Raw genomic sequence first — 57,464 nt, forward strand, 5'->3', positions numbered from 1 at the left:
AGGCGTCGACCACCCAGTCGATCTGCTCGTCGGACAGCTCGCCCCTGTCACGCTTGGTGATGATGACGTCGACGGCGTGGAACGGTTCGCTCATACCCGCCATCATGGTCGACCCCGGTCAGTAGGGCCGGCGGCTTCACCAAGAGCGCAAGCCCGTCGTGGTCGGGGCCGGCGTCGCTCCCGCCGTCGGCGGGCCACCCAAGCCGTCCTACACCGGCTGAACCCACCGGGGAGCGAACTTGTTGTCATCACGCCCATTTCGCTCCCCGCAAGCACCGCATTGCTACGGGGCGACCGTTCCGGAGGACAGCAGGCCAACGCGGGAGGGGGCACCCGACCTCGAGGGCTCCAGCGAGACGTGGCGCGACCCGGCCGTCCTGCCCGACCCCGACAGAGACGGCTGGCACCTGTTCGTTACCGCCCGGAGTGTCGCGGCCGGACGCAACGACGACGGCGTCGCGCACGCCACCAGCCAGGACCTCGCCACCTGGACCTTGGGACCGCCCCTGTGCGACGCCGGCGCGGGGTTCGGCCAGCTCGAGGTGCTCCAGAACGTCGTCGTCGCCGGACGTCCCGTCCTCGAGTTCACCTGTGACCCGCAGGAACAGACGGCCGAGCGGATCGCCGAGTGGGGCGAGTACTCCACGTGGTCGGTCCCGTCGCCGACCGTGGTCGGGCCGTGGGACATGAACAAGGCCCGACCGTTCCTGCCCGAGCCGGACCTGTTCGCGGCGCCGATCGTGCGACTGCGCGACGGCGGCTCGGCGACCATCGGGTTCCGCAACCTCGAGTCCCACGGTGGTGACGGGTTCGAGATCATCGACCCGATCGCCGTGACGCTGGACGCCGAGGGCCACCTGGTGGCGCCCTAGCCCTCACTCGGTTGGGGTCCCCGCGAAGTATCGGAGCGGAGCGTAGAACTTCGTGAGGTGACTAGGCGGGATGGCGGGCGGCCGCCGCGTCGAGGTCCTCGGCCCCGAACGCCTGAGGCAGCACCTGCGCCATCGTGAGCTCGCCCTCGGGAGTGAGCAGCGCGCATACCGGACCGCCGTTCTCCCACAGGAGCTGCCGGCAGCGACCGCAGGGCATGAGCACCTCACCGTTGCCGCCGACGCACACCACCGCGACGAGCCGCCCCCCGCCGGTGCGGTGGAGGTCGGAGACCATCCCGCACTCCGCGCAGAGCCCGACACCGTAGGAGGCGTTCTCGACGTTGCACCCCGACACGACGCGGCCGTCGTGGACGAGGCCGGCCGCCCCGACCGGAAACCGGGAGTACGGGGCGTATGCGTGCTCCATCGCCGCCGCGGCAGCGGCCTGCAACGCCGGCCAGTCCGTCACGTCGACTCACCCTTGCGGTAGACCTGCCCGTCGGCGGCCGGTGGTCGCAGCCGTTGCGAGGCGAAGGCGAGGACCAGCAACGTGGCGACGTAGGGCGTCATGCCGGTGAACTCGTTGGACACGCGCGTGACCCCGAGGAACCAGACCGCCGACAGGATGCCGAGGATGACCGTGACGACGCCGACCACAGGTTTGCCCTGACGCCGCCGGACGAGGATCCAGACGCCCCACGCGATCAGGAAGGTGGCGATCGGCAGCAGGTAGGCCCGTACGACGTCGCCGCCGCCGCGCAGCTGGATCGCGTCGGTATAGCCGAACAGCGCCGCGCCGCCGGCCAGGCCGCCGGTCCGCCAGTTGCCGAAGATCATCGCGGCAAGGCCGATGTACCCTCGGCCGGCCACCTGACCCTCCCGGTAGAGGTTCGAGGCGACCAGGACGAGGAAGCCGCCCGCGAGGCCGGCGAGGCCGCCGGAGATGAGGACCGCCATGAACTTGTAGCGGATCACGTTGACACCCAACGTCTCCGCGGCGTGCGGGGCCTCACCGCAGGACCGGAGCCGCAGCCCGAACGGCGTGTGCCAGAGGATCCACCACGACAGGATCAGCAGCAGGACCGCGATGATGCTGAGGACGTTGAGGTTCGTCGTGAGCGCCCGGAGCACGCCGGCGATGTCGGAGACCAGCCACCACCCGGTCTCCTCGATCTGGCCGAGCCAGTCGCTCAGCCAGGGAATGCTGATGAACGGCAGCTGCGGCAACGGCGGCGACTGGGTCGGACCGCCGCCGGGCAGGCTGCTGAACGTCCGCACCGCGAGATAGGCACCGGCGCCGGCGCCGAGCAGGTTGATCGCTACGCCGGAGACGATGTGGTCGACGCCGAAGATGACCGTGGCCAGCGCGTGGACCGCGCCACCGACGATGCCGAGGAGGATCGCGCCGAGGATCCCGACCCAGGGGCCGTAGTAGTAGGCGAAGAACGCGCCACCCCACGTCCCGAGGATCATCATGCCCTCGAGACCGATGTTGACGACGCCCGCGCGCTCGCTCCAGAGGCCGCCGAGGCCGGCCAGCCCGATCGGCATGGCCAGCGCGATCGCGGCCGTGAGGGCGCCGGACGAGTCGATGTCCTCGGCGCCGGTGATCACCCGGACGGTGGAGAGCACGACGATCGCGCCGCCGATGACGGCGAACCAGAACCAGCGGGCGCGATGGATGGGTCGACGAGGAGGAGGCGGCGTCTCGAGGCCCGTCGTGATGACCAGTCCCTGGTCGCTCATGCCGGGGCCCCTTCCGTCTCGGGCGACGGCGTTCGAGCGGCCGCGAGCTGCGAGGCGACCCGCCGCTGCTCCATCCGGACCCCGGCCCGCCGGACGAGCTCGTAGGCGATGACGACCGAGAGGACGATGACGCCCTGGATGACCAGAACGAGGCGGTCGGAGACGCCGGCGTTGATCTGCAGACCGTTGCCCTGGGCGTCGAGGTAGGCCCACAGCAGCGCCGCGAAGACGATGCCGATGGCGTTGTTGCGGCCGAGCAGCGCGATGGCGATGCCGGCGAACCCGAGGCCGGACTGGAAGGTGTCGCCGTAGGTGTAGTCCTGCCCGAAGAGGAGCGGCATCCCGACCAGGCCGGCGGCCGCTCCGGAGATGACCATCGAGGTGAGCACCATCCGCTTGACCTTGACGCCGCTCGCGACGGCGGCGGTCTCGGACCGCCCGGTCGTCCGCAGGTCGAACCCGAACCGGGTCTTGCCCAGCACGAACCAGTAGGCCAGTCCGACGACGACGGCCAGGACGATGAAGCCGTAGATGAGGTTCGGTGTCGCGATGATCCCGTCCACGGAGATGCCGGGGACGCGAGACGACTCCGGGATCGGCCGGGTGTTGACCGCGTTGCTGCCCTCGACGCGCAGCGCCGCCTTCGAGAGCAGGAACGAGACGAGGAAAGTGGCGATGGCGTTGAGCATGATCGTCGAGATGACCTCGCTGACACCGCGGGTCACCTTGAGAATGCCGGCGATTCCGGCCCACAGGCCGCCGGCGGCCATCGCCACGAGCAGCGACACGGCGATGTTCAGCGGCCCAGGAAGCCAGGCCTGGCCGGCGAAGACGGCCGCAGCAAACGCGGCGACGCGGTACTGGCCGTCGACGCCGATGTTGAACAGGTTCATCCGGAATCCGACGGCGACGGCGATCGCCGAGAGGTAGTAGACCGTCGCCGCGTTGATGATCGCGACGATCTGGCGAGGCAGCGGCACCTTGATCAGCTGTGCCCACACCGCCCCGACGGGGTCACCGGCGATGAGGAGGATCAGGGACGTCACGACGAACGCGACGACGATCGCCAGCAGGGGCGCGGCCAGCCCGAGGGCGACCCGGCGCGGATCTATCCGCTTCATCGCGAATCTCCTTCGCCGGTCCCGGACTCCGTCCGGTCCCGCCGTGGCTCCACTTCGCCGGTCCCGGTATGCGGCGGGGACGTCTCGGGCGCCTCGTGGGGGGCGGGCGCGTTCGCCCCGGTCATCGCGGCTCCGAGCTCCTCGCGGGTCACCGTGTCCGGGTCGTAGTCATCGCTCAGCGAACCACGCAGCATCACCCGGATGGTGTCGGAGAGGCCGACGAGCTCCTCGAGATCGGCGGAGATGAGCAGGACCGCGAGCCCCGCCCGACGGGCGCGCTTGATGTGGTCCCAGATGGCCGACTGGGCACCGACGTCCACACCACGGGTCGGGTGAGCGGCCAGGAGCACCTTCGGGTCGTGCGTCATCTCGCGGCCGATGATGAGCTTCTGCTGGTTGCCGCCGGAGAGCGAGCCGCCGGTGACGAAGATCGACGGCGTCCGGACGTCGTACTCCTTGACGATCCGCTCGGTCTCGGCCTTGGCTGCCTTGGCGTTGATGAGGCCGCCTGCGCCGACGTTGGGGGCCTGCGTCTGGTGGCCGAGGATGACGTTCTCCCATAGCGGCGCGTCGAGCAGCATCCCGTGTCGGTGCCGGTCCTCGGGGATGTACCCGACCCCGGCCTCGCGGATCTCCCGGACCTCCCAGTTGGAGATGTCCACCCCGTCGAGCGTGATGACCCCGGAGGTGGGCTCGCGCATACCCATCACCACTTCGACGAGCTCGGCCTGACCGTTGCCCTCCACCCCGGCGATGCCGACGATCTCGCCGGCGCGGATCGTCAGCGAGATGTCCTCCAGGACCCGGCTGCCCCCGGTCGCACCGTCGAGGTTGACGTGTTCGACGGTGAGCACCACGCGGTCGGTCACGGAGTTGACCTGGGTCTGCGGCGACGGCAGCTCGGAGCCGACCATGAGCTCGGCCAGCTGCCGCGCGTTGACCGTCTTGGGGTCGATGTTGCCCTTCACCGTGGTGCCGCGCCGGATCACGGTGATCTCGTCGGCGACCGACAGCACCTCGTCGAGCTTGTGGGAGATGAAGATGACGGTGAGGCCCTCGGACTTCAGCTCGCGCAGGTTGTCGAAGAGCTCGGTGACCTCCTGCGGGACCAGGACGGCGGTCGGCTCGTCGAGGATGAGGATCTTGGCGCCCCGGAAGAGGACCTTGAGGATCTCGACGCGCTGCCGTTTGCCGACGCCCAGCTCCGCGACCAGGACGTCGGGGTCAACCCGCAGGCCGTAGGCGTCAGAGATGTCGACGATGGCCTTGCGCGCATCGTCCCCGATGCCGTGCAGCTTCTCCGCGCCCAGCACGACGTTCTCGAGGACGGTGAGGTTGTCGGCCAGCATGAAGTGCTGGAACACCATGCCGATGCCCGCGTTGATCGCGTCGGTGGGGCTGCGCAGGGCGAGCGTCTGGCCGTTCACGGCGATGGTGCCCTCGTCGGGCTGCTGCACCCCGTAGAGGATCTTCATCAGCGTCGACTTGCCGGCGCCGTTCTCCCCCACGATCGCGTGGACGGTGCCTCGCCGGACGGTGATCTCGATGTCCTTGTTGGCGACGACACCAGGAAAGCGCTTGGTGATGCCGTGCAGCTCGACCGCCGGGGCGGTGCTGCCGCTCGGCGCGCTCGGCCGGTCCTTCACAGTCGAGTCGGTGATGACGTCCTCCTCGGTACCTGCTCGCCTCGGGTGCGGCTCGCGCGCGTGGGGGCCAACCTATGACAGCGGAGGGCCCGGTCGACACCCAACGGTGTCGTCCGGGCCCCCTGGCTGGTTCAGCGGGTCGTCAGCGCGTCACGGCGTCGTCGGGACCTTGATGGTCCCGGCGATGATCTGCGCCTTGTAGTCGTCGAGCTTGGACTTGATGTCATCGATCTTGCCACCGGTGGTCGAGTAGTCGACGCCGCCCGCCTTGAGGTCGAAGACCTTGTTGCCCGCCTTGAAGGAGTTGTCGGATATCGACTTGATGAAGTCGTAGACGCCGACGTCGACCTTCTTGATCATCGAGGTCATGACGACGTCGCGGACGTCCGCGGCCGCGGTCTTGGCCTGGTCGGAGTCGACACCGATCGCGAGCTTGCCCGCGGCCTTGGCCGCGGTGAACACGCCACCACCCGAGCCGCCGGCTGCGTGGTAGACGATGTCGGCGCCGCCCTGGTACATGCCCTCGGCCGCCGCCTTGCCCTTGTCGACCGAGCTGAAGCCCGAGAAGTCCGGTGGCTCGGTGAGGTACTTGACGTCGATGACGATGTTGGGGTTGACCGCCTTGGCGCCGGCCTGGAAGCCCGCCTGGAACTTCTTGATGAGGTCGGTGTTGACACCGCCGACGAAGCCCACGTGGTTGACCTTCGACTTCAGGGCCGCCGCTGCGCCCACGAGGTAGGAGCCCTGCTCCTCGGCGAAGGTGATCTGGTCGACGTTCGAGCCGGCCGAGTCGGGCGACGCGTCGTCCACGATGGCGAACTTGACACTCGGGTTGGCCTTGGCGGCCGCGCCGACGGACTTCGCGTAGGCGAAGCCCACGGCCACGACGTTGGTGTAGCCCGCGTCGATGAGCTGCTGCAGACGCTCCTGACGGGCCGACTCGGCCTCGCCGTTGGTCGCCGCGGCCTCCTTGGACTGGACGCCGAGCTCCTTGACCGCCTTGTCGAGACCGGCCGCAGCCGCGTCGTTGAACGACTGGTCGCCACGGCCACCCACGTCGTAGGCCATCCCGACCTTGAGGCCCGCGGCGCTGGTGCCACCGGACGTCGCCGCGCCTCCGCTGGTGCCGCCGCTGTTCGAGCTGCTTCCACACGCGGCCAACGCCACGGCGGCGACCGACATGGCCGCCGCGAACTTCATCACCTGACGCACAACAAGAACTCCTTTAGGGCTTCGGGGCGGACGGGCAAGGGGTCCGCCGCGTCCGAGAGAGAAGATACTGCCGTCCAACGGCCCTGCCGCCCGAAGTGCTTCGGCGGGTGGGGAACGTTACCGAGTCGGAACGTCAAGTACGCCCTGCGCGTGACGCCTCGCGGCATCCAGCGCCGCACCCACCAGCACCTTTGCCCCGAAACCGAGGGCACGCTCGTCGATAACGAGATCGCCCTGGTGCAGGTCGTAGGTCGGTCCCCCGGGCGTCCGCGTACCGAGCCGGCCCATGGCGCCGCGGACCTCGGTGAGATACCACGCGAAGTCCTCGCCCCCGAGGGACTGCACGGTGGTCCCGGAGACCAGTCCGGCAGCGCGGGCCGCGTCGCGGAGCGAGTCGACGGAGGGGCCGGCGTTGACGACCGGGGGCACCCCCTGGGTGTAGCGCAGCTCGGCGGTCACCGCATACGGAGCGACGACGGCCTCGACGAGCTCCTCGACGAGCGCCCCGATCTCCTGCCAGAGGGTGGCGTCGAGCATCCGCAACGTCCCGGCGGCAGTCCCGACCGAGGGGATGACGTTCTGGGCGCCGCCGGCGTGGACGCTGCCCCAGACAAGGGCGGCACCGGCGCGCGGGTCGACCCGGCGGCCGAGGGCGGCCGGCACCTCGGTGATGACCTTGGCCAGTGCGAAGGTGAGGTCCTGGGTCAGGTGCGGTCGGGAGGTGTGGCCGCCGTGGCCCTTGAGGGTGACCTCGACGCTGTCCGAGGCGGCCGTGATCGGACCTACCAGCAGACCGACCTCACCGACGTCGCGGCTCGGGTCGCTGTGCAGCGCGAAGACCTCGTCGACGCCCTTCAGCCAGCCGCCGTCGATGATCTCGTGCGCTCCGCCGGGGATGACCTCCTCCGCGGGCTGGAAGATCAGCCGGACGCCGAGCCCGGCGGCCGCGAGTGCCGGGCTCTGGGTAGCGAGGGCGAGACCGGCGCCCAGGACGGCGCTCGTATGCAGGTCGTGCCCGCAGGCGTGGGCGACGCCCTCGGTCGTCGAGGCCCACGGAAGGCCGGTCCGCTCGGGGACGGGCAGGCCGTCGAGGTCGGCGCGCAGGGCGACCCGGTATGCGGGTTCCGCCGCTCCGAGGTCGACCACCACCCCGCTGCCGTCCAGCAGCGTCGGGGCCAGGCCAGCGGCGGCCAGCCGGTCGGCCACGACACGGCTGGACCGCGTCTCGAGGCGTGCGAGCTCGGGGTGCGCGTGGAGGTCCCGACGCAGACCGACGAGCTCGGGCTCGAGCTCGTCGACGGCGGCGTGCAGCACGGGAAGCAGTGGGTCCATGTCGGTGGGCAAGGTTACCCGGCCGATCAGTACGCTCCGCCCATGGTCAGCGGTCCTGCGTTCGTCGTCTCCGCGCTGGTGGCCGAGGCCCTGGCCGACGGCTGCGGCGTCGTGGCGCTGGAGAGCACGATTCTCGCCCACGGACTGCCTCGAGGGGACAACCGACGGGTGGCCGACGAGATCGAGGACGCGGTCCGGGCCGGTGGTGCCGTGCCCGCGACGGTGGCGGTTCTCGACGGCCTCGTGAGGATCGGGCTGTCACCGGACGAGCTGGACCGGCTGTGCCTGCAGGACGACGTGCTCAAGCTGAGCAGCCGCGACCTCGGTGTCGCTGTCGCGCTCGGCCGGACCGGTGCCACCACGGTGGCCTCGACCGCAGCACTGGCCCACCGCGCGGGCATCCGGGTCTTCGCGACCGGGGGTCTCGGCGGGGTGCACCGTGGGGCGGCGGAGACGTTCGACATCTCGGCCGACCTCGGGGTGCTCGCCACGACGCCGGTGCTCGTGGTGTGCGCCGGCGTGAAGTCGATCCTCGACGTTCCCGCCACCTTGGAGCGGCTGGAGACGCTGTCCGTCCCGGTGCTGGGGTACCGCACCGACCAGTTCCCGGGGTTCTACCTCACCGACTCCGGCTCGACCGTCCCGTGGCGGGTGGAGTCCGCGGCGGAGGCAGCGGCCGTCGCGTACGCCCGCTCGTTCCTCGGCACGGACTCGGCGGGCGTCGTCCTGGCGAACCCCCTGCCCGAGGCGCGACAGGTCGACCCAGTGCTCCACGACCGCCTCGTCGCGTCCGGACTGGCCGAGCTGGCCAGGGAGGGCGTCTCGGGCAAGGACGTGACCCCGCGCCTGCTCGAGTTCTTCCACGAGAGCTCGGGCGGGGAGAGCCTGCGGGCCAACGTCGAGCTGGTGCTCTCCAACGCTGCCCTGGCCGCCGAGGTCGCGGTCGAGCTGGCCGCGCTCCACTCCGGCAGGCGGGCGTGACCGTTCGGCCGGTCGTCGTCGTCGGCGACGTCGGGCTCGACGTCCTGGTTCGGCCCCAGGCCGGCGTGGTGCGCGGCGGGGACACGCCCAGCGACGTGCGGATCCTCCCGGGCGGCGCGGGTGGCAACACCGCGGCGTGGCTGGCGTCGGCGGGTGTGCCGGTCGCCCTGGTGTCCCGCGTGGGGGACGACGACGCCGGCGCGGCAGCCCGGCGGCGACTCGAGTCGGACGGTGTCGTATGCCGGTTCGCGACCGACCCGGTGCTGCCCACCTGCACCGTGGTGGTCCTGCTCGAGGAGGACGAGCGCACGATGCTGCCCGACCGCGGCGCCAACGCGGCGCTCTCGCCCGGCGACCTCGACCTGACGGGTGCTTCAGCGGAGCTGTCGGCGTCTGGTGCGGCGGCCGGCATACCGCACCTGCACCTCAGCGGGTTCGTGCTGTTGGACCCGCGGTCGCGACCGGCCGGGGTGGCCGCGCTGGAGTCGGCGCGGTCGCTGGGGTGGACCACGTCGGTCGACCCGCAGGCGGCCAACCACGTCGAGCGCGTCGGCGCGGATGCGGTCCTGGGCTGGGCGGAGGGCGTGGATCTGTTGCTGCCCAACGAGATCGAGGCTCATGCGCTGGGCGGCGACGACGCGATGCTGAGGTCCGCGAAGGCCGCAGCGGTGTCGATGGGGGCCGGCGGGGCGCGGTGGGCGACTCGGGCGCAGACCTGGCGGGTTCCCGCGCCCGCAGTCGTCAACGGTGACCGAACGGGGTGCGGCGACGCTTTCGACGCGGGCGTCCTCGCGGCATGGCTCGCGGGGGCCGGACCCGAGGAGGCGCTCTCTCGCGGGGTCGAGCTCGGCAGCCGGGCAGCGGGGAGGACCGGCGCCCGGCCCTAGCCCGGCTCGGGCGGCTCGGTCGGAGCCCGCTCGGTCAGAAGGCGTCCCGCGGGATGTAAGTGCCCCAGACGTCACGGAGGGCGTGGGCGACCTCGCCGCCGGTGGCCCGCAGCCGGAGAGCTTCCTTCATGGGGTAGAGGACGTTGTCGGTCCCCTCCGCGGCTTGGCGGAGTGACTGCAGTGCCTCAAGGACGGCGTCGTTGTCGCGGTCGGCGCGCAGTGCCGCGAGGCGGGCGACCTGCTCGCGCTCGATCTGCGGGTCGACGCGTAGTGGTTCGTAGGGCTCCTCGAGGTCCAACCGGAAGCGGTTGAGGCCCACGATGGTGCGTTCCTTGTTGTCGATCTCGAGGGCGATCCGGTAGGCGCTGCGCTCGATCTCGGACTTCTGGAAGCCCTCCTCGATGGCGGCGACCGCCCCGCCCTTGTCCTCCACGGCCTGCATCAGCTCGAGAGCGGCCTCCTCGATCTCATCGGTCATGGCCTCGACGGCGTACGAACCGGCAAACGGGTCAACCGTCTTCGTGACGTCGGTCTCGTAGGCGATGACCTGCTGGGTCCGCAGCGCGAGGCGGGCCGCCTTCTGGGTCGGCAGCGCGATGGCCTCGTCGAACGAGTTGGTGTGCAGGGACTGGGTGCCGCCGAGGACCGCGCCGAGACCCTGCAGCGCGACGCGGACGAGGTTGACCTCCGGCTGCTGCGCCGTCAGCTGGACGCCGGCGGTCTGGGTGTGGAACCGGAGCATCAGCGACTTGGGGTTCGTCGCACCGAAGTCGTCCCGCATGACCCGCGCCCAGATCCGTCGAGCCGCCCGGAACTTGGCGACCTCCTCCAGCAGGGTGGTGCGGGCCACGAAGAAGAACGACAGCCGGGGGGCGAAGTCGTCGACGTCGAGCCCGGCGGCCTGGGCGGCGCGGACGTAGGCAATCGCGTTGGACAGGGTGAAGGCGATCTCCTGCACGGGTGTGGCCCCCGCCTCGGCCATGTGGTAGCCGGAGATGGAGATCGTGTTCCAGCGGGGGATCTCCTGGTGGCAGTAGGCGAACACATCCGACACCAGCCGGAGCGACTCCTTCGGCGGGTAGATGTAGGTGCCCCGCGCGATGTACTCCTTGAGCACGTCGTTCTGGATCGTCCCCGTGAGCTTGTCGCCGGGGATCCCGTGCTCCTCGGCGACCAGCTGGTACAGCAGCAGCAGCACCGACCCAGGCGCGTTGATCGTCATCGAGGTCGACACCTCGTCGAGCGGCAGCCCGTCGAACAGGATGCGCATGTCGTCGATCGAGTCGATCGCCACGCCGACCTTGCCGACCTCACCATGGGCGATCGGCTCGTCGCTGTCGTAGCCCATCTGCGTGGGCAGGTCGAAGGCCACGCTCAGCCCACCGGTACCCGCTGCCACCAGCTGGTGGTACCGCTCGTTGGACTCTTTCGCCGTGCCGAACCCCGCGTACTGCCGCATCGTCCACGGACGGCCGGTGTACATCGAGGGGTAGACGCCGCGGGTGTACGGGAACTCGCCCGGCTCCCCCAGCTGGGCCGCCGGGTCGAACCCGGCAAGGTCGTCCGGTCCGTAGGTCTGCCGGATCGGCAGGTCGGACTCGGAGCGGGCTTCCTCGGCCATGGCTCGCAGACTACCGACGCCGGTACGCGCCGCGCCGGGTTGGTGGCCCGACTCACGACCCCAGCCTGTGGATATCGCCGCGCCGCCTCTGCCGGTCGGCAGAAGGCTGATCTGGTGCCCGACCCCGTGCAGGTTCTCACCCGGCTCGGTGGCGTGGCCGGTTGGACGACGCTGCGGCGCGGCTCGTCGTGGCGAGCCATCCAGCGTGCCGTGGACGACGGAGCGATCCTCCGGGTGGGGCACGGCCGATATGTGCTGCCCTCCATCGAACCCGCTCGCGCGGCCGCCTCTCGGTTGACCGCGGCCTCCTCACACACATCGGCCGCGCTGTTCCATGGCTGGCCCGTGGCCCACGTCCCAGAGCTGCCCCATGTCACCGTCTCTCCGCGTCGCAACCTGCCGTCGCACCGGCGCGAGGGCGTGCATGTCCACTGGCGGAGCCTCGACGCCGCCGACATCGTCGAGGGCTGGGTGACGTCGCCCGTGCGGACCGTCATCGACTGCTGCCTGGACCTGCCGTTCGCGGAGGCGCTGGCGGTGTTCGACTCGTCCTGGCGGGCCGGGCTCAAGCCGAAGGCGGTCCAGCTCGCGGCGCGCAGCCTGTCTTCGCGTCAGCGAGATCGCGTCTGGCGGGTCGCCGCCGCCGCGGACCCGCGGGCGGCCAACCCCTTCGAGTCCGTGCTCCGGGCCATCGCCCTGGACGTCCCCGGCCTGTCGGCCGAACCGCAGTTCGTCGTTCGCGACCCCGACTTCTACGCTCGCGTGGACCTGGCCGACGAGAACCTCGAGATCGTGCTCGAGGCGGACAGCTTCGAGTTCCACAGCTCGGCAAAGGCGCTCGACCGGGACGCCCGTCGCTACAACGGACTCACCGTGCGAGGCTGGCTGGTGCTGCGGTTCACCTGGAAACAGGTCATGTTCGAGCCCGAGCTGGTGGCCGCCACCCTGGCGGCTGCGGTTGCCCTGCGCCGCAGATCGGGACGTTCGACAGGAGCGAGACCCCGAATCCCGGCGTTTGGCGGCTGAAACGCTGGTCCCTCCTGTCGAACGTCCCGGGAACAGGCGGGGTCAGGTCGGCCCGAGGGTCTTGCGGTGCTCTTCCCACCGCTGGGCGATGGCCGTCATCTCGTCGGCGATGAAGTCGAGGAAGTCGGCCGACGACGACAGCCGCTCCCCCGCCTGCGTCGCTGGCCCGCCGACCGCGTCGACGCCCGAGGCGATGGCCGCCTGGATCGGCGCATACGTGCGACGCATGTTGACGATCGCGTCGTGCCAGGCGTCCTCCCGGACGACGTAGACGTCGCGCCGCGTGCCAGGTTCGCGCTCGCGGTGCAGGAACAGCACCTGGGACAGATAGCGCACCGCTCCGGAGACCGAGGCCGGGCTGACCTCCAGCACGTCGGCCAGCTCCGCGGACGTCATCCGGCCGTCCTCGTCGGCCAGCATCGCCGCGAACGCCCGGGCCGGCAGCCGGGCCATCCCGGCGTCGGTCAGGGCCGACCCGAGCCGTTCCACGAAGGCTCGGACCTCGTCCTCGGAGCGAGGCGCCGGAGCGCGCGGAGGGGTCGTCGCACGGGCCGTCATACGAAGACTTTAGTACATTCACGTTTTTCTGAAAACGGTGTACAGTCGCTCTCATGAGTACTGCCATCTCCGTATCCGGTCTGCGCAAGTCCTTCGGATCGACCGTCGCTCTCGACGGCCTCGACCTCGAGGTGCAGACCGGCCAGGTGCACGGCTTCCTCGGCCCGAACGGCGCGGGAAAGTCCACCACCATCCGCATCCTCCTCGGGCTCGTCCGCGCCGACGCCGGCTCCGTCACCCTCCTGGGCGGCGACCCGTGGCACGACGTCGAGACCCTGCACCGCCGCCTGGCCTACGTTCCCGGCGACGTCACGCTCTGGCCCAACCTCACCGGCGGAGAGGTCATCGATCTTCTCGGACGACTCCGAGGACAGACCAATCTGGCCCGCCGGAACGACCTCATCGAACGGTTCCAGCTGGACCCCACCAAGAAGGGGCGCACCTACTCCAAGGGGAACCGACAGAAGGTCGCCCTCGTCGCCGCGCTCGCCTCCGACGTCGAGCTGCTCCTTCTCGATGAGCCGACGTCCGGGCTGGACCCGCTCATGGACGCCGTCTTCCGCAGCGTCGTGGAGGAGGTGCGCCGCGAGGGCCGCACCGTGCTCCTCTCCAGCCACATCCTCAGCGAGGTCGAGGCCCTCGCCGACCAGGTGAGCATCATCCGGCTCGGCCGCACGGTCGAGACGGGCGCCCTCTCCGACATGCGCCACCTCAGCCGCACCAGCGTGGACGCGGTCCTCGCGGACGCACCTTCGGTCGAGCTCCTCGAGGGCATCGCCGGCGTCGAGGACCTCACCACCGACGGGTCCCGAGTGACCTTCACCGTCGACACCGCCCGGGTCGGCGAGGTCCTGGCCCGCCTCGGCCAGCACGGTATCCAGAGCCTGACCTGCCAGCCGCCGACGCTCGAGCAGCTCTTCCTGAAGGAGTACGCGACGGATCGAGAGCCGGTGCGCGCATGAGCGGGTATGCCGGGACCGGCGCCCTGCTGAAGCTGGCCCTGCGCCGCGACCGGGTCGTCGTCCCCCTCAGCATCCTCGGCCTCGTCGCCCTGGCCGGCGGTTCGGCGAAGAGCACCGTCGACCTCTTCCAGGGGCAGGACGCCGTCAACGCCGCACGGGAGCTCCTGGCGAGCCCGGCGCTCATCGGCATGTACGGCCCGATCGCGAACCCGGACAACCCCGACTCCTTCGCGATCTTCAAGACCCTGCTGCTGGGCGGAGTGTGCATCGCGCTTTTGGCCATCGTCCTCGTCCGCCGGCACACCCGCACCGAGGAGGAGGCGGGCCGCACCGAACTGGTCGCCGCCGGAGTGGTGGGACGACGAGCGCCCCTCACCGCGGCGGTCATCCTCGCGGCCGGCACGGTCCTCGTCGCCAGCCTGCTGGCGTCGCTCAGCCTGATCGGGACCGGGCTCGGGTCGCGCGGCTCGTGGGCCTTCGGCGCCGCGTGGGCGACCAGCGGGCTGACGTTCACCGGCGTCGCTGCCGTGGCGGCCCAGCTGACGAACACCACCCGAGGCGCGGGGGCCTGGGCCTTCGGCGCCCTTGGTGTCTCCTACCTGCTGCGCGCGATCGGCGACACCGCCAGCGGCGCCGCCTCATTCTTGACCTGGCTCTCCCCGCTCGGCTGGGCCGAGAAGATCGAGGTGTTCGGCGAGGACCGGTTCGTCGTGGCCGTCATTCCCCTCGTCGTCACGATCCTTCTCGTCGCCCTCGCCTTCACTCTTCAGGAACGTCGCGACTTCGGCGCCGGGTTGCTCCCCTCGCGCCCGGGTCCGGCGCAGGCTGCCCCTACGCTCCGGTCGCCCTGGGCTCTGGCCTGGCGGCTCCAACGGGCCAACCTGCTCGGATGGTTGATCGGCTATGCCATCGTCGGCAGTGTCCTGGGCGCCGTGGCCGGCAACGTGTCGTCGATCGCCTCCAGCCAGCAGATGCAGGACCTGCTGCGCAAGCTCGGCGGCAACGCGACCTCGCTGACCGACACCTTCATCTCCACCGAGCTGCAGTTCCTCGCGATCGGCGCCGCCGCGTACGGCATCTCGGCCGCCCTGCGACTGCGCAGCGAGGAGAACGACCTGCACACCGAGCAGGTGCTCGCCACCAGCACTCGGCGCTACACGGTGCTGGCCAGCCACTCGGTGATCGCCCTGCTCGGCAGCGCACTGCTCATGCTGGTTCTTGCTCTGGCGCTGGCGCTCGGTACGCGCACGCAGTACGGCGGCTTCGGCGCTGCCCTCGGCCACCTGCTGCCGAGTGCGCTGGCGACGATCCCCCCCATCTGGGTATGCGTCGGGCTGGCCCTCGCGATCTTCGGCTCGGCCCCCAAGGTGGTCTACGTGGCGTGGGCGCTGCTCGCGGCCTTCGTGGTCGTGGGCGAGTTCGGTCCGCTGTTCAACCTGCCGCAGCCGGTGATCGACGTGTCGCCGTTCGTCCACGCCGTGGTGCTGCCGGGGTCCGGCGTCGTGGCCATGCCCCTGCTCGTGCTCGTTGTCATCGCGGGCGCCCTGCTGGTCTTGGCGCAGACGACCTTCCGGAGGCGCGACATCGGCTGACGATCTGATTCGGGATCGCCCGACGTCGTCGGTCGGCTGCCAGCCCCTACGGCGGTGACTTCTTCCCCTCAGGAGGGGGACTTCTCACCGCGCTGATGCGCGCCGCCGGACCGGGTACTCGACGTTGGTCGGGCTAGGTCAGGTCGTCGCGGCCGGACGCCTTCAGGCGGTCGACCACCGCCTTGACGTCCTGCGCCCGGTCGCGGGCGACGACCAGCAACGCGTCCGGGGTGTCGATGACGACGACGTCGCCGAGCCCGACGACGGCGACCAGTCGGCCGCCGCGGGCGGCGACGAGTCCGGAGGCGTCCACGCTGACGACATCGGCGGGGTCACCGATGACGGTGACTCCATCCGCCGAGGTGGACCCCGCCGCGACCAGCGCGCTGAGCGAGGCGAAGTCGCCGACGTCGTCCCACGAGAAGGACGCCGGCACCACCGCGACCAGGCCGTCGGCGGCCGCAGGCTCGGCGATCGCGTGGTCGATGGCGATCTTCTCCAGGCCCGCCCAGTCGGCGTCCAGCCGCGACGGGTCGGCCGCGATCGCCCGCAGCCCAGCGGCCAGGTCGTGGTGGTAGCGGTCGAGCGCGTCGAGCAGCACGGATGCACGGGCGACGAACATGCCCGCGTTCCACCAGAACCCACCCTCTGCCAGGTAGCCGCGGGCCGTCGACTCATCCGGCTTCTCGACGAACTCGGCCACCTCCCGGGCCTGCGGTGCACCGTCGACCGCCAGCGAGGCGCCCTCGCGGATGTAGCCGAACGCCGTGGAGGCGTGGGTCGGCGTGATGCCGATGGTGACGATCCGGCCGGTGCGCGCAACCGCGACCGCCTCCCGGACGGCGTCCCGGAACTCGCCCTGGGTTCGGATCACGTGGTCCGCGGCGAACGACCCGATCACCGCGTCCGGGTCGCGCCGCTCGATGATGGCGGCGGCCAGGCCGATGGCCGGCATCGAGTCGCGAGGTGACGGCTCGGCCACCACGTCGTCGGTACCGAGGTCCGGCAGCTGCCCGCGGACCGCGTCGGCGTGCGCCTGGCCGGTCACGACGACCACCCGGCCGTCGGTCAACGGCGCCAGCCGGTCCCACGTCCCCTCGAGGAGGGTCCGACCGGCTCCGGTGAGGTCGTGGAGGAACTTCGGCGACCGCCGGCGCGACAGCGGCCACAGCCGGGTACCCGCCCCGCCGGCGGGAATCACCGCCCAGAACCCGTCGATCGCTGGCTCGGCCGGCAGCAGTGCCCCGTCGGTCATGGTCCCGAAGGTTAGCCCGTTGGCATCGGCCTACCCCGCCGCGGCACCCGCATACCTATCGGTAACGAGACGAATGGCACAGCGCCGAGGCCCGTTCCGCGCCCTGAGCGACCCTGCGGCGGGCGTAGATTCGGCGGGTGGCCACCTCCGTCGCTTCGCCGTCACCGGTGACGGCCCGCCGCACGACGATCGCGATGAAACTCGTGATGGCCGTGTCGGGCGCGCTGTTCGTCCTCTACGTCATCGCCCACATGTACGGCAACCTCAAGGTGTTCGGCGGGCAGCAGGCGTTCGACGACTACTCCGAGCACCTGCGCAGCCTCGGCGAGCCGATCCTGCCGTACTCCGGTTTCCTCTGGGTCCTGCGGATCGTGCTCATCTTCGCCCTCCTCGCCCACGTCTACTCGGCGTTCTACCTGTGGAGCCGTGCGCAGGGGGCCCGGACGACCGGGTATGCGGTGAAGAAGGCCGTCGCGGCGACGATCTCCGCGCGGTTCATGCGCTGGGGTGGCGTGGCGCTGCTGTTCTTCCTCGTGTTCCACCTGCTGCAGTTCACGACGAACACGATCCGGGCGAACGGCGACTACCCGAGCCCCTACCAGCGGGTCGTCGCCGGGTTCCAGGTGTGGTGGGTCGTCCTCATCTACGTCATCGCGATGGTGGCGCTCGGCATGCACCTGCGGCACGGGATCTGGAGCGCCGCCCAGACCCTCGGCTGGACCTCGTCCGCCCGCGCCCGCGGCACGGCCAACACCCTGGCCATCATCGTTGCCACGGTCGTCGTCGTCGGCTTCCTCCTGCCACCCCTGTCCATCCTCGTCGGCTTCGTGAAGTAGGGCTCCCATGACCGAGACCGACACCCCCGCAGCCGACATCGGCACGGCTACCGGGCTCTACCGCACGGGTCAGCCGATCGCCGACACCAAGGCCCCGCCCGGACCGATCGGCGACCGGTGGAACCGGCGCAAGTTCGAGGCCAAGCTGGTCAACCCCGCGAACCGCCGCAAGCTCAGCGTGATCATCGTTGGAACCGGCCTGGCCGGCGCATCCGCCGGAGCGACCCTGGCCGAGGCGGGGTACCAGGTGACCTCGTTCTGCTACCAGGACTCGCCTCGTCGCGCGCACTCCATCGCGGCGCAGGGCGGCATCAACGCGGCGAAGAACTACAAGGCCGACGGCGACTCGGTCTACCGGCTGTTCTACGACACCGTGAAGGGTGGCGACTTCCGATCGCGGGAGTCCAACGTCTACCGACTGGCGGAGGTCAGCGCCAACATCATCGACCAGTGCGTCGCGCAGGGTGTCCCCTTCGCACGCGAGTACGGCGGCCTTCTCGACAACCGCTCGTTCGGTGGGGTCCAGGTGTCGCGAACCTTCTACGCACGAGGCCAGACCGGGCAGCAGCTGCTCATCGGCGCGTACCAGGCCCTGGAGCGGCAGATCGCCGAGGGCCGGCTGCAGATGTACACCCGCCACGAGATGCTCGAGCTGGTCGTCGTCGACGGCCGGGCCCGAGGCGTCATCGTCCGCGACATGGTGACCGGCGAGATCGAGACCCACCTCGCCGACGCCGTCGTGCTCGCCAGCGGCGGCTACGGCAACGTCTACTACCTCTCCACCAACGCGATGGGCTGCAACGTCACGGCGACGTGGCGCGCGCACCGCCAGGGCGCCTACTTCGGCAACCCGTGCTTCACCCAGATCCACCCGACCTGCATCCCCGTCGCCGGCGAGCACCAGTCGAAGCTCACCCTGATGAGCGAGTCGTTGCGCAACGACGGGCGCATCTGGGTGCCGAAGCGTCGCGAGGACTGCGAGAAGAACCCTCGGGAGATCGCCGAGCAGGACCGCGACTACTACCTCGAGCGGATCTACCCGTCGTTCGGCAACCTCGTCCCGCGCGACATCGCCTCGCGGCAGGCCAAGAACGTCTGCGACGAGGGGCGTGGCGTCGGTCCCCTGGTCGGCGACTTCCGCCGCGGCGTCTACCTCGACTTCACTGACGCGCTGAAGCGGATGAGCGCCGATGCGGTCGCCGAGAAGTACGGGAACCTCCTCGACATGTACCAACAGATCACCGGGGAGAACCCCTACGAGGTCCCCATGCGGATCTACCCCGCCGTCCACTACACGATGGGCGGGCTATGGGTGGACTACGACCTGCAGTCCAACATCCCCGGCCTCTTCGTCACCGGTGAGGCCAACTTCTCCGACCACGGTGCGAACCGGCTAGGGGCGTCCGCCCTGATGCAGGGCCTCGCCGACGGGTACTTCGTCCTGCCGAACACGATCCGCGAGTACCTCGCGAGTGGCCCGTATGCGCCGGTGTCGGCGGATGCGCCAGAGGTCGTCTCTGCTCGTGAGGCAGTCCAGGGGCGGATTAGGAAACTGTTGTCCATCAACGGTTCTCGCACCGTCGACTCGTTCCACCGCGAACTCGGCAACATCATGTGGGAGTACTGCGGGATGGAGCGTTCCGAGGAGGGGCTGCTCAAGGGCATCGACCTGATCCGCGGCCTGCGCGACGAGTTCTGGCGCAACGTGCGGGTGCTCGGACTGAACGAGGAGCTGAACCAGGCGCTGGAGAAGGCCGGCCGCGTCGCCGACTTCCTCGAGCTCGGCGAGCTGATGTGCATCGACGCGCTGCACCGGCGTGAGTCCTGCGGCGGCCACTTCCGTGCGGAGAGCCAGACCGACGACGGCGAGGCGTTGCGGCACGACGACCAGTACGCGTACGTCGCGGCGTGGGAGTTCCATCAGGATTTCGAGGGGGACAGGAACGGCGAAGCTCCCTTGAGTCCCGTGCTGCACAAGGAACAGCTGGTCTACGAGTACGTCGAGCTGAAGCAACGGAGCTACAAGTGAACCTTCACCCCACCCGAGCCTGCACGGGACTCGCTGCGCGAGGGTGCGGCACTCTCGTGCGAGGACCCCGGTAATGCGCGTCACGCTCAAGGTCTGGCGACAGGCGTCTACGGACGCCGAGGGTCGCCTGGTCACCTACGACGTCGACGACGTGTCCCCGGACATGTCGTTCCTCGAGATGCTCGACGTCCTCAACGAGCGGCTCATCCTCGACGGGGAGGACCCGGTCGCGTTCGACAGCGACTGCCGCGAGGGCATCTGCGGCATGTGCGGCCTGATGATCAACGGCGAGGCGCACGGCCCCCAGGTGACCACGACCTGCCAGCTGCACATGCGCTCGTTCGCCGACGGCGACACCATCACCATCGAGCCGTGGCGCGCGACGGCCTTCCCGGTCCTCAAGGACCTGGTCGTGGACCGGTCGGCGTTCGACCGCATCATCCAGGCGGGCGGCTTCGTGTCGGTGAACACGGGCGCCGCCCCGGACGCGCACGCGGTCCTCGTCCCCAAGGACGACGTCGACCAGGCGTTCGCCGCGGCCGCCTGCATCGGCTGCGGAGCCTGCGTCGCGGCCTGCCCCAACGCGTCGGGGATGCTCTTCATGGGTGCCAAGGTGACGCATCTCGGGCTGCTGCCCCAGGGTCAGCCCGAGCGCGACCACCGGGTCGTCGCGATGGTCGCCCAGCACGACGCAGAGGGGTTCGGCGGCTGCACCAACATCGGCGAGTGCGCCGCAGCCTGCCCCAAGGAGATCCCGATGGACGTCATCTCCTGGCTGAACAAGGACCTCCGCACCGCGATGCGCCACCACCACTGACGGTCGTCTCCACGAGACGAGGACGCTAGACCGGCGCCCGACCGGCCTGGACCTGGGCCCGTGCCAGCGCCCGCGAGATCTGGCGCGGTGTCGGCGGACGCGGCAGCTCGCCGCGGGCCGGTGCGGCGAACGACTGCAGCAGGTAGGCGACAAGGCGGGGTCCGGTGTTCGGGGCGGCGTCACCGGTCGCCGTGACCACACCCGCGTGAGCCATGAGGACGAGGGGCAGGTCTTCGGGCACGAAGTCGTCGCGCAGGTCCCCGACCGCCTGAGCGCGCGACACCAGGTCCTCGAACTGGGCGAACGCCCGGAGCCGTCCCGCCTCGAGCCCCCGCACCCGGGGGAAGGACCTGGTCAGCACCTCGGTGAAGCCGAGGTCACCGGACTGCATACCGCAGACCCGTTCGACGAGAGCGCAGAACCCACGCCACGGGTCCGGATCCTGGCTGGCGACCTCGACCAGGGACGCATACGAGACCAGACGGTCCTCGAAGGTGGCGGCGACGAGGTCCTCGCGGGTCGGGAAGCGGCGCGACAGCGTCGCTATCCCCACTCTCGCTCGGCGGGCCACCTCGCTCATCGGCGCGTCGGTCCCGCGCTCGGCGAAGACCTCCCGGGCCGCGTCGAGGATGCGCTCCCGGTTCCGCTGGGCATCCGCACGCATAAGTGGAATGTACCTTCCACTTAGTGTGTTGGCCGATAGGACCTCCCGACACCTCCCGAAAGGGGCCCCCTGTGAACGTCGCACTGTGGATCATCCAGATCGTCCTCGCCGCCGCCTTCCTCATCGCGGGCACCACCAAGGTGCTGACCCCCAAGGAGAAGCTCCGCGAACGGATGGCCTGGGTGGACGACTTCTCCCAGACCTCGGTCCGGCTCATCGGCACCGCGGAGATCCTGGGTGCGCTCGGCCTTATCCTGCCCGCGGCCACCGGCATCGCCCCGATCCTCACGCCGATCGCCGCCGTGGGTCTCGTCATCATCATGATCGGGGCCGCGATCACCCACGTGCGCCGCAAGGAGCCGGCGATCGTCCCGGTGAACATCGTCCTGCTCGTGCTCGCCGTCATCGTCGCGTGGGGTCGGTTCGGCCCGTACCAGCTCTGATCCGATGGCGCCGCACCAACCGGCGCGGAGCGTCAGTCCTTGCGGCGGGTGATCGTCTTGCCGAGCCAGCGGACCGGGTCGTACTTGCGGTCCACCACGCGCTCCTTCATCGGGATGATGGCGTTGTCGGTGATCTTGATGTGCTCCGGACAGACGTCGGTGCAGCATTTGGTGATGTTGCACATCCCGAGACCCTGGCTGTCGCGGGCGAAGTTCGCCCGGTCGTCCCTCGCGTCGAGCGGGTGCATGTCGAGCTCCGCGGCGCGGATGAAGAACCGAGGACCGGCGAACGCCTCCTTGTTCTCCTCGTGGTCGCGGGAGACGTGGCAGGTGTTCTGGCAGAGGAAGCACTCGATGCACTTGCGGAACTCCTGCGAGCGCTCCACGTCGATCTGCTGCATCCGGTACTCGCCCGGAGCGACGCCCGCCGGCGGCGCGAACGCTGGGATCTGGCGGGCCTTCTCGTAGTTGTAGGTGACGTTGGTGACGAGGTCCTTGGTGACCGGGAACCCGCGCAGCGGGGTGACGGTGACGGTCTCGTCCTCGGCGTAGGTCGACATCCGGTTCATGCACATGAGCCGCGGCTTGCCGTTGACCTCGGCGCTGCACGAGCCGCACTTGCCCGCCTTGCAGTTCCAGCGCACCGCCAGGTCGCCGGCCTGGGTGGCCTGAAGCCGGTGGATGATGTCGAGGATGACCTCGCCCTCGTTCACCTCGACGGTGTAGTCGACGAGCTCGCCGCCGTCGTCGTCGCCCCGCCAGACGCGGAAGTGGGCGTCGTAGCTCATTGGGTGCCTTCCCGCGACATCACTGGGGGATCGCCTCGATCTCTTCGGGCGTGAGGTACTTCTTCAGCTCGTCCTTCTGGAACAGCTGGATGAGGTCGTCGCGCATCGTCGACGTCCGCTCCTCCTCGACCTTGACCGGTCCGTCGCCGGTGCCCGAGCAGACGAGCAGCTTCTGCCGCCAGGTCGGGTCCATCGCGGGGTAGTCGTCGCGGGTGTGCCCACCGCGGCTCTCCTGCCGCAGCAGCGCCGCCCGCGCGACGCACTCGCTGACCAGCAGCATGTTGCGCAGGTCCAGCGCGAGGTGCCATCCCGGGTTGAACGCCCGGCCGCCCTCGACGCTGAGGTGCTGCGCGCGTTCCTTGAGCTCGTCGATCCGGGTCAGGGCCTCGGCCATCTCGGCCTCCTTGCGGATGATGCCGACCAGGTCGTTCATCGTCTGCTGGAGCTCCTGGTGGAGGGTGTACGGGTTTTCCCCGCCGTCCAGCTCGAGGGGCCGGAGCGCGGTCGCGACCGATGCGTCGACCAGCTCCTGGTCGACCGTGGGCCGGTTGTCCCCCAGGCCCTCGACGTATGCCGCGGCGCCGAGACCAGCGCGGTTGCCGAACACCAGCAGGTCGGACAGCGAGTTGCCGCCGAGCCGGTTGGACCCGTGCATGCCGCCGGAGACCTCACCGGCCGCGAACAGCCCGGGAACCCGGTTGGCCGCTCCGGTGTCGGGGTCGACCTCGACACCACCCATGACGTAGTGGCAGGTCGGGCCGACCTCCATCGGCTCCGACGTGATGTCGACGTCGGCCAGCTCCTTGAACTGGTGGTGCATCGACGGCAGCCGCTTCATGATCTCGGCCGCCGGTCGTCGCGAGGCGATGTCGAGGAAGACGCCGCCGTGCGGTGACCCGCGGCCGGCCTTGACCTCGGAGTTGATCGCCCGGGCGACCTCGTCACGCGGCAGCAGCTCCGGTGGGCGCTTGTTGTTGTCGGCGTCGGTGTACCAGCGGTCGCCCTCCTCCTCGGTCTCCGCATACTGGCCGCGGAACACCTCGGGGACGTAGTCGAACATGAACCGCTTGCCCTCGGAGTTCTTCAGGACGCCGCCGTCGCCGCGGACCGACTCCGTGACGAGGATGCCCTTGACCGAGGGCGGCCAGACCATCCCGGTCGGGTGGAACTGGACGAACTCCATGTTGATCAGCGTGGAACCCGCGCGCATCGCGAGGGCGTGCCCGTCACCGGTGTACTCCCACGAGTTAGAGGTGACCTTGAACGACTTGCCGATCCCGCCGGTCCCGAGCACGACCGCCGGGGCGTCGAAGCGGATGAACTGTCCGTTCTCGCGCCAGTAGCCGAACGCGCCGGCGATCTCGCCGGTCGGCGTGCAAAGCAGGTCGGTGACGGTGCACTCGGCGAAGACGCGGAGGAAACCCTCGGCGTCGCCGTTCGCCCGCTCGTCGTCCTGCTGCAGCGAGACGATCTTCTGCTGCATGGTGCGGATCAGCTCGAGGCCGGTCCGGTCACCGACGTGCGCGAGACGTGGGTACTCGTGGCCGCCGAAGTTGCGCTGGCTGATCTTGCCGTCCGGCGTCCGGTCGAACAGCGCGCCGTAGGTCTCCAGCTCCCAGACCCGTTCCGGCGCCTCCTTCGCGTGGAGCTCGGCCATCCGCCACGAGTTGAGGAACTTGCCGCCGCGCATCGTGTCGCGGAAGTGGACCTGCCAATTGTCGTTGCTGTTGACGTTGCCCATGCTCGCCGCGATGCCGCCCTCGGCCATGACCGTGTGCGCCTTGCCGAACAGGGACTTGCAGATCACGGCCACGCGCATACCGGCCTCGCGAGCGGCGATAGCGGCGCGCAGACCGGCGCCACCGGCACCGATGACGAGGACGTCGTACTCGTGGCGCTCGACCCGGTTCTCCGCCGTCGTGTCGGAAGCAGCCATGTCAGTTCACCAGCCTCAGATCGGTAATGACGCCCGCCGACACCAGCGCGATGTAGGCGTCCGTGACCATGAGGGTCCCGAGCGTCGTCCAGGCGAGCTGCATGTGGCGGGTGTTGAGCTTCGACACCTGGGTCCACAGCCAGTAGCGGGTCGGGTGCTTGGAGAAGTGCCGCAGCCGGCCGCCGATGAGGTGGCGGCAGGAGTGACAGGAAGCGGTATAGGCCCAGAGGAAGACGACGTTGACCAACATGATCAGCGTGCCGAGCCCGATGCCGAACCCGCCGTCCTTGCCGTGGAACGCCCGGATGACGTCGTAGGTGTTGATGAGCGACACGACGATCGCCGCGTAGAAGAAGTAGCGGTGCGCGTTCTGCAGGATCAGGGGGAACCGAGTCTCGCCGGTGTACGCGCCGTGCGGCTCGGCGACGGCGCAGGCCGGCGGCGACAGCCAGAACGAGCGGTAGTAGGCCTTGCGGTAGTAGTAGCAGGTCAGCCGGAACCCGAGCAGGAACGGCAGGACCAGCAGGCCGAGGGGGACGAACGGCGGGAACTCGCCGAACCAGGTCCCGAAGTCGCGAGCAGCGGGGACGCAGGACGCCGAGAGGCAGGGCGACGAGAACGGCGAGAGGTAGTGGTACTCCTCGACGAAGTAGTAGCGCTGCGACGCCGTGCGGATGAGCGCGTACAGCAGCCAGGCCACCAGCAGGGTGAAGGTGACCGCCGGCTCGACCCACCACCGGTCGGTGCGCAGCGTGCGCGCCGCGATGCGCGCCCGCCCGGGAGCCCCGACCCCGGATGGCGACGATCCGGAGGAGTCTCCACCGAGGTGGGTCTGCGTCATCCGTGACTCCTCACACGTGCTGATGCTGTGGGCCGTTCGGGAGTGTAACCCGCTGCCCTACGGAGACGATGCCGTACCCTCCCCGTGACATGTCGACGGCGCGCCCCACCCGGAGACGGCTTCGCGGCTGCGCGGCGGCCGTCGTAGCCGGGCTGCTCGGCACGGTGCTCGCCCCGCTCGCGACCGCCGTGCCGACGGAGACCATACCGCCCGCGCCGGTCACCTGTCCGAGCGGCCAGACGGCCACCACGGTGACCCAGCCTCCGCCCACGCCGGCGCCCAAAACGCCGCCGAAGCCCAACCCCAGCGTCACCACGCGGTCCGACGGCAGCACCGTGCAGACGGTCTGCCTGATCGCCCCGCCCACGCCGTTCCCCGCCCCGCCGGTAGCGGCGGCCAACGTCGTCGGCGGGCCCCAGCTTGCAAACACCGGCGTCATCCTCGACAAGCCGGACTCGGTCCCGGCGCCCCCGGACGGCACCGAGGTGTCCTACCTGATCGCCGACATGGACACGGGCCAGATCCTCGCCGCCAAGAACCCGCATGCCTGGCTGCTGCCGGCCAGCACCCTCAAGACCCTGACCTCGCTGGTCGTCATGCCGGCCGTCCCCGCGACCACGTCCCTCGTCGCCACGGACGACGAGGTCAACGCCGACGGCACGCGAGTGGGCATGGTCTCCGGCGGCACCTACACCGTCGACGACCTGTTCCACGGGCTCGTCCTCATGAGCGGCAACGACACGGCGTATGCGCTCGCCGACGCCTTCGGCGGTCGGGACAAGACGATCGCGGCGATGAACGCCAAGGCCGCCCAGCTGGGGGCCTGGGACACCGTGGCGGTCGACCCGTCCGGGCTGGACGCGCCGGGTCAGCACTCCAGCGCCTACGACCTCGCGCTGCTCGGGCGCGCGGTGATGCAGCTGCCCGCATACCGTCAGGTGGCCGCCACGAAGACCTACACGTTCCCCGGAGGGACCGACCGGAGCGGCAAGGTCTCCCCCGCGTTCGAGATCCAGAACCACAACCAGCTGCTGGAGAACTACCCCGGCACGATCGGGATCAAGAACGGCTACACCACCGGAGCCCGTAACACCTTCGTCGGCGCGGTCACCCGAGGCGGCCGGACCCTGCTCATCACGCAGATGGGCGCCATCCTCACACCGAGCTGGCAGCGGCAGGCGGCCCTGCTCGACTGGGCCTTCGCCAACGCCGGGCAGCTGCGGCCGGTCGGGGCCCTGGTGGCTCCCGGGGCCGCCCAGCCACCCGAGCTCGGCGGCACGCCGGCCCCGACCACCGCCGGTACGCCGGTCCCGTCGGCGACGACCAAGGAGCCCGTCCCGGCCGCCACGACCATGCTGCCCCCGGTCGTGGCGGCGGAGCAGGCGGGGCCAGGCGGCAACCCAGGTCCGTGGCTGCTGGCGTCGGCGGGGAACGCGGCCCGCAACCCGTGGATGTGGCTGGTGATCGTCGTGGTGGGGCTCCTGTTCATCCTCGGCCTGCGTCGCTGGGTGCGGCGAGCGGGACCCGAGGACTGACCCGACCGGTCAGCGGGAGAACCAGCGTCGGATCACGCCGACCAGCCCGGTCGCCGCCGCCGCACCGAGCACGGCACCGGCGACCGCACCGGCGCCCACCGCGATGCGGTCGCGCTGCCGGCTGGCCGTCGGGCCGGCGACGCCGGCTGCCGCGGTGGACGGAGGGATGAGCCGCACCGTGGTGTGCCGAACCGCAGGACCGGCGGCTACGGCCTGGTCCGGCGCGGGCTCGGCTGCCTCGGCGTCCTCGGTTTCCTCCGCCGTCTCGTGCGCAGTGTCGAGATAGGCCCAGCAGGCCGACAGCAGCACGATCCGCGCGATGAGGTTCAGCCAGAACAGCAGCCCGATGATGATGGCCACCGACCCGAGCAAGGGGTTCTTGGTGGCGTTGCCGATGAGCTGGAGCCCGAAGATCTTGATGATGCCCAGCAGCGCTCCCCCGACCAGTGCGGACTGCCGGACCGCCGACCACGGCAGCGAGACCCCCGACAGGACCCGCAGCAGCAGGACCAGGATCCCCACGTCGACGACGAAGCCGACGAGGATCCCGACCACCGTGACGAGGATCGTGTTGCTCCCCAACCCGATCCGTTGCGCCACCCAGTCGGCGGCAGCACCGATGACGCTGGTCAGCACGGCGGAGAGGAGGAACGCCGAACCGAACGCCACGAAGACGCCGAGGTCGCGCAGCTTGTCGGTCAGCAGGTTGCCGGGCGACCCCTCCGCGCCGAGGCTGGCCCGGATCCCGTCGCGGAACGACCCGATCCACCCGATGCCGGAGAGCACCAGGCTGACCAGGGCGACGATCCCGCCGATGGTCAGCAGCGACAGCTGAGGTGCCTCGAGCGTGATGAGGCCCTCGGGGTTCGACGTGGTCTTGACGAAACCGGGCAGCGCCCGGTTCAGGGCGTCACCGACGCTGTTGAGCAGCTCCGGATGACCGTTCAGGACGAACCCGAAGATGACCGCGGCGATGGCGAACGCCGGGAAGACCGAGAAGAAGGCGTAGTAGGCGATCCCCGAGGAGAGAAGGTTCCCGCGGACCTCGTTGTACCGCTGGTTCGCGCGGTAGGGCTTGAGGCCCTTGACCCTCTCCCAGAGCTGCTTCACCCGTCGGCCTCTCCTGCGATGTCACCCAGCGGGAACTCACGGACCGGGACCCAGGTCCCGCCTCTATCCTTGACGTAGAGGTGGAAGCTGTGCACCTCGAACATGGCGACGAACTGCGCCAGCTCGTCGAAGGCCCGGTCGAGCTCCGCCTCCGCGACGTCGTGCGCGATGGTCACGTGCGGGTGGTAAGGAAACGCCAGCTCGGTGCCCCACCGCCCCTTACGGATCCCCTGCTCCAGCTGCTCGCAGGCCGAGATCCCCCGCGCCACCTGGACGAACACCACGTCGGAGACCGGCCGGAACGTGCCGGTGCCGCGGAGCACGACGACGAAGGGGTCCACGGAGCGCGCGGCGTCGCCGAGGTGCTCGACCAGCTCGGCGACCTCGGGGTCGGCCACCTCGGTGGGGCCGAGCAGGGTGATGTGCGCGGGCGTGGTCGGCGCCAGTGGGTCGCCATAGGACGCCCGACGCGCCTGCAGCTGCGGACCGAACGGGGCGGGGATCGGGATCGACACTCCGACCATCGTCACGTCGCGCGGAGCGCTGGCCGGGGCCGCGAAGGACATGGCGTGCATTGTGGCAGGGTGGCGATCGTGGACGCCGCCGCCTCCCTCTTCGCCAGCGCCTTCGGGGACGGGCCCGACGGGGTCTGGTCGGCGCCCGGTCGCGTCAACCTCATCGGCGAGCACACCGACTACAACGGCGGCCTGGCGCTGCCGATCGCCCTCCCCCAGCGCACGTATGCGGCGGTGCGGCTGCGCGACCACGGTCGGCTGAGGGCGGTCAGCACCTCTGCCCGCGGGGGGATCGTCGAGGTCGCGCTGGACGACATCGAGCCGGGCCGGCCGCAGGGGTGGGCGGCCTACCTCGCCGGGGTCTGCTGGGTGCTCCGGCAGGAGGGGTACGCGGTTCCGGGCCTCGACATCGCGATCGCCAGCGACGTCCCGGTCGGGGCGGGCCTGTCGAGCTCGGCCGCCCTCGAGTGCGCCCTCGTCGCGGCGCTCTCGGACCTGCTGGGACTCGACGTCCTCGCCGACGACGCCGGCCGTGCCCGGGCCGCGGGATGGTGCCAGCGCGCCGAGAACGAGATCGCCGGTGCGCCGACCGGAGGCATGGACCAAGCCGCGTCGATGCGGGCCACCGCGGACCACGCGATCCTCCTCGACTGCCGATCCGGAGCCGTCGAGCAGGTGCCGGTCGACCTGAGCTCTCACGGCCTGACCCTGCTCGTCGTCGACACCCGTGCGGAACACGCGCTCGTCGACGGTCAGTACGCCGCACGTCGCGCCGCCTGCGAGGACGCCGCGTCCCTGCTGGGCGTCGAGACCCTGCGCGAGGTGGATCCCACGGACCTCGACGCTGCCCTCGACCGGCTCCCCGACGACGTCTCCCGCGCCCGGGTGCGACACGTCGTCACCGAGATCGAGCGGGTTCGGACCTGCGTGGAGGCGTTGCGGCGCGGCGACTTCGACGAGGTCGGCCGGCTGTTCGTGGCGTCACACACCTCACTGCGCGACGACTACGAGGTCTCCTGCCGCGAGCTCGACCTCGTCGTCGACACCGCTCTCCACTTCGGGGCGCTCGGCGCGCGGATGACCGGCGGAGGCTTCGGCGGGTCGGCCATCGCGCTGGTGCCGGCGGACCAGGCGGAGAGCATCGGCGGCCGTATCGAGGCGGCGTTCGGAGCCGAGGGGCTCACCGCGCCCCAGCCGTTCGCGGTCACGGCGGGCCCACCAGCGGGTCGCGACCGCTGACCCGTGGGGCGCTGCCCGTGCACACGAACGGGCATTGGTGTGTCGACCGCCGGAGAACCGCCCGGTTCGGGCGACCAACGCCCGTTCGTGTGCTCGGGCCGCTGGCTAAGGTGGCCCGGTGCCCGACGACGCCGCACCCACCCCGGACACCGAACCCGCCGCCGTGACCCCGGCGCTACAGGGTGAACCCGAGAGCCAGTCCACCACCGAGACCGTCACCGAGGTGACCAAGCGGCCGGCCGAGCCGACCGACGACCTGGTGACGACGGCGCATACCCTCCGCGTCGGCCGACGGACCTGCACTACACGGCGGTCACCGGTCGGCTCGTCCTCCGCGAGGAGGTCTACGAGGACGGCGTCTTCAAGGGCTTCCGGCCGAAGGCCGAGGTGTCGGTGACGACCTACGTCCTCGACGGCGCCAAGCCCGCCGACCGTCCGGTGACCTTCGCGTTCAACGGCGGTCCGGGGTCGTCCAGCGTCTGGCTGCACCTCGGCCTGCTCGGGCCGCGCCGCGTCGTCATGGGCGACGTGGGCGACCTCCTCCCGCCGCCCTACGGCCTGGCCGACAACGCCGAGTCCCTCCTGGCGGTCAGCGACCTCGTCTTCGTCGACCCGGTCTCGACCGGGTACTCGCGGGCGGTAGAGGGCGGCAAACCCGAGCCGTACCACGGGTTCCAGGGTGACCTCGAGTCCGTCGCCGAGGTGATCCGGCTCTGGACCGCTCGCAACAACCGCTGGATGTCGCCGAAGTTCCTCGCCGGCGAGTCCTACGGCACGCTGCGCGCCGCGGCGCTGGCCGAGCACCTCCAGGGCCGCTACGGCATGTACCTCAACGGGGTCATGCTCATCTCCAGCGTCCTCGACCTCAGCTCGATCGACTTCGAGAAGCAGCGCAACGACCGGGCCCACGCGCTCTACCTACCGACCTACGCGGCGGTGTCGCACTTCCACGGACGGCAGGGACGCCGCGGGCTGCGCGCTCTCCTCACGGAGGCCGAGGCGTATGCAGGGCGCGACTACCCGTGGGTTCTCTCGCGGGGCGACCGGCTGACCGCCGCCGAGCGGGCGGAGGCGGTCACCACGATCGCCCGGCTCTCCGGGCTGAGCGAGGACTACGTCGACCGGGCCGACCTGAGGATCGAGCACCTCCGCTTCTTCGCGGAGCTGCTGCGCGACCAGCGGCTGGTCGTCGGCCGGCTGGACTCCCGGTTCACCGGACCCGCGGAGAGCGCGATCGCGGAGCTGACCGAGATCGACCCGTCGTACGACGCGATCGTCGGGCCCTACGCCGCCGCCTTCAACGCCTACGTCCGCGACGAGCTCGGCTACCGCAACGACCTGCACTACGAGCAGATCACGTCGCGCGTGCACCCTTGGTCCTACAGGGAGTTCGAGGGCCGGCCGGTGGACGTGTCACCGAACCTCGAACGAGCCCTGCGGCAGAACGCCCACCTCAAGGTGCACGTCGCCTACGGCCGCTACGACGGCGCGACGCCGTACTTCGCCGCCGAGGACGTCGTGGCGCACCTGCGGATCCCCGCCGGCCTCAAGACGAACATCGAGCACGCGTACTACGACGCGGGCCACATGATGTACGTCCACGAGCCGTCGCGGCTGCAGCAGAGCGCCGACCTCGCCGACTTCGTGAGGCGAGCCAGCGCCGGGTGATCGGTCTGGGCTTGAGCGTTTGGTATTCCGACCGCTCTATCCCGGAACCACACCTCAGGGCCCGACCGTCAGCTCCTCGTGTGGTGGAGATGAGCTGGGGTTCGTGACCGGCTGTGGCTGGCCGTCCTGGAAGCTGGTGTCCAGCTCAGTGCCGGCGGGCCAGGTCATGTCCGCGGCGGTGACGCCTCACCGACCGTTGTCGAGGTCTAGCCGAGAACGTGGACAGTTCCCTCCTCGGTCGCCTGCTAGAGATCGCGCGCGGGACCCGGCTGAAGGCCCAAGAGCCGAGCCCCGTTCTCCCACAGCACCGCTCGCATCCAATCGTCGCCGAGCTCCAGCCGGTCGAGGGCCTCGAGCTGGTGCGCGTAGGCATACGGGATGTTCGGGAAGTCACTGCCGAGGAGGACCTTCGCCTGCAGGTCCGCGAGCCGCTGGACGTAGCCGTCGGGCATCGGCGCGAACTGTTCGGTGAAGTCGGTGCCAGCCATTGTCGTGTCGAGATGGACGCCGTCGTACGCCTCGGCGAGGTCGGCGAACGCGTGGTACTCGCTCATCCCGAGGTGGGCGATCACGAGCACGAGCTCCGGGTGACGGCGCAGCAGCTCCGCGACCGGTGCGGGGCCGGTGTGCTCGCCGGGCCGCGGCGCGGAGCCGGCGTGGATGACGGTGGGTACCCGGGCCTCCGCGAGCACACCCCACGCCTCGTCGAGCAGCCGGTCGACAGGGCTGAACACCCCGACCTGGACATGCACCTTGAACAGCCGGGCACCGGCGGTCAGTGCGTCGCGGACGTCCGACGCCGCCGACGGCTCCGGGAAGAAGGTGCCCGAGTGGACGGCCTCCGGGACCCGCGCCGCGAACTGCGTGCACCACTCGTTGAGCCAACTCGCCATTCCCGGGCGGTGGGCGTAGGCCAGCGAGGGGATCGCCTTCAGCCCGAGCCGGCGCACTGTCTCGAGCCGGTCCGGCTCGCTGCCGCGGTAGTGCACCGGCCACGCCATCCCGTAGTTGGCCTCGGCGGCGTCGAAGTACGCCCACACCTTGGCCAGCACCGAGGGCGGCAGGAAGTGCACGTGGATATCGGCCAGCCCTGGCAGCCCGAGCCCGCGCCAGTATGCGGGGACCTGCTCGTCGCTGGTGGGTCCGCTCAAGGCGGTTGTCAGGCCCCGGCGGGCGTCGGAGCGGTGGGGTCGCTCACGGACGGGCGGCCCGACGCATACCCCTCGATGTACTGGATGTCGTCCTTCGCCCGGGTGACCACAGTAAGGAGGTCGTTCATCGCAGCGACCTCCTCGACCTGCTCCTTGATGAACCACTGCATGAACTGCTCGGCGGCGAAGTCGTTCTCGTCGCGGGCGATCCGGGTCAGCTCGTGGATCTGGGTCGTGACGCGCTTCTCCTGGGCGAGGGCGAGCGCGACCGGCGCGACAATGTCGTCGAAGCGGCTCTGGGGCGCGTCGCTCCCGGGGATGGTCACGTCACGGTCGGTGTCGATGAGAAAGCGCACCATCATCATGGCGTGGCCGCGCTCTTCGATGGCCTGCTGGTAGAAGTACGCGGCCATGGCCGGCATGGTGAGCGCGTCGTAGTGCACGGCGATCGCGACGTACTGCTGGTGGGCGGCGAACTCGTTGCCGATCTGGGTGTTCAGCTGCTCGGCGAAGCGGGACGTCGACATGCGGCGATGCTATCGACAGTCAGTCGCGGGCGAACTCGTCGACCAGTGGGATGACGTCAGCGATGGAGTCGACGATGCGGGTCGGTCGGTACGGGAAGGTCTCCACCATCGCGCGGCTGGTCGACCCGGTGAGCACGAGCACGGTTCGCAGGCCGGCCTCGATGCCGCTGATGACGTCGGTGTCCATCCGGTCGCCGATCATGGCCGTCGTCTCGGAGTGTGCGTCGATGCGGTTGAGGGCAGTGCGCATCATGATCGGGTTGGGCTTCCCGACGAAGTACGGCTGCCGCCCGGTCGCCTGCGTGATGAGCGCGGCTACGGATCCAGTCCCCAGGACCAGACCCTCTTGCGACGGTCCGGACGGGTCGGGGTTCGTCGCGATGAACCGGGCACCACCGTCGATGAGGCGGATCGCCTTGGTGATCGCGTCCAGTGACAGCGTGCGGTTCTCGCCCAGAACGACGTAGTCGGGGTCGTGTTCGCTGAGGGTGTAACCGACTTCGTGGAGGGCCAGGGTGAGTCCCGCCTCGCCCACAGCGTAGGCGGAACCGCCCGGGCGCTGGTTGGCCAGGAACGCAGCGGTGGCCTGGGCCGATGTCCAGATGACCTCTTCGGGCAGTTCGATCCCGCTCCGGGAGAGGCGAGCGCGGAGGTCGCGCGGCGTGTAGATCGAGTTGTTGGTGAGGACGAGGAAACGCCGTTCGAGGGCGACGAGCCGGCCGATGAACTCGGAGGCGCCCGGGATGGCTTGCTCCTCGTGGACGAGGACCCCGTCCATGTCGGTCAACCAACACTCGACGGGCTTGCGCTCGGTCACGAGATCAGTCCGACGCGGAGGACACGAGCGCCAGCGCGGCGTCGAACCGCTCGGAGGGCCGCATCACCGCGTCGGCCTTGGCCGGGTCCGGCCGGTAGTAGCCGCCGAGGTCCACCGGCTCGCCCTGCACGTCGACGAGGTCCTGCTCGATCGCCGAGAGGTCCGCCTCCAGCGCCCCCGCGACCGGACCGAAGACCGTGGCCAGCTCCGGGTTGCCGGTCTGCCGGGCGAGCTCCTGGGCCCAGGCGTACGCGAGGAAGGCGTGGCTGCCGCGGTTGTCGATCTCGCCGACCCGACGGCTCGGGGACTTGTTCTCCTCGAGCAGCCGCTCGGTCGCGCGGTCGAGCGTCTCCGCGAGCGTGGCCGCCCCCGTGTTGCCGGTGGACTCGGCGAGGTGCCGGAGGCTCTCCGCGAGAGCCATGAACTCGCCCAGGCTGTCCCAGCGCAGATGGTTCTCCTGGACCAGCTGCTGGACGTGCTTCGGCGCCGAGCCGCCCGCTCCGGTCTCGAACAGGCCGCCGCCGTTCATCAACGGGACGACCGAGAGCATCTTGGCGCTGGTGCCGAGCTCGAGGATCGGGAAGAGGTCGGTGAGGTAGTCGCGCAGCACGTTGCCCGTGACCGAGATGGTGTCCTCGCCCTTCCGGATCCGCTCCAGCGACGTGGCCATGGCGTCGACGGGCGACTGCACGGTGATGTCGAGGCCGTCGGTGTCGTGGTCCTGCAGGTAGGCGTGCACCTTGGCGATGAGGTTCGCGTCGTGAGCCCGCTGCTCGTCGAGCCAGAAGACTGCGGGGGTGCCGCTCGCCCGGGCCCGCGTCACGGACAGCTTGACCCAGTCGCGGATCGCGGCGTCCTTGGTCTGGCACGCCCGCCAGATGTCGCCGGGCTGCACGTCGTGCTCCAGGAGGACCGTGCCGGAGCCGTCGACGACCTGGACGGTCCCGGCCCGGTCGATGACGAAGGTCTTGTCGTGGCTGCCGTACTCCTCGGCCTTCTGGGCCATCAGCCCGACGTTCGGGACGGAGCCCATCGTCGTCGGGTCGAACGCCCCGTTGGCCCGGCAGTCGTCGAGGACCACCTGGTAGATCGGCGCGTACGAGGAGTCGGGGATGACCGCCAGGGTGTCGGCCTCGGCGCCGTCCGCGCCCCACATGTGTCCGGACGTGCGGATCATCGCCGGCATCGAGGCGTCGACAATGACGTCGCTCGGGACGTGGAGGTTGGTGATCCCCTTGTCGGAGTTGACCATCGCCAGCTTCGGACCGTCGACGAGGCGCTGCTCGATCGCCGCCCGGATCTCGGCGCCGTGCTCGAGGTCGGCCAGTCCGGAGAGGATGGCGCCCAGTCCGTTGCTGCCGTCCAGGCCCGCGGCGGTGAGCTCCTCGCCGTAGGTCTCGAACACGTCGGCGAAGTAGGTGCGCACCACGTGACCGAAGACGACCGGGTCGGACACCTTCATCATCGTGGCCTTGAGGTGGACCGACAGGAGCACGTCGTCGGCCGTCGCGCGGGCCAGCTGAGCGGCGAGGAACGCGTCCAGCGCGGCCGCGCGCAGCACCGTGGCGTCGACGATCTCGTCCTTCGTGACGGGCACGCCGTCACGCAGGACCACGGCGTCGCCGCCGTCGGCCGGCTGGAGTCGCAGGGTGAGCGTGCCGTCCTCGGCGATGACGACGGACTTCTCGTTGTGGCGGAAGTCGTCCGCAGCCATCGTGGCCACGTTGGTCCTCGAGTCGGCCGACCAGGCGCCCATCGAGTGGGGGTGCTTGCGGGCGAAGTTCTTGACCGAAACCGGCGCGCGGCGGTCCGAGTTGCCCTCGCGCAGAACGGGGTTCACCGCGCTGCCCTTGACCTTGTCGTAGCGGGCGCGGGCGTCCTTCTCGTCGGGCGTCGACGGCTCGTCCGGGTAGTCGGGGACGGCGATGCCCTGGCTCTGCAGCTCCGCGACCGCGGCCTTGAGCTGCGGCACCGACGCGGAGATGTTGGGCAGCTTGATGATGTTGGCCTCGGGCGTCGTGGCCAGCTCGCCGAGCTCGGCGAGGGCGTCGCTCTCCGCCTGGTCCGCTGGGAGCCGGTCGGCGAAGGCTGCCACGATGCGCCCGGCGAGCGAGATGTCGCGGGTCTCGACATCGACGCCGGCCGCGGACGCATACGCCTGGACGACCGGGAGGAAGGAGTACGTCGCGAGGAGCGGTGCCTCGTCGGTGAGCGTGTAGATGATCCGGGCCATGCCGCATCCTATCGTTATCTTGACGTCAAGATAAATAGCTTCCCGAACCGGTACTGGTCGCTCCGCTAGGTTCACCGCATGACGACTCCGGCCCTCCGCAAGCGTCTCGGCGCGGAGCTCCTCGGCACGTTCTGGCTGGTGTTCGGCGGGTGTGGCACGGCGATCTTCGGAGCCTCGTTCTTCTCGAGTCCCAGCCTGACGGCACCGTCCTCCCAGCTGGGGGTCGGCCTGCTCGGCGTGTCGCTGGCGTTCGGGCTCTCGGTCGTGACGATGGCGTATGCGGTGGGGCACGTCTCCGGGGCGCACTTCAACCCCGCGGTGACCATCGGCCTGTGGGCGGCCCGACGGTTCGACAACATCCGTGACGCCGGCGCCTACATCGCCGCCCAGATCGTCGGTGCCCTGCTGGCCGGTGCCGTGCTCTGGAGCCTCGCCAAGAGCGTGCGCGGTGCTGCGGGCGCCACCGGAGCACTGGCAGCCAACGGCTACGGCGAGCACTCCCCGGGTGGCTTCTCCCTCGTGGCCGTGCTACTCGTCGAGATCCTGCTGACCGCGTTCTTCGTGTTCGTTATCCTCGGGGTGACTACGGCGCACGCGCCGACCGGGTTCGCGCCGCTTGCGATCGGGCTGACGCTGACGCTCATCCACCTCATCTCGATCCCCATCGACAACACCTCGGTGAACCCCGCGCGCTCACTGGGGGTGGCGTTCTTCAACGGCAACGGCGCGCCGGGCCAGGTGTGGGTGTTCATCGTGGCGCCGATCGTGGGGGCGGTCATCGCGGGGTGGACCTTCGAGGCCATCACCGGCATCGACCGCAGCAACCTCGACGTCGGCGGCGCGGTCAACCCAGGCGAGGTCATGACCGAGCCGACTCCCATGACGGAGGCTGAAACTCACGCCGAGGCCGAGGCGGGGAGGGCCTAGCCGACCGGAGGAGGCGAGCCGACCCGCATACCGGCGGGTCAGACCAGCTGGCCAGCGGCCGGCTCCTCCCACTGACCAAGGACATCGTCCCGCGCTACCAGACGATGCGCTGACCGCTCCCCCTTGACTGCCAGTCCAGCGGGTCGGCTGCTCGTATGGGGGCAGCCAACCCGATCGACTGGCAGTCGAGCGACCGTTGCTTCGGGAACGGAGGCCACCGCTGGCGGCTGCCGAGGGCGGCGAGCCGACCGGCATACCGGCTGGTAGCGTCTTCGGGCGTGAGCAACGACGCCAGCCCCGCCACCCGTACCCCCGTGAAGGTCGCCGTGACCGGCGCCGCGGGACAGATCGGCTACAGCCTGCTCTTCCGGCTCGCCAACGGTGACCTGCTCGGCAAGGACACCCCGATCGAGCTGCGGCTGCTGGAGATCACGCCGGCTCTGAAGACGCTCGAGGGCGTCGTCATGGAGCTCGACGACTGCGCGTTCCCCACGCTGGCCAAGGTGGAGATCGGCGACGACCCTCGGGTCGTCTTCGACGGCGTCAGCCACGCGCTGCTCGTGGGGGCGCGTCCGCGCGGTCCCGGCATGGAGCGTGGCGACCTGCTCGAGGCCAACGGGGGGATCTTCGCCCCGCAGGGGAAGGCCCTCAACGAGGTGGCCGCCGACGACGTGCAGATCTCCGTCACCGGCAACCCCGCGAACACCAACGCGCTCATCGCCATGTCCAACGCCCCGGACATCCCGAACGAGCGGTTCGCCGCTCTCACCCGGCTGGACCACAACCGGGCGATCTCGCAGCTGGCCGCCAAGCTCGGCGTGCCGGTCACCGCCATCCGCCGGATGACGATCTGGGGCAACCACTCCGCGACGCAGTACCCGGACATCTTCCACGCCGAGGTTGACGGCCAGAACGCCGCCGAGCTGGTGAATGACGAGCAGTGGCTGGCCGACACGTTCATCCCCACCGTGGCCAAGCGTGGCGCCGCGATCATCGACGCCCGCGGGTCCTCCTCGGCGGCCAGCGCCGCCTCGGCGACGATCGACAGCGCCCGCACCTGGCGGGACGGCACGCCCGAGGGCGACTGGGTCTCGATGGCGGTGTGTTCCGACGGCTCCTACGGCGTGCCCGAGGGCCTCATGTCGTCGTTCCCGGTGACCATCGCGGACGGTCGCTGGGCGATCGTCCAGGGGCTGGAGATCAACGAGTTCTCGCAGGCGCGGATCGACAAGACGGTCGCCGAGCTCGAGGAGGAGCGCGAGGCCGTCAAGGGCCTCGGCCTCCTCCCCTGAGGTTGGTCCCCGTATTCCGGTCTAGGGCGTTGCGGGGCAGCTCACGGCGCGCCCGGCGCCGAACTGCGCGTCGACCGGACCGCACGTCCGGACCAGGAAGAACGCGCCGAACACCAACCCCGCGGCGACGAGCAGGGTGAGAACGTCGCGCGCCTTGGTCCGGACCTCGATCCCGCCGGCGCGCGGCTCCTTGACCAGCAGCCGCAGGACCGCGGCGACCAACAGCCCCAGTCCGATGACGAAGCCGCCCAGTCGGAGGCGCCCGGCGAACACGATGAGCCCGACGCCGACGACGACGAACCCGGCGATCACCCACCAGAGCCCCAGGCGGCGCAGCCCGGCCAACCTCACCGCGTCACCCCAGGCCGGCCTGCCGCTCGGCGGCCGCCACGACGTTCGTCAGCAACATGGCTCGCGTCATCGGTCCGACCCCGCCGGGGTTGGGACTGAGCCACCCGGCGACCTCGGCCACGTCGGCGGCCACGTCGCCGGCGGGCTTGCCGTCGACCCGTGAGACGCCGACGTCGAGGACCGCGGCACCGGGCTTGACCATGTCGGAGGTGATGATGCCGGGGACGCCCGCGGCGGCCACGACGATGTCGCCCTCGCGCACCCGCGCCGCGAGGTCCTTGGTCCCGGTGTGGCAGACAGTGACGGTCGCGTTCTCCGACTTGCGGGTCAGGATGAGCCCGAGTGGTCGACCGACGGTGATGCCGCGGCCGACGATGACGACGTGGGCCCCCGCGATCGGGACGTCGAACCGGCGCAGCAGCTCGATGCACCCCATCGGCGTGCACGGCAGTGGCGCGGGCTTGCCCAGGACCAGCCAGCCCAGGTTGGTGGGGTGCAAGCCGTCGATGTCCTTCTCCGGGTCGACCCGTGACAGCAGGGCCATCTCGTCGAGCCCGGTGGGCTGCTGCACGAGGAAACCGGTGCAGTCCGGGTCGGCGTTCAGCTCGTCGATGACCGCCTCGACCTCGGCCTGGGTGGCCGTCGCCGGCATGTCGCGGCGGATGCTCGTGACGCCGATCTGCGCGCTGTCCTGGTGCTTGGCGCCGACGTACCAGGCGGAGCCCGGGTCGTCCCCGACGAGAACGGTCCCGAGCCCGGGGACGACGCCACGTGACGCAAGCACGGCTACGCGGTCCGTGAGCTCCGCCTTGATCGCCGCCAGCGTGGCCTTGCCGTCGAGGATCCGTGCGGTCACGACGACCTATCCTGCCACGGGCTCGGTGGGCTCCTCGGCGCGGCGTTCGGCTCGTCGAGCGCGGGTCGCGCTGATCCCCGCGAGTGCGGCGGCCGCGAGGGTGACCAGCAGCCCGAGCAGCACGAGTGGGGTCACCGTGCCTCGGGTCTCAGGGTTCAGCAGGTCGAGCAGGGCCGCAGCGGACAGCTGGCCGACGAGCATGAGGAGCAGCTGCAGCAACACTCCGAGGTAGCGCACGCCGACCACCCCGGCCGCCACCACACCGATGCCGAGCAGGCCTCCCCACCAGGCCCACCACGGCGCATCCAGGCTGCGGGGCAGGCCGAACTGGCCGAGCAGCGCCTCGGGCACGATGAGCAGGACCAGGACAGTGAGGCCGAGGGTGAAGTTCAGCCACGCCGTCGTGAAGGCGTTTCCGGACGCCACCCCGACGCGCCCGTTGATGCCGGACTGGACCGCGAGGGACATCCCCGCGAGGACGCTCAGCACGACGGGGAGGATGACGGTCGCGTCGGTCGTCGAGACGCGTCCCCCGACGGCGACGAGCACCCCGACGCAGGCGAGGGCGGCGGCGATCCCGCGACCGGCGGTCACCGGGAGGCGACCGGCCGGCCCGATTCCGAACCGGTCCACGGCCATCCCGCTCGCCGTCTGGCCACCGACCACCGCCACCGTCCACAGGGCAACGCCGGCCAGCGGCACCGCATACGACTGGCACAGCACGAACAGCCCGCCCATGGCACCGCCTACGCACTGGTACCAGCGCAGCCGACGGTCGGCCACCGCGGACCGCAGCATGACCAACCCGGACCGCATCGGTCGGGACAGGAGCAGGGCGACGGTGAGGGCCAGGGTTCCGGAACCGAAGCTCCAGAGGGCCGCATCGAGCCCGTGGCCGAACACCGTGGCCAGCTCGCCGTTCATCCGGGACTGCACCGACAGCAGGGCGCCGCCCACAAAGGCCAGCGCGGCCCACAGCAGCCGTGACGTCACCTCAGTGGGCGAAGTGACGGGTGCCGGTGAAGTACATGGTGACCCCCGCTCGCTGGGCGGCCTCGACGACGACCTCGTCGCGGATCGAGCCTCCGGGGGCCACGACCGCGCGGACCCCGGCGTCGAGGAGGATCTCCAGCCCGTCGGCGAACGGGAAGAACGCGTCGGAGGCCGCCACGGCACCCACCGCCCGCTCGGCCCCGGCGCGCGACACGGCCAGGCGGCACGAGTCCACGCGGTTGACCTGGCCCATGCCGACGCCGACGGCCGCACCGTCGTCGGCCAGCAGGATCGCGTTGGACTTCACCGCACGGATCGCCCGCCAGGCGAAGGCGAGGTCAGCCAGGGTCGTCTCGTCGGCCGGCTCCCCGGCCACGAGCCGCCAGTAGGCCACGTCGTCGCCGCCGGTCGGGTCACCCGCCTCGTCGCGGACCACCGCGTCGACCCGGTCCGGGGTTTGCACGAGGATGCCGCCGCTGATCGGGCGGACCTCGATCGGGTCGCGGAACCCTCCCATGTCGGCGGGCAGGCGCAGCACCCGGATGGTCTTGCGAGCGCGCAGCAGGTCCAGGGCGTCGTCGTCGAAGTCCGGCGCGACGATGACCTCCGTGAACACGCCCTTGGTGTGCTCGACGAGCTCGGCGGTGACGGTCCGGTTCGTGGCGATGATGCCGCCGTAGGCCGACTGGGGGTCGCAGGCGTGTGCCTTGTCGTACGCCTCCACCAGCGTCTCGCCGACGGCGATGCCGCACGGGTTGGCGTGCTTGATGATCGCGACGGTCGGCTGGTCGCCGTGGTCGTGGGCCGCGCGCACGGCCGCGTCCGCGTCGACGTAGTTGTTGTAGGACATCTCCTTGCCGTGCAGCTGCTCGGCCTGGGCGATACCGGGGCGCCAGTGCCGGTAGAGGGCCGCGGGCTGGTGCGGGTTCTCGCCGTAGCGCAGCGGTGCGACGCGGTCCCAGGTGGCACCGGTCCACGCCGGGAAACCGGTGCCGTCGGAGGTGTCGGCGACGACGGTGCCCATCCAGTTGGCGACCGCGTTGTCGTAGCTCGCGGTGTGCACGAACGCCTCGGCCGCCAGCCGCTGGCGCTCCGCAAGGGTGAAGCCGCCGGCGCCCAGCGCCGCCTTCAACCGGGGGTATGCCTCGGGGCTGGTGACGATGGCGACGCTCGCGTGGTTTTTGGCGGCGGCGCGGACCATCGACGGGCCGCCGATGTCGATCTGCTCGATGCACTCCTGTGGGGACGCGCCCGACGCGACGGTGTCGCGGAACGGGTAGAGGTTGGAGACGACGAGGTCGAACGGCTCGACGCCGAGCTCCTCGAGCTGACGCAGGTGGTCCGGGTTGTGGGTGTCGGCGAGGATTCCCGCGTGGACCGCGGGGTGGAGGGTCTTGACCCGACCGTCGAGGCATTCGGGGAAGCCGGTGAGCTCCTCGACCGCGGTCACCGGAACCCCTTGCGCCGCAATGGCCTTCGCGGTCGACCCGGTCGACACGATGGCGACGCCGGCGTCGTTGAGGGCGGACGCGAGCTCGGGGAGCCCGGTCTTGTCGTACACAGAGACGAGCGCACGCCGGAGGGGGCGCCGCCCGTCGGTGGTGTCGGCAGAGCTCACGGGATGGTGACCTTCCGATCGGTGACGGTGAACCCCTCGCGGACCATGCGTCCGACGAGGTCGACGAGCTGGGGCCGTTCGACGGCCTTGATCCGCTCGGTCAGGCGGTCGACGGTGTCGTCGTCCTCGACCGGCACCGCCACCTGGCCGACGATGACGCCGGTGTCGATGCCCTCGTCGACGACGAAGAGGGTCGCACCGGTGACCTTGACGCCGTAGTCGAGCGCGTCCCGCGGCCCGTGGATGCCGGGGAACGACGGCAGCAGAGCGTTGTGGCTGTTGACGTAGCGTCCGGCGAACCGGGCGAGGAACGCCGGCCCGACGAGCTTGAGAAATCCCGCGGACACCACCAGCGTCGGTGCGTAGGCGGCGACGGTCTCGGCGAGAGCCGCGTCCCAGGCCGCTCGGTCGAGGTGGTCGGACACGCGGCAGACGAAGGTGGGGATGCCGGCGCGCTCGGCCCGGGCCAACCCCTGGATCCCGTCACGGTCGGCACCCACGGCCGCCACCCGCACGCCGTACGCCGGGTCGGCCGAGGCGTCGATGAGCGCCTGCAGGAGGGTGCCGGACCCGGAGACGAGCACGACGACCGAGCCGGCGAGAGGCTCGGAGGGGGCTGCCGTCACGGTGCTCGAGCCTAGCGAGGACCGTCGACGTCCCTGAGGTCGCCACCCCCGGGCGAAACCCGGGGGGCCGACCCGTCGTTGTCGGGGAGGATGGGTCGCGGTCACCAGGGCCGGAGGTGCACCCGAACGGGCGAGAGCGGAGACACATGGCGGGGCAGGTCGGCGGCCAGCAGGTCAGCCGCGAGGAGCTGCGCGCCCGCGGTCGCTACTCCCTGACCATCGCCTGCCTCTTCCTCCTCATCCTCGTCGGCGCCGGCCTGGGACTCCCGCGGCGGGCGATCGTCGTCGTGCCGATCGTCGTCGCGATCGTCGTGTCGGTGCGCGAGATGCGCCGGCTGTCGCGGGCGTCGGCCGGGGCGTTCACCCGGTTCGGGCCCGCCGTAGCGCTGGGGCTCTCGACCGTCCTCCTGCTCGGAGCCATCACCCAGGCAGTCTTCTACGTCCCCCAGAAGCAGTACGAGGACTGCATGACCGGGGCGAACACCAGCACCGCCCAGTCGGTCTGCAGCCAGCAGCGTCAGCGCTCGCTGTTGGGGTCCCTCACCGAGTTCTGACCGTCACCACGCCGACCGGACGCAGATGTCTGTCGGTTTGATGCCTGGGCGCGGGAGAACCGACAAACATCTGAGTCCGGTCGCCGGGAGAGGGCCTCAGCGAGCGACGGCGTCCACCTGGGCGACCAGGTGGTCGGCGATCTCCAGCGACGCCGTGGCCGCCGGCGAGGGCGCGTTGAGGACGTGCACCTGGCGCGGACCGGTCTGGACCAGGAAGTCGTCGACCAGGGAGCCGTCCCGACGCAGCGCCTGCGCCCGGACTCCCGCCGGTGCCGGCGTGAGGTCCCGGGCCTCGATCCCGGGGACCAGCCGGGCCAGGCTCCGCGCGAACGCCGTCCGCGACAGCGACCGGACCACCTCACGCGCCCCCGGCGCGGCGTGCTTGGCCCCGAGCCGCCAGAGGCCGGGCCACGACAGCGCGTCGCGCAGCTCGCCGAGGTCCACGTCTCGCCACGTGTACCCCTCGCGCCGCAGCGCCAGGACGGCGTTCGGGCCGGCGTGGACGCCGCCGTGGACCATCCGGGTCAGATGCACGCCGAGGAACGGGAACCGCGGGTCCGGGACGGGGTAGATCAGCCCGCGGACGAGGTGCTCGCGGTGCTGGGCCAGCTCGAAGTACTCCCCCCGGAAGGGCACGATCCGCGCCTCCGGCTCGATTCCACAGGCCCGCGCCACGACGTCGGCGTGCAGGCCGGCGCAGACCACGAGGGCGTGCGCTTCCAGCGTGTCGCCGGTCGTCGTGCGGACCCGCACCAGGTTCCCCGCGTCCGTGTCGACGCCCGCGAACCCGGTGCCGAGGCGTACCAGCCCGCCGCCGGCCCGGATGTCCTCGGCGTAGGCGTCGCAGACCGCGCCGTAGTCGACGATGCCCGTCGTCTCGACCCGCAGCGCCTCGACGCAGGAGACGTAGGGCTCGTAGCCGCGGGCCTCGTCCTTGGTGACGAGCCGGGCGGGGACGCCGTTGGCGGTGGCGCGATCGGCGAGCTGGTGCAGTCCCGGCACCTCCTCGGCGGAGGTCGCGACAACGAGCTTGCCGGTCGTCTCCACCGGGATGCCCCGCTCCCGGGCGAAGGCGGTCATCGAGGCGGCACCCCGCACCGCCATGGTCGCCTTCAGACTGCCGGGCGGGTAGTAGATGCCGGAGTGGATCACTCCGGAGTTGCGGCCGGTCTGGTGCCGGGCGAGCGCCGTCTCCTTCTCGAGAACGGTCACCTCGTCGCCCCGGCGCGCGAGCGCCCGGGCGGTGGCGAGGCCGACGATGCCGCCGCCGACGACGACGACCCTCACGAGGCCACCACGGCAGCCACCGCTCCAGACAGCGGGCCGTGGAGCGTCGCGGTCAGCGGTGCGGGCGGGCCCGCAGCAGCAGCTGGGCCGACAGCACCGACAACGCCGCCCCCGCGACGAGCAGGCCGAGCAGCGCCGCCCCGAACACCAGCGGCCGAGTGCCGACGGCACTGAGCCGGTCCACCCCCACTGCTCCCGAACCGAGGGCGGCGAGCACGGTGAGGCCGGCGGCCGAGGTCACGACGGCCGCGAGGGCAGTGGCGAGCTTGGTCCGCCAGCTCGACAGTCGGGCCAGGCTGCGACACGCCAGCCACCCTATGAGGCCGCCGGCGATCACCGGCACGAATAGCAGGAGGATCAGCCATCCGGACCATGCACCGTCCGAGGGCAGGGCTCCCAGGACCGGGATCATCGGCATCAGGCCGGGGTGCGCGCCGGCCAGGTTTATCGTCGACCCGTCGGCGATCTGGAACCCGGGTCCGGCCAGCCACGCCAGCGCGAAGAGGGCCAGGTTGGGGAGGACCAGCAGCTGCACGGCGGTGAGCACGACCCCGCCGACCAGGCCGGCGTTGACCGCGGCGTGCAGGCCGGAGACCGTCGACCAGCGGGCGGCGACCATGATCACGACGAGGACCGTGCCGAGCCCCAGCAGGATGGCAACGCCGTGGACACCCGGCCGGACCGCCCGCGGCAACCAGCGCGGCAGCCGGTCGAGCCACTCGCCGACCACGCCGCACTCCTCGTCGGCGACGTAGCGCCGGAGCAGCGCCCACGCGAGCGCCAGCACCGGGATGCCGAGGACGACGAGCACGGCCGCGAACCCCGGACGAGCCGGACCGGCCAGGGTGAGCAGCCAGGCGAGGAGCCCGGCCCCCGCATACCCGAGCACGAAGCCCGGGACCACCTGCCGGACCAGGGCCCGCGGCCAGGTGGTGCCCGGCGCCGTCCGCTCCGTGCGGTCGAGGAGCCGGCGCGCCCCACGAACGGTCAGGAGCAGCGCCAGCAGCCAGAGCCCCAGAGGTGCCAGGGACAGCGACAGCTCGCCGACGGCGACCGAGGCCCCGTGACCGAGGAACCAGCCGGCGCTGGCGATGCCGAGAGCGTCGCCCCAGCCGACCGTCGTGTGCGCGGTCGCCACCCACACGACCAGGGCGGGCAGAGCGAGCACCAGCCACGAGCCCGCGGCCGCGAGTGCCCCGGCCGCCGGCGCCTGCCACCAGTCGAACCCGGACGCCGCCGCGAGCACCTCGGCGTCGGAACCCGTCTCGGGGCGGGGGTCGGCCCGGAGGTCGGCCCGGGGGTCGGCACGGACGCGGTCGCGGAGCGAGTCGAGAAGGGTCATGACGAGGCCATCGTCGCCGCTCTCCGCCGCTGGGCGAGGAGGGCGCGCCGAGGGCCGGTCAGATGACGACCGAGTCCAGGCTCGCCATGATCTCGCGCATCAGGGCGGCGGTCTCGGACGGCGTCTTGCCGACCTTGACCCCGGCCGCTTCGAGGGCCTCCTGCTTGGCCGCGGCGGTTCCCGACGAACCGGACACGATCGCGCCGGCGTGGCCCATGGTCTTGCCCTCGGGAGCAGTGAAGCCCGCCACGTAGCCGACAACCGGCTTGGAGACGTTGTCCTTGATGTAGGCCGCGGCCCGCTCCTCGGCGTCGCCGCCGATCTCGCCGATCATGACGATCGCATCGGTGTCGGGGTCGTTCTGGAACGCCTCGAGGCAGTCGATGTGCGTCGTGCCGATGACCGGGTCGCCGCCGATCCCGACGGCGGAGGAGAAGCCGTAGTCCCTCAGCTCGTACATCATCTGGTAGGTCAGCGTGCCGGACTTGCTGACCAAGCCGACCCGCCCGGGGCCGGCGATGTCGGCGGGGATGATCCCGGCGTTGGACTGCCCGGGGCTGATGAGGCCGGGGCAGTTCGGGCCGATGATGCGGGTGCCGCCCTTGCTCTCTGAGTAGGCGAAGAACTCCGCGGTGTCCTTGACCGGGATGCCCTCGGTGATGACGACGACGAGGGGTATGCCCGCGTCGATGGCCTCGACGACGGCCGCCTTGGCGAACGGCGGCGGCACGAACACCACCGACACGTTCGCGCCGGTCTGCGCCATCGCCTCGGCGACACCGCCGAACACCGGCACGGTGACATCGTTCGGGAAGTCGACCGACTGGCCCGCCTTGCGCGGGTTGACGCCTCCGACGATGGCGGTGCCCGAGGCCAGCATCCGGGTGGTGTGCTTCATCCCCTCGGAGCCGGTCATGCCCTGGACGATGACCTTGGAGTCCTGGTTGAGGAAGATCGACATCGCTCCGCCGCCCCTTCTACTTCGCCGCTGCAGCGAGCTCGGCGGCCTTGCGGGCCGCGCCGTCCATGGTGCCCTCGATGCTGACGAGGGGGTGGTTCCGTTCGGCGAGGATCCGCCGGCCCTCGTCGACGTTGTTGCCGTCGAGGCGCACGACGAGCGGCTTGGTCGCCTCGTCGCCGAGCTTGTCGAGGGCGCCGACAATGCCGTTGGCCACCGCGTCGCACGCGGTGATGCCGCCGAACACGTTGACGAAGACCGCCTTGACCTGGGGGTCGCCGAGGATGATGTGCAGGCCGTTGGCCATCACCTCCGCGGAGGCGCCGCCGCCGATGTCGAGGAAGTTCGCGGGCTTGGGTGGGGTCGTGAGGCCGCGGTCCGCAGCGACCTCCTCGCCCGCGTACGCGACGACGTCGAGGGTCGACATGACCAGCCCGGCGCCGTTGCCGATGATGCCCACGTCGCCGTCGAGCTTGACGTAGTTGAGGTTCTTCTCCTTCGCGGCGGCCTCGAGCGGGTCGGCGCTGAGGGCGTCCTCGAGGCCGGCGTGGTCCTCGTGCCGGAAGTCGGCGTTCTCGTCGAGGGTGACCTTGCCGTCGAGGGCCACGATCTGCCCGTCCGAGGTCTTGACCAGCGGGTTCACCTCGACGAGGGTCGCGTCCTCCTCGCGGTAGACGTCCCAGAGCTTCGTGAGGACGGCCGCGATCGCGCCCCTGTCGGCCTCGTCGAACCCGGCCGCGTCGACGATCTCGCGGGCCTTGGCGTCGTCGATACCGACGTTGGGGTCGACGGGGACGCGGGCCAGGGCGTCGGGCCGCTCCACGGCGAGCTGCTCGATCTCCATGCCGCCCTCCTTGGAGCACATGGCGAGGTAGGTGCGGTTCGCGCGGTCGAGAAGGACCGAGAAGTAGTACTCCTCGGCGATCGATGCGCCCTGGGCGACCATGACGCGGTGCACGGTGTGGCCCTTGATGTCCATGCCGAGGATCTGCTCGCCCGCCGCGGCCGCCTCGTCGGCCGACTTCGCGACCTTGACGCCACCGGCCTTGCCGCGGCCGCCGGTCTTCACCTGGGCCTTGACCACGACGACGCCGCCGCTCTTCGGACCGATCTCCTCGGCCGCCGCACGGACCGCCTCGGGGGTGTCGGCCACGATCCCGGCGAGCACGGGAACCCCGTGCGCCTCGAACATGTCCCGCGCCTGGTACTCGAACAGGTCCACGCCAGCCGTCCCATCGTTGGAATGAGCGATTTCGTGCGGGTCGAGCCTATCGGCCGGGTCCGGACCGGCCGAGGGCCCCCGCGGACGATGCGACCGACCTCACGCACATACCCTGGCGTATGCGGGTCAGCCGACGGCGACGGCCTGCCCGGCCGGGACGAGCAGCACCCATACCGGGCCGGACGCCATGGGGATGGGCGCCCCCCCGGGGCCGCCTGCGGTGTAGCTGGTCGGTGACCCGAGGTCGGGGCGGGCCCACTGGCCCTTCCAGACCTGCCCGTCGCGGAGCACCGCCGCCGGGCCCGACCCGACCAGGTCGACGACCGGCGTCTGGACGCCGTTGACGTCACGGTTGTCGCTGAGGTGGGCGGGGACCTCCTGGACGACCACGGTGGCGGCGCCGACCCGGGCCCCGCCCGGGGCGACGTCGGGCCGTCCGTCGGTCGTGAGGAGGTACCGGCCGGTCCCGGCGTCCCACGTGAAGGCGACCTGGGAGGCCGGCCACGCGGTCGACACCGAGCCGGCCGGGGACCCGCCCGGTCCCGGGGGGCCGAACCGGAACCCGGGGTCCCCGTTGGTGGCACTCGTGCCGGCCCGGACGAGCAGGGCCTGGCTGTTGCCGATGACGTTGTAGGGCGCCCGCCGGTCGCCGGTCCGGCGGTACCCCTGGGTCCCGGCGTCGTACGGGATCGAGGCGAGGTTCGCCTGGTCCACGAGGCCGCGGGTGAACGCGGACCCGCCGGAGTAGGCGAGCGCGACCCGGCCCCAGTTGGCCAGCAGGGCGACGTCGGTCTCGCGGGCGCTGCGGATCGGCCCGACCTCGGGCGGCAGGTCTCCGGCCCCGGTCGAGAAGACCGCCATGAGGCGGGTGAGGCCGCCTTCGACCGGCTCGACGTAGACCACCTCGGCCCGCTCGATCCCCAGCCGCGGACGGGACCCGGCCGTGTTGTCGATCTTGACCGCGAGCACGGAGCCACCGGGCAGCCCCGGCAGGGCTGGGGTGGTCGGGCTGGGTGGAGGCTCCGTGGTGGTGGTCGAGGTGCTCGGGTGAGCCGGTGCCGCCGCAGCGGTCGTCGGGCCCGGCCCCGGAGCCGCGGAGGAGCACGCCACGAGGGCCAGGGCGGTGGCGACGGCCACTGGTGCGGCGACGGTCGTCGCGGCACCTAGAGGCCAGCGGACGAGGCGGCGGTTGGCCCTTTGCGGACACGGCAACCGGGGGTCACTTCGCTCGGACACGGGGCGCGAGCCTAGGCCATCTGATTGGGTGATGTTGTCGACTCACGGCGTGCCCGCCGTAGCCGAACCTGGTTGTGGGGCCGCAGCCCCTTGGCGGCCCCACAACCTTTCGGTCGCCGACTGTGCGGTTATGCCGGGGCTTTCGCTCCCGGCCCACCACGGAGACCCGTGGTGCCCGAATCTCGCCCGCTGCGGGAATAGCGGGGATTCGACCCTGTTCACCCTCGACTCGGAACACTGCGGCATGGGGGGTTGTCGCACTGCTCCGTACGACCATGGTGGAACCTCCACGGCTCCAGTACCTACCGACTTTGCCAACTCTTTAAGGTCGCGAGGGAAATGCCGGACCTAACGGTGGGCGAATCGTCTCACCTGTTGGGATCGACGTTCGCGCGTACCCAGTCGACGATCTCCGTGGTGGTCGCTCCTGGGGTGAACACGGTGGCGACACCCATCCGCTTCAGCTCCGGCAGGTCGTCGTCGGGGATGATCCCGCCGCCGAAGACGACGATGTCGGAGGCGTCGCGCTGCTTCAGCAGGTCGACGACTTTGGCGAACAGCGTCATGTGCGCGCCGGAGAGCACTGAGAGGCCGACCGCGTCGGCATCCTCCTGGATGGCCGCCTCGACGATCTGCTCCGGCGTCTGGTGCAGGCCGGTGTAGACGACCTCCATGCCCGCGTCCCGCAACGCTCTCGCCACGACCTTGGCGCCGCGGTCATGACCGTCCAGGCCCGGCTTGGCCACCACCACCCGGATGGGCGACCCCGGCCGGTCGGAGAGGTGCTCGCGGGGTTCGGCCGGGTCGGGCGCGTCGGACATGCCGCGAAGCGTAGCGAAGCCCCCTGGTGGGGGTTAGTGTCGCCGAACCATGCCGCCTCGTTCGTTGCCGACCGCCGCTGGGTCGCCCACCCGCGGCCGAGCTGACGGTGCGGCACGGGTCAAGGGGTATGCCTGGGGCCTCGCCTCCCGGGTCGTGGGTGCCGTCCAGGGGGCCGCCGCCTCGGCGTCCGACATCGTCGGCGAGGCCGCCAGGGCGCTGGCCACCCCCACCGGGCTCGCCGGCGCGACCGTGGAGGCGCTGTGGCTGGGTACCCATCTCGCGATCTACCCGCTCGGGATCATGGGGACGCACGCCAAGGACGTCTCCCAGGGGTACCGGATCGAGCATCTCGGCCCGGTGCAGCGCGGTCTGGTCATCTCCGACATCGAGGCGGCCGGGACGCCGATCCTGCTCGTGCACGGCATGGCCGACAACCGGTCGGTGTTCACCCTGCTGCGCCTCGGGCTGCGCCGCCGCGGCTTCGGTCACATGACGACGATGAACTACTCGATCCTCACCGGGGACGTCCGCGTCGCCGCCGCGCAGCTGGCCGAGGAGATCGAGGCCATCGTGGCCGAGACCGGCTACGAGCGGATCCACGTGGTCGGGCACAGCATGGGCGGCCTCATCGCCCGCTACTACGTGACGCGGCTGGGCGGGGACGAGCGGGTCCACACCCTCGTCACCCTCGGCAGCCCCCACCACGGGACCTACCTGGCGTACGCGTGGAACAGCCGGATCATGCAGCAGCTGCGCCCCGGGAGCCCACTGATGCAGGAGCTGGAGCAGCCGGTCGAGAGCTGCCGCACCCGCTTCCTCTGCTACTGGTCCGACATCGACCAGCTGATGTTCCCGCAGCGCACGGCCGCCCTGGAGCACCCCGATCTCAACGTGACGAACGTCGAGATGCATGGCGTAGGTCACATGAGCCTGCCCATCATGCAGTCCGTCGTGCACGGGATCGGGGCGGCACTGGCCCACCTGGACTCCGACGGCAGCACGGTGGCGCCGGGCGCGACGCCGTTCGCCGGTCGCCGCCGAAGCGGCTGACCGCCCACGTCGACCGAGTTCGACAACGGACCTGGTCACAGCCCGATCCGACCCCTCCCGCGGGCCGGTCGGGGCCGCTAGGTTGTGCTCCGCGACGTCGTCCCCAGCTCCGTCGCGTGCCCCGTCGTCGTCCGACCGTCCAGTGCTGTCCGGCGGCGCCCACCCCTGCTCCACACCGGCTCGTCGCTCGGTCACGCCGCCCGCAAACCTGTGGATGGCGATTTGGGATAACGAAATGGTCACGTTAGGGTAACCGCCGACCCAGAAAGCCCCTCTGCCGGTCATCTCCCCGAAGCCCCCAAGGATCCCCTCTCTTGTCTGACGCTGCATACCGCGGGCGCCACCGGCCCCCGGCGGGACGGCATCGTTCCGCCCGTTCCGCCCGGACCCACGAGTCGACGGGTTCCTCCCTTCCCCGCTTCGTCGGGTCCGGGTACCTCCTCCCGACCGCCGCGGCGGCGACCCTGGTGCTCACGGCGACCGGCGCCCACATCGGTGGGACGACGGGCGCCCCGAGCGCCTCGGCCGCCCCCGCGACGAGCCTGACCGCATCCGGCCTCGTGACCGAGGACCCCATCGAGCGCGACGTCGTCGAGCGCTCCGGACGTGACAGTGCCCGCGCCTCCGCGCTGACCGGGACCGACTCCTTCGACACCGCCGCCAGTGGCCGCGCCGACCAGCAGGATGCCGCCGACGCTGCCGACCGCACGCAGGCCCAGGCCGGTGCCGCCGACGCGAAGGCTGCCGCCGACGCCAAGGCTGCCGCCGACGCCAAGGCTGCCGCGGACTCCGCGGCCGCTCAGGCCCAGGCCGACGCTGACGCCCAGCAGGCCCAGGCCGACGCGGCCGCCGCCGCGGCCCACAACTGGGTCCCGTTCATCGACGGCGGCTACCAGCTCACCTCCGGCTTCGGTATGCGGTGGGGCGCGATGCACCCAGGCCAGGACTTCGCGGTCCCGGTCGGGACCCCCGTCAAGGCGATGTCCTCGGGCACCGTGCTCTTCGCCGGCTGGCAGGGCGGCTACGGCAACAAGGTCGAGATCCAGTACTGGGACGGGACCGTCTCCTGGTTCTGCCACAACAGCAAGCTGATCGTGACGCAGGGCGAGCAGGTCACGCCGGGCGAGCTCGTGTCGATGTCCGGCAACACCGGCCACTCGACCGGCCCGCATGTCCACGTCGAGATCCACCCGCAGGACGGTGCCCCGATCCCGCCCCTCCCCTGGCTCAAGAAGATGGGCACGATGCCGTAGGGCTCGTCCTCCCGTCACCCGCAGCGCAGTGTCCCGATCCTGGGGCGCTGCGCTGCTGTCGGTTCAGAGCTTGGTGACCGGCGCATACCGGAGCAGGAGGCGCTTGACGCCCTCGGCACCGAAGTCCACGTGCGCCATCGCCCGGTCCCCGTCGCCCTCGACCCGGAGCACGGTGCCGAGCCCGAACGAGTCGTGGGTGACCCGGTCGCCGGGGTTCAGGTGGAGCGCCGGCCGCGACGACGCCCGCGCCATCTCGCGGCGACCCGCCAGCGACTCCATCGCCGAACCGCCCATCCGGCGCCCCTGCCGCGCCGCGTCGACCGACGACTCGAGGCGCTCCCACTGGACCAGCTCGGGCGGGATCTCGTCGAGGAACCGGGACGCCGGGTGGTACTGCGGCGCGCCCCATGCGGAGCGGACCGCCGCGCGCGACAGGTAGAGCCGCTCGCGGGCGCGGGTGATCCCCACGTAGGCCAGCCGGCGCTCCTCCTCCAGCTCGAGCGGCTCGGACAGCGCCCGCATGTGCGGGAAGGTGCCGTCCTCCATCCCGGAGAGGAAGACCACCGGGAACTCGAGCCCCTTCGCCGTGTGCAGCGTCATGAGGGTGACGACGCCGCCGTCGGCGCCGGGTGCGCCGGAGGGGATGTCGTCGGCGTCGGCCACCAGCGAGACCCGCTCGAGGAAGTCCTCCAGCGAGACGACCTCGCCGGTCTCGATCCGCTCCTCGTCGAACTCCCGGGCGACCTCGACCAGCTCGGCGAGGTTCTCGATCCGGGTCTCGTCCTGGGGGTCGGCGCTGGCCCGGAGCTCGCGGAGGTAGCCGCTCTGCTCGACCACCGCCTCGATGAGCCCGGAGACGCCAGACCCGTCGGCCCAGACCCTCGACAGCGACTCCAGCAGCGCGGTGAACGCCTCGATCGCCGCCACCGACCGGGTGGCGATCCCGGGGGCGTCCGCCGGCTGCCCCAACGCCTGGACGAAAGTGATCCGCTCACGCTCGGCCAGCTGGGCGATGCAGGCCTCGGCCCGCTCGCCGATCCCGCGCTTGGGCACGTTGATGATCCGCCGCAGGTTGACCGTGTCGGCCGGGTTGGAGATCACCCGGAGGTAGGCGAGCGCGTCCTTGATCTCCTTGCGCTCGTAGAACCGGGTGCCGCCGACGACCTTGTAGGGCATCCCGACCCGGACGAGTACCTCCTCGAACGCGCGGGACTGGGCGTTGGTCCGGTAGAAGATCGCGACGTCCCGCGGCCGGACGCCCTCGGTGTCCTGCAGGTGGTCGATCTGCTTGGCGACGAACGCCGCCTCGTCGTGCTCGCTGTCGGCGACGTAGCCGACGATCTTCACCCCGTCGCCGGAGTCGGTCCAGAGGTTCTTGGCGCGGCGCTTCTCGTTGCGGGCGATCACGGCGTTGGCGGCCCGCAGGATGGTCTGCGTGGAGCGGTAGTTCTGCTCCAGCAGGATGGTCCGCGCGTTGGGGTAGTCCTGCTCGAACTCGACGATGTTGCGGATCGTCGCGCCGCGGAACGCGTAGATCGACTGGTCGGCGTCGCCGACGACGCACAGCTCGCCCGGCGGCACCGCGTGCGCCGGCGCGTCGTCCGGGAGGGCCGGGCCCACCAGCTCCTTGACCAGCTGGTACTGAGCGACGTTGGTGTCCTGGTACTCGTCGACGAGAATGTGCCGGAACCGGCGCCGGTAGTGCTCGGCCGCGTCGGGGAACGCCTGGAGCAGATGGACGGTCGACATGATGAGGTCGTCGAAGTCCATGGCGTTGGCCTGGCGAAGCCGACGCTGGTACATCGTGTAGGCCTGCGCGACCATCCGCTCGTGGTGCGTGCCGGGGCCGTCCTCGGCACCCACGCGCGACGCATACGTCTCCTCGTCGACGAGGTCGTTCTTGAGGTTGCTCACCGCGTGCGAGAACGCTCGCGGCTGGTAGCGCTTCGGGTCGAGGTCGAGGTCGCGCAGGACCAGGGTCATGAGGCGCTGGCTGTCGGCGGCGTCGTAGATCGAGAACGTCGACTTGAGGCCGAGCCGGGTCGCCTCGCGGCGCAGGATCCGCACGCACGCCGAGTGGAACGTCATCACCCACATGGCCTTGGCGCGGGGGCCGATGAGGTCGGCGACCCGCTCCTTCATCTCGCCGGCCGCCTTGTTGGTGAAGGTGATGGCGAGGACCTGGCCGGGTTGGACGTGCCGGGCGGCCAGCAGGTAGGCGATCCGGTGGGTGAGGACCCGGGTCTTGCCGGACCCGGCACCGGCGACGATGAGCAGCGGCGGGCCGTCGTGGACGACCGCCAGGCGCTGCTGCGGGTTCAGGCCCTTGAGCAGCTCCTGCGGGTCGTGCAGCCGTCCGTCGGAGTCCGTCGGGCGACCCGGTCCGCCAGCCGTGTCCGCGCCGGGTTCCGCGATGGCCCACAACGGGATTCCCCGCTCGTCGACGTCTCCCCCGGGTACGGGACGCGGCAGGTCGAGGTCGTCGAAGAGGGTGCTGGGCTCGGAGGTCATCGCGTCGTCCAGCCTACGTCCGCGGGGGGACGGTCACCGGCAAGGTCCGGCCGAGGCGCCGTCTCGCCAACGGACATTTCGCCGGCGCCCGTGTACCTTCCTACGAAGTCGTCGTTCGGAGGTGTCGTGGTTCGTGCTCTCGTGGTTCCGCGGCGGGCGGGCGCGTTGGCGGTCAGGCTCGCGGGGGTGCTCGCCGTGGTGGGCCTCGCGGCGGGGTGCGGCCACGAGCTGGCCACCCCTCCGGTGAACCCGCCGGTGCTGGCCGACCTCTCGCCGACCACCACGTCCTCGACGTCCTCCTCCGCGACGACCGCTACGACCGCTACGACCTCCGGTACGCCGTCGAGCGCGCCGTCGGAGACCCTCACCGTCTCGGCCGTCCCGCGCACCACGCCGACCCGGGCGACCACGACCAACGCCACTCCCAAGGTGACGACGACACCCAAGCCCACCCCGAAGCCCACCCCGAAGCCCACGCCACCCGCGCCGCCCGCGCCGCCGCCGGTCACGACTCCGGTCTCCGACCCCTCGTGGGTCGCCTGCTCCGCCCAGCTCGGCGGAGTGCAGGTCTCGGTCGGCGCCCGCCAGCGCACGGTGACCGTCGTCAACGGCAGTGGTGGGACCACCGCCGTCGTGTCGTTCTGGCTCCGTACCAACACCCCGTGCGGGTTCGCCAACGCGTTCACCGACTCCGGCGGCCGGATCGGCTACGGCGGGATGACCAACGGGGCGACGCGGACCCAGGGGAACGGCACCACCCCGACCGGCACCTACACGATGACCGAGGCGTTCGGGATCCAGGCCAGCCCCGGAACCGCGCTCTCCTACCGACGCGTGGGCGCCGGGGACTTCTGGGTCGAGGACAACAACTCGGCCTACTACAACACGTACCGCAACGAGTCCCAGGGCGGGTTCGACGCGACGCTCCCACTCTCCGACCCGAACGGGTCCGAGCGGCTGCTGAGCTTCCCCGGCCAGTACGACTACGTCATCGTCGTCAACTTCAACCGGGCGCCCGACGCCCAACGGCCCAACCGCGGCGCCGGCATCTTCATCCACGTCCGCGGGAGCGGGGCGACCGCGGGCTGCGTCGCGGTGTCCAGCAGCGAGATGGTCACCATGCTTCGCACGATGCGCGCCGGCGACACGGTGACGATCGTCCCGTAGCCGTCGGCGTGACCGCGGCCGTGGTCAGGCGGCGACGCGCTCCGCGAGCGGGAGGCCGGCCTCGCGCCAGGCCCGCAGGCCGCCGACGATGTCCGTCGCGCGGTTCAGCCCCAACCGCACGAGGGTCGCGGCGGCCAGCGACGACGCATACCCCTCCTGGCAGAGCACGAGGACGCGCGTCTCGTACGAGGTCCACGGCAACCGGGCCGCGCTGCGCGGGTCCAGCCGCCACTCGAGGACATTGCGCTCGATGACGACCGGGCGCAGGGCCGGGTCGACCTCACCCTCGGCCCGCCGCTGCGCCTCGGGCCGGATGTCGACCAGCACGGCACGGTCGTGCAGCAGCAGCTGGTATGCCGCCCGCGGCGAGATCCGGTGGTAGGCGGCGCGGGCCTCGTCGACCAGGTCGTCCACGGTGGCCGACGCGGCGGGGACCGCTGCCACTGACGGAGCCGACCGGCCGGAGAACAGCCGCGTCTCCCAGTGGATCTCGGTGGTGCGCTCAGCGGTCGGGGTCGCTGTGGAGGTCGCGGTCACCACGACGACGCGTCCTGCGGCGTGGCCAGCCGGTGGGGGCCGTCGGGTCCGAGCTCGAACTGGCCCATGGTCACCAGGCCGGGGGCGTAGGCGTGGACCGTCAGCGCCCGGCCGGGACCGGCGCCGACGACGTTGTGCACGTGGTCGCGCCCGAACGCCCGGGCGTCGCCTTCGGTCAGGGTCCGGTGCTGGACCGCGCCCAGGGCCCAGGTCTGCTCGAGCACGACGCCCGAGGCCACGGCGAAGGCGCCGGATGCCTCACCGTGGTCGTGCCATCCGGTCTCGGTGCCCTCCGGCCACGAGATCAGCCAGACGTCCAGGCGGGCGTCGCCCGCCAACCGGGCCCAGGTGCGGTCGCGGCTCTCGGGGAGCAGCGCGGAGAGGTTCGGGTTGAGGGCGTAGCTGCGGGCGGTCCGTCGCAGCTCGGCCAGCGGCACGGCGGCCGCGCGGGTGTCGAGCGGAGAGGTCGAAGCGGTCATGTCGGGTCCCCAGGGTCGGGGCCGGCGCCTGGACGTCGCCGCGTGAAGCGGGGACGGGCACCGGCGGGCTGTCGTCGGACGGTCTGAGCGGGTCGAGCAGGCGGTCAGGACCGGCGACAACAGCGCGCGACGACGCGCCACGAGGTCGCCGAGACCGGCCGACCCGTGCACATTCGCGTCGCGCTGCTGGAGAGCATGTGACAAGGACATCAGCGATGAGGACGGGCTCGCAAGCGGATTGATACATCATCTCGCGTTATGGACATCCCTACGCGTCGTTATGTTCAGGTCGCCCTCCTAGGCTGGCCGCCATGACCGCCTCCACCCTCACCGTGCCCGCTCTCGTCGTCCCCCGGAACGGCGGCTCCGACGTCCTCACCGTGCAGGACCGCGACGTTCCCGCGCCGGGCCCAGGCCAGGTGC

General features: G+C 71.0%; 53 protein-coding genes (1 of these 53 running past the window's edge). 20 read left to right on the plus strand and 33 right to left on the minus strand.

The annotated features are described in order from the left end of the window. Positions 1–239: 239 nt before the first annotated feature. A complete protein-coding gene (locus tag VIG79_RS15785) occupies positions 240–872 on the plus strand; it encodes a hypothetical protein (RefSeq protein ID WP_331887391.1) in 633 nt (210 codons plus the stop codon). 61 nt (positions 873–933) lie between these two features. Here VIG79_RS15785 and VIG79_RS15790 read toward each other — a convergent pair whose 3' ends face one another. The 6 genes from VIG79_RS15790 to VIG79_RS15815 all read right to left on the minus strand — a co-directional run bounded on the left by VIG79_RS15790 (position 934) and on the right by VIG79_RS15815 (position 7,929). Next, positions 934–1,341 (minus strand): cytidine deaminase, encoded by a 408-nt coding sequence (locus VIG79_RS15790; RefSeq protein ID WP_331887393.1) that lies wholly within the window; start codon positions 1,339–1,341, stop codon positions 934–936. Next, the gene (locus tag VIG79_RS15795; RefSeq protein ID WP_331887395.1) at positions 1,338–2,618 is read right to left on the minus strand and encodes an ABC transporter permease; all 1,281 of its coding nucleotides are present in this window, start codon (positions 2,616–2,618) and stop codon (positions 1,338–1,340) included. Before VIG79_RS15795 ends, VIG79_RS15790 begins: the two co-directional genes overlap by 4 nt. Then, on the minus strand, positions 2,615–3,739 hold the full coding sequence (locus VIG79_RS15800; protein ID WP_331887397.1) for an ABC transporter permease: 1,125 nt from the start codon (positions 3,737–3,739) through the stop codon (positions 2,615–2,617). The genes VIG79_RS15795 and VIG79_RS15800 overlap by 4 nt, the downstream gene beginning before the upstream one ends. After that, positions 3,736–5,385, minus strand: a complete 1,650-nt coding sequence (locus VIG79_RS15805) for an ABC transporter ATP-binding protein (RefSeq protein ID WP_331887399.1) — start codon at positions 5,383–5,385, stop codon at positions 3,736–3,738. Before VIG79_RS15805 ends, VIG79_RS15800 begins: the two co-directional genes overlap by 4 nt. A 150-nt stretch (positions 5,386–5,535) precedes the next feature. After that, entirely contained in the window at positions 5,536–6,597 is a 1,062-nt protein-coding gene (locus VIG79_RS15810) for a BMP family ABC transporter substrate-binding protein (protein WP_331887401.1), read from the minus strand. 117 nt (positions 6,598–6,714) lie between these two features. After that, positions 6,715–7,929, minus strand: coding sequence for an amidohydrolase (locus tag VIG79_RS15815; protein WP_331887403.1), 1,215 nt, complete (start codon positions 7,927–7,929; stop codon positions 6,715–6,717). Between the two features lie 42 nt (positions 7,930–7,971). On the opposite strand from VIG79_RS15815, the gene VIG79_RS15820 reads away from it, so the two are divergent. Together VIG79_RS15820 and VIG79_RS15825 are read left to right on the plus strand one after the other, a co-directional pair. After that, positions 7,972–8,910 carry a pseudouridine-5'-phosphate glycosidase gene (locus VIG79_RS15820; RefSeq protein ID WP_331887405.1) on the plus strand — a complete coding sequence of 313 codons (939 nt, stop codon included), beginning with the start codon at positions 7,972–7,974 and terminating at the stop codon, positions 8,908–8,910. Then, positions 8,907–9,797: a carbohydrate kinase family protein gene (locus VIG79_RS15825; RefSeq protein ID WP_331887407.1), complete on the plus strand. Its 891-nt coding sequence runs from the start codon at positions 8,907–8,909 to the stop codon at positions 9,795–9,797. Before VIG79_RS15820 ends, VIG79_RS15825 begins: the two co-directional genes overlap by 4 nt. Before the next feature lie 34 nt (positions 9,798–9,831). Here VIG79_RS15825 and VIG79_RS15830 read toward each other — a convergent pair whose 3' ends face one another. After that, on the minus strand, positions 9,832–11,418 hold the full coding sequence (locus VIG79_RS15830; protein ID WP_331887409.1) for an acyl-CoA mutase large subunit family protein: 1,587 nt from the start codon (positions 11,416–11,418) through the stop codon (positions 9,832–9,834). Between the two features lie 114 nt (positions 11,419–11,532). On the opposite strand from VIG79_RS15830, the gene VIG79_RS15835 reads away from it, so the two are divergent. After that, positions 11,533–12,444, plus strand: a complete 912-nt coding sequence (locus VIG79_RS15835) for a DUF559 domain-containing protein (protein ID WP_331887411.1) — start codon at positions 11,533–11,535, stop codon at positions 12,442–12,444. 42 nt (positions 12,445–12,486) lie between these two features. Here VIG79_RS15835 and VIG79_RS15840 read toward each other — a convergent pair whose 3' ends face one another. Then, positions 12,487–13,002 (minus strand): GbsR/MarR family transcriptional regulator, encoded by a 516-nt coding sequence (locus VIG79_RS15840; protein WP_331887413.1) that lies wholly within the window; start codon positions 13,000–13,002, stop codon positions 12,487–12,489. 53 nt (positions 13,003–13,055) lie between these two features. On the opposite strand from VIG79_RS15840, the gene VIG79_RS15845 reads away from it, so the two are divergent. Together VIG79_RS15845 and VIG79_RS15850 are read left to right on the plus strand one after the other, a co-directional pair. Then, positions 13,056–13,964: an ABC transporter ATP-binding protein gene (locus VIG79_RS15845; RefSeq protein ID WP_331887415.1), complete on the plus strand. Its 909-nt coding sequence runs from the start codon at positions 13,056–13,058 to the stop codon at positions 13,962–13,964. Further along, complete coding sequence (locus VIG79_RS15850; protein WP_331887417.1) at positions 13,961–15,556, plus strand: polyketide antibiotic transporter; 1,596 nt, start codon at positions 13,961–13,963, stop codon at positions 15,554–15,556. The genes VIG79_RS15845 and VIG79_RS15850 overlap by 4 nt, the downstream gene beginning before the upstream one ends. A gap of 133 nt (positions 15,557–15,689) precedes the next feature. Here the strand turns inward: VIG79_RS15850 and VIG79_RS15855 are convergent, their stop codons facing one another. Then, complete coding sequence (locus VIG79_RS15855; protein ID WP_331887419.1) at positions 15,690–16,811, minus strand: mannose-1-phosphate guanylyltransferase; 1,122 nt, start codon at positions 16,809–16,811, stop codon at positions 15,690–15,692. A gap of 137 nt (positions 16,812–16,948) precedes the next feature. Between VIG79_RS15855 and VIG79_RS15860 the strand changes: the two genes are divergently transcribed. The 3 genes from VIG79_RS15860 to VIG79_RS15870 all read left to right on the plus strand — a co-directional run bounded on the left by VIG79_RS15860 (position 16,949) and on the right by VIG79_RS15870 (position 20,493). After that, positions 16,949–17,647 (plus strand): succinate dehydrogenase cytochrome b subunit, encoded by a 699-nt coding sequence (locus VIG79_RS15860; protein ID WP_331887421.1) that lies wholly within the window; start codon positions 16,949–16,951, stop codon positions 17,645–17,647. Positions 17,648–17,654: 7 nt separating this feature from the next. Next, the gene (locus VIG79_RS15865) at positions 17,655–19,676 is read left to right on the plus strand and encodes a fumarate reductase/succinate dehydrogenase flavoprotein subunit (RefSeq protein ID WP_331887423.1); all 2,022 of its coding nucleotides are present in this window, start codon (positions 17,655–17,657) and stop codon (positions 19,674–19,676) included. Between the two features lie 73 nt (positions 19,677–19,749). Continuing rightward, entirely contained in the window at positions 19,750–20,493 is a 744-nt protein-coding gene (locus tag VIG79_RS15870) for a succinate dehydrogenase/fumarate reductase iron-sulfur subunit (RefSeq protein WP_331887425.1), read from the plus strand. A gap of 25 nt (positions 20,494–20,518) precedes the next feature. Here VIG79_RS15870 and VIG79_RS15875 read toward each other — a convergent pair whose 3' ends face one another. After that, on the minus strand, positions 20,519–21,157 hold the full coding sequence (locus tag VIG79_RS15875) for a helix-turn-helix domain-containing protein (RefSeq protein ID WP_331887427.1): 639 nt from the start codon (positions 21,155–21,157) through the stop codon (positions 20,519–20,521). 71 nt (positions 21,158–21,228) lie between these two features. Here VIG79_RS15875 and VIG79_RS15880 point away from each other — a divergent pair, with 71 nt between their 5' ends. Continuing rightward, on the plus strand, positions 21,229–21,600 hold the full coding sequence (locus VIG79_RS15880) for a DoxX family protein (RefSeq protein WP_331887429.1): 372 nt from the start codon (positions 21,229–21,231) through the stop codon (positions 21,598–21,600). 32 nt (positions 21,601–21,632) lie between these two features. Here the strand turns inward: VIG79_RS15880 and VIG79_RS15885 are convergent, their stop codons facing one another. Genes VIG79_RS15885 through VIG79_RS15895 form a run of 3 tightly spaced genes read right to left on the minus strand, consistent with a single transcriptional unit; the run spans position 21,633 to position 25,165 of the window. Next, positions 21,633–22,388, minus strand: coding sequence for a succinate dehydrogenase/fumarate reductase iron-sulfur subunit (locus VIG79_RS15885; RefSeq protein ID WP_331887431.1), 756 nt, complete (start codon positions 22,386–22,388; stop codon positions 21,633–21,635). 19 nt (positions 22,389–22,407) lie between these two features. Next, positions 22,408–24,324, minus strand: coding sequence for a fumarate reductase/succinate dehydrogenase flavoprotein subunit (locus tag VIG79_RS15890; RefSeq protein WP_331887433.1), 1,917 nt, complete (start codon positions 24,322–24,324; stop codon positions 22,408–22,410). A 1-nt stretch (position 24,325) separates the two neighbouring features. Beyond that, the gene (locus VIG79_RS15895; RefSeq protein ID WP_331887435.1) at positions 24,326–25,165 is read right to left on the minus strand and encodes a hypothetical protein; all 840 of its coding nucleotides are present in this window, start codon (positions 25,163–25,165) and stop codon (positions 24,326–24,328) included. An 89-nt stretch (positions 25,166–25,254) separates the two neighbouring features. Here VIG79_RS15895 and VIG79_RS15900 point away from each other — a divergent pair, with 89 nt between their 5' ends. After that, positions 25,255–26,700 (plus strand): hypothetical protein, encoded by a 1,446-nt coding sequence (locus tag VIG79_RS15900; protein ID WP_331887437.1) that lies wholly within the window; start codon positions 25,255–25,257, stop codon positions 26,698–26,700. A 9-nt stretch (positions 26,701–26,709) separates the two neighbouring features. On the opposite strand, the gene VIG79_RS15905 is transcribed toward VIG79_RS15900, so the two are convergent. Beyond that, on the minus strand, positions 26,710–27,810 hold the full coding sequence (locus VIG79_RS15905; protein WP_331887439.1) for a YihY/virulence factor BrkB family protein: 1,101 nt from the start codon (positions 27,808–27,810) through the stop codon (positions 26,710–26,712). After that, positions 27,807–28,376 (minus strand): 2'-5' RNA ligase family protein, encoded by a 570-nt coding sequence (locus VIG79_RS15910; RefSeq protein WP_331887441.1) that lies wholly within the window; start codon positions 28,374–28,376, stop codon positions 27,807–27,809. Before VIG79_RS15910 ends, VIG79_RS15905 begins: the two co-directional genes overlap by 4 nt. An 18-nt stretch (positions 28,377–28,394) precedes the next feature. Here VIG79_RS15910 and galK point away from each other — a divergent pair, with 18 nt between their 5' ends. After that, on the plus strand, positions 28,395–29,564 hold the full coding sequence (gene galK, locus VIG79_RS15915; protein ID WP_331887443.1) for a galactokinase: 1,170 nt from the start codon (positions 28,395–28,397) through the stop codon (positions 29,562–29,564). A 393-nt stretch (positions 29,565–29,957) separates the two neighbouring features. Next, on the plus strand, positions 29,958–31,232 hold the full coding sequence (locus VIG79_RS15920) for a S10 family peptidase (RefSeq protein ID WP_331887445.1): 1,275 nt from the start codon (positions 29,958–29,960) through the stop codon (positions 31,230–31,232). A gap of 245 nt (positions 31,233–31,477) precedes the next feature. Here VIG79_RS15920 and VIG79_RS15925 read toward each other — a convergent pair whose 3' ends face one another. Genes VIG79_RS15925 through VIG79_RS15940 form a run of 4 tightly spaced genes read right to left on the minus strand, consistent with a single transcriptional unit; the run spans position 31,478 to position 35,960 of the window. Next, positions 31,478–32,383 (minus strand): amidohydrolase family protein, encoded by a 906-nt coding sequence (locus VIG79_RS15925; RefSeq protein WP_331887447.1) that lies wholly within the window; start codon positions 32,381–32,383, stop codon positions 31,478–31,480. An 8-nt stretch (positions 32,384–32,391) separates the two neighbouring features. Then, a complete protein-coding gene (locus VIG79_RS15930; RefSeq protein ID WP_331887449.1) occupies positions 32,392–32,910 on the minus strand; it encodes a ferritin in 519 nt (172 codons plus the stop codon). 19 nt (positions 32,911–32,929) lie between these two features. After that, a complete protein-coding gene (locus tag VIG79_RS15935) occupies positions 32,930–33,688 on the minus strand; it encodes an HAD-IIA family hydrolase (RefSeq protein WP_331887482.1) in 759 nt (252 codons plus the stop codon). Positions 33,689–33,731: 43 nt separating this feature from the next. Further along, positions 33,732–35,960, minus strand: a complete 2,229-nt coding sequence (locus VIG79_RS15940) for an NADP-dependent isocitrate dehydrogenase (protein WP_331887451.1) — start codon at positions 35,958–35,960, stop codon at positions 33,732–33,734. Between the two features lie 78 nt (positions 35,961–36,038). On the opposite strand from VIG79_RS15940, the gene aqpZ reads away from it, so the two are divergent. Together aqpZ and VIG79_RS15950 are read left to right on the plus strand one after the other, a co-directional pair. Further along, positions 36,039–36,887 (plus strand): aquaporin Z, encoded by an 849-nt coding sequence (gene aqpZ, locus VIG79_RS15945; RefSeq protein WP_331887453.1) that lies wholly within the window; start codon positions 36,039–36,041, stop codon positions 36,885–36,887. Positions 36,888–37,165: 278 nt separating this feature from the next. Then, positions 37,166–38,179, plus strand: a complete 1,014-nt coding sequence (locus VIG79_RS15950; protein ID WP_331887455.1) for a malate dehydrogenase — start codon at positions 37,166–37,168, stop codon at positions 38,177–38,179. Positions 38,180–38,200: 21 nt separating this feature from the next. Here VIG79_RS15950 and VIG79_RS15955 read toward each other — a convergent pair whose 3' ends face one another. Genes VIG79_RS15955 through purN form a run of 5 tightly spaced genes read right to left on the minus strand, consistent with a single transcriptional unit; the run spans position 38,201 to position 42,623 of the window. Continuing rightward, positions 38,201–38,530 carry a DUF3017 domain-containing protein gene (locus VIG79_RS15955; protein ID WP_331887457.1) on the minus strand — a complete coding sequence of 110 codons (330 nt, stop codon included), beginning with the start codon at positions 38,528–38,530 and terminating at the stop codon, positions 38,201–38,203. A gap of 4 nt (positions 38,531–38,534) precedes the next feature. Continuing rightward, positions 38,535–39,386: a bifunctional methylenetetrahydrofolate dehydrogenase/methenyltetrahydrofolate cyclohydrolase gene (locus tag VIG79_RS15960; RefSeq protein WP_331887459.1), complete on the minus strand. Its 852-nt coding sequence runs from the start codon at positions 39,384–39,386 to the stop codon at positions 38,535–38,537. A gap of 6 nt (positions 39,387–39,392) precedes the next feature. After that, on the minus strand, positions 39,393–40,379 hold the full coding sequence (locus VIG79_RS15965; RefSeq protein WP_331887461.1) for a DMT family transporter: 987 nt from the start codon (positions 40,377–40,379) through the stop codon (positions 39,393–39,395). A gap of 1 nt (position 40,380) precedes the next feature. Next, positions 40,381–41,997, minus strand: a complete 1,617-nt coding sequence (gene purH / locus VIG79_RS15970; RefSeq protein WP_331887463.1) for a bifunctional phosphoribosylaminoimidazolecarboxamide formyltransferase/IMP cyclohydrolase — start codon at positions 41,995–41,997, stop codon at positions 40,381–40,383. Beyond that, positions 41,994–42,623 carry a phosphoribosylglycinamide formyltransferase gene (purN, locus tag VIG79_RS15975; RefSeq protein ID WP_331887465.1) on the minus strand — a complete coding sequence of 210 codons (630 nt, stop codon included), beginning with the start codon at positions 42,621–42,623 and terminating at the stop codon, positions 41,994–41,996. Before purN ends, purH begins: the two co-directional genes overlap by 4 nt. 146 nt (positions 42,624–42,769) lie before the next feature. Between purN and VIG79_RS15980 the strand changes: the two genes are divergently transcribed. Beyond that, positions 42,770–43,177: a hypothetical protein gene (locus tag VIG79_RS15980; RefSeq protein ID WP_331887467.1), complete on the plus strand. Its 408-nt coding sequence runs from the start codon at positions 42,770–42,772 to the stop codon at positions 43,175–43,177. 96 nt (positions 43,178–43,273) lie between these two features. On the opposite strand, the gene lhgO is transcribed toward VIG79_RS15980, so the two are convergent. From lhgO to VIG79_RS16010, 6 genes are all read right to left on the minus strand, one after another. Next, entirely contained in the window at positions 43,274–44,464 is a 1,191-nt protein-coding gene (lhgO, locus tag VIG79_RS15985) for an L-2-hydroxyglutarate oxidase (RefSeq protein WP_331887468.1), read from the minus strand. A gap of 52 nt (positions 44,465–44,516) precedes the next feature. Further along, positions 44,517–45,806 (minus strand): DUF6350 family protein, encoded by a 1,290-nt coding sequence (locus VIG79_RS15990; RefSeq protein ID WP_331887469.1) that lies wholly within the window; start codon positions 45,804–45,806, stop codon positions 44,517–44,519. A gap of 58 nt (positions 45,807–45,864) precedes the next feature. Beyond that, a complete protein-coding gene (sucD, locus tag VIG79_RS15995; RefSeq protein ID WP_331887470.1) occupies positions 45,865–46,767 on the minus strand; it encodes a succinate--CoA ligase subunit alpha in 903 nt (300 codons plus the stop codon). 16 nt (positions 46,768–46,783) lie between these two features. Then, positions 46,784–47,986, minus strand: a complete 1,203-nt coding sequence (gene sucC, locus VIG79_RS16000) for an ADP-forming succinate--CoA ligase subunit beta (RefSeq protein ID WP_331887471.1) — start codon at positions 47,984–47,986, stop codon at positions 46,784–46,786. A gap of 126 nt (positions 47,987–48,112) precedes the next feature. After that, entirely contained in the window at positions 48,113–49,123 is a 1,011-nt protein-coding gene (locus tag VIG79_RS16005; protein ID WP_331887472.1) for a DUF3048 domain-containing protein, read from the minus strand. Between the two features lie 467 nt (positions 49,124–49,590). Continuing rightward, positions 49,591–50,043, minus strand: a complete 453-nt coding sequence (locus tag VIG79_RS16010) for a cobalamin B12-binding domain-containing protein (protein WP_331887473.1) — start codon at positions 50,041–50,043, stop codon at positions 49,591–49,593. Between the two features lie 64 nt (positions 50,044–50,107). Here VIG79_RS16010 and VIG79_RS16015 point away from each other — a divergent pair, with 64 nt between their 5' ends. Then, positions 50,108–51,094, plus strand: coding sequence for an esterase/lipase family protein (locus VIG79_RS16015; protein ID WP_331887474.1), 987 nt, complete (start codon positions 50,108–50,110; stop codon positions 51,092–51,094). Between the two features lie 314 nt (positions 51,095–51,408). Then, a complete protein-coding gene (locus VIG79_RS16020) occupies positions 51,409–52,347 on the plus strand; it encodes a M23 family metallopeptidase (RefSeq protein ID WP_331887475.1) in 939 nt (312 codons plus the stop codon). Positions 52,348–52,410: 63 nt separating this feature from the next. Here the strand turns inward: VIG79_RS16020 and pcrA are convergent, their stop codons facing one another. Next, entirely contained in the window at positions 52,411–54,858 is a 2,448-nt protein-coding gene (gene pcrA, locus VIG79_RS16025) for a DNA helicase PcrA (RefSeq protein WP_331887476.1), read from the minus strand. 186 nt (positions 54,859–55,044) lie between these two features. Between pcrA and VIG79_RS16030 the strand changes: the two genes are divergently transcribed. Continuing rightward, the gene (locus VIG79_RS16030) at positions 55,045–56,025 is read left to right on the plus strand and encodes a L,D-transpeptidase family protein (protein ID WP_331887477.1); all 981 of its coding nucleotides are present in this window, start codon (positions 55,045–55,047) and stop codon (positions 56,023–56,025) included. A gap of 24 nt (positions 56,026–56,049) precedes the next feature. Here VIG79_RS16030 and VIG79_RS16035 read toward each other — a convergent pair whose 3' ends face one another. After that, a complete protein-coding gene (locus VIG79_RS16035; RefSeq protein ID WP_331887478.1) occupies positions 56,050–56,565 on the minus strand; it encodes a rhodanese-like domain-containing protein in 516 nt (171 codons plus the stop codon). Beyond that, positions 56,559–57,041: a cysteine dioxygenase family protein gene (locus tag VIG79_RS16040; protein ID WP_331887479.1), complete on the minus strand. Its 483-nt coding sequence runs from the start codon at positions 57,039–57,041 to the stop codon at positions 56,559–56,561. The genes VIG79_RS16035 and VIG79_RS16040 overlap by 7 nt, the downstream gene beginning before the upstream one ends. A gap of 311 nt (positions 57,042–57,352) precedes the next feature. Here VIG79_RS16040 and VIG79_RS16045 point away from each other — a divergent pair, with 311 nt between their 5' ends. Further along, positions 57,353–57,464 carry the 5' end (the start) of a quinone oxidoreductase gene (locus VIG79_RS16045; RefSeq protein ID WP_331887480.1) on the plus strand. Its footprint extends 887 nt past the window's final position, so only the first 112 of its 999 coding nucleotides appear in the window; it begins with the start codon at positions 57,353–57,355; its stop codon lies beyond the right edge, outside the window.

The sequence above is a fragment of the Lapillicoccus sp. genome, assembly GCF_036559105.1.
Taxonomy (GTDB): Bacteria; Actinomycetota; Actinomycetes; order Actinomycetales; family Dermatophilaceae; genus Lapillicoccus.

Excerpts from the sequence above, each read along its gene's own strand:
- VIG79_RS15815 (WP_331887403.1), bottom strand. The coding sequence starts at position 7,929 with ATGGACCCACTGCTTCCCGTGCTGCACGCCGCCGTCGACGAGCTCGAG.
- VIG79_RS15940 (WP_331887451.1), bottom strand. The coding sequence starts at position 35,960 with ATGGCCCGGATCATCTACACGCTCACCGACGAGGCACCGCTCCTCGCG.
- VIG79_RS15875 (WP_331887427.1), bottom strand. The coding sequence starts at position 21,157 with ATGCGTGCGGATGCCCAGCGGAACCGGGAGCGCATCCTCGACGCGGCC.
- VIG79_RS16040 (WP_331887479.1), bottom strand. The coding sequence starts at position 57,041 with ATGACCGCTTCGACCTCTCCGCTCGACACCCGCGCGGCCGCCGTGCCG.
- VIG79_RS15845 (WP_331887415.1), top strand. The coding sequence starts at position 13,056 with ATGAGTACTGCCATCTCCGTATCCGGTCTGCGCAAGTCCTTCGGATCG.
- VIG79_RS15895 (WP_331887435.1), bottom strand. The coding sequence starts at position 25,165 with ATGACGCAGACCCACCTCGGTGGAGACTCCTCCGGATCGTCGCCATCC.
- VIG79_RS15855 (WP_331887419.1), bottom strand. The coding sequence starts at position 16,811 with ATGACCGACGGGGCACTGCTGCCGGCCGAGCCAGCGATCGACGGGTTC.
- aqpZ (WP_331887453.1), top strand. The coding sequence starts at position 36,039 with ATGACGACTCCGGCCCTCCGCAAGCGTCTCGGCGCGGAGCTCCTCGGC.
- VIG79_RS15890 (WP_331887433.1), bottom strand. The coding sequence starts at position 24,324 with ATGGCTGCTTCCGACACGACGGCGGAGAACCGGGTCGAGCGCCACGAG.
- pcrA (WP_331887476.1), bottom strand. The coding sequence starts at position 54,858 with ATGACCTCCGAGCCCAGCACCCTCTTCGACGACCTCGACCTGCCGCGT.
- VIG79_RS15795 (WP_331887395.1), bottom strand. The coding sequence starts at position 2,618 with ATGAGCGACCAGGGACTGGTCATCACGACGGGCCTCGAGACGCCGCCT.
- VIG79_RS15930 (WP_331887449.1), bottom strand. The coding sequence starts at position 32,910 with ATGTCGACGTCCCGCTTCGCCGAGCAGCTGAACACCCAGATCGGCAAC.
- VIG79_RS15820 (WP_331887405.1), top strand. The coding sequence starts at position 7,972 with ATGGTCAGCGGTCCTGCGTTCGTCGTCTCCGCGCTGGTGGCCGAGGCC.
- VIG79_RS15935 (WP_331887482.1), bottom strand. The coding sequence starts at position 33,688 with ATGGACGGGGTCCTCGTCCACGAGGAGCAAGCCATCCCGGGCGCCTCC.
- VIG79_RS15980 (WP_331887467.1), top strand. The coding sequence starts at position 42,770 with ATGGCGGGGCAGGTCGGCGGCCAGCAGGTCAGCCGCGAGGAGCTGCGC.
- VIG79_RS15990 (WP_331887469.1), bottom strand. The coding sequence starts at position 45,806 with ATGACCCTTCTCGACTCGCTCCGCGACCGCGTCCGTGCCGACCCCCGG.
- VIG79_RS15800 (WP_331887397.1), bottom strand. The coding sequence starts at position 3,739 with ATGAAGCGGATAGATCCGCGCCGGGTCGCCCTCGGGCTGGCCGCGCCC.
- VIG79_RS15830 (WP_331887409.1), bottom strand. The coding sequence starts at position 11,418 with ATGGCCGAGGAAGCCCGCTCCGAGTCCGACCTGCCGATCCGGCAGACC.
- VIG79_RS15850 (WP_331887417.1), top strand. The coding sequence starts at position 13,961 with ATGAGCGGGTATGCCGGGACCGGCGCCCTGCTGAAGCTGGCCCTGCGC.
- VIG79_RS15840 (WP_331887413.1), bottom strand. The coding sequence starts at position 13,002 with ATGACGGCCCGTGCGACGACCCCTCCGCGCGCTCCGGCGCCTCGCTCC.
- VIG79_RS15865 (WP_331887423.1), top strand. The coding sequence starts at position 17,655 with ATGACCGAGACCGACACCCCCGCAGCCGACATCGGCACGGCTACCGGG.
- VIG79_RS15870 (WP_331887425.1), top strand. The coding sequence starts at position 19,750 with ATGCGCGTCACGCTCAAGGTCTGGCGACAGGCGTCTACGGACGCCGAG.
- sucD (WP_331887470.1), bottom strand. The coding sequence starts at position 46,767 with ATGTCGATCTTCCTCAACCAGGACTCCAAGGTCATCGTCCAGGGCATG.
- VIG79_RS15910 (WP_331887441.1), bottom strand. The coding sequence starts at position 28,376 with ATGTCCTTCGCGGCCCCGGCCAGCGCTCCGCGCGACGTGACGATGGTC.
- VIG79_RS15885 (WP_331887431.1), bottom strand. The coding sequence starts at position 22,388 with ATGAGCTACGACGCCCACTTCCGCGTCTGGCGGGGCGACGACGACGGC.
- VIG79_RS16010 (WP_331887473.1), bottom strand. The coding sequence starts at position 50,043 with ATGTCCGACGCGCCCGACCCGGCCGAACCCCGCGAGCACCTCTCCGAC.
- VIG79_RS15900 (WP_331887437.1), top strand. The coding sequence starts at position 25,255 with ATGTCGACGGCGCGCCCCACCCGGAGACGGCTTCGCGGCTGCGCGGCG.